General features: G+C 44.2%; 55 protein-coding genes (2 of these 55 cut by a window edge). 31 read left to right on the top strand and 24 right to left on the bottom strand.

The window, feature by feature from the left end; all coding sequences use genetic code 11:
- Both glnD and dapD read left to right on the top strand, forming a co-directional pair.
- Window positions 1–403 carry the end of a [protein-PII] uridylyltransferase gene (gene glnD / locus WA381_RS02025; RefSeq protein WP_039224764.1) on the top strand. 2,249 nt of this gene lie to the left of the window's left edge, so only the last 403 of its 2,652 coding nucleotides appear in the window; its start codon lies off the left edge, out of view; it ends in the stop codon at window positions 401–403.
- A complete protein-coding gene (dapD, locus tag WA381_RS02020; RefSeq protein WP_014948549.1) occupies window positions 400–1,224 on the top strand; it encodes a 2,3,4,5-tetrahydropyridine-2,6-dicarboxylate N-succinyltransferase in 825 nt (274 codons plus the stop codon). The genes glnD and dapD overlap by 4 nt, the downstream gene beginning before the upstream one ends.
- 130 nt (window positions 1,225–1,354) lie before the next feature.
- On the opposite strand, the gene WA381_RS02015 is transcribed toward dapD, so the two are convergent.
- The 3 genes from WA381_RS02015 to WA381_RS02005 form a co-directional block, all read right to left on the bottom strand.
- Window positions 1,355–1,804, bottom strand: a complete 450-nt coding sequence (locus tag WA381_RS02015; RefSeq protein WP_061484989.1) for a flavodoxin — start codon at window positions 1,802–1,804, stop codon at window positions 1,355–1,357.
- A 66-nt stretch (window positions 1,805–1,870) separates the two neighbouring features.
- The gene (gene truC / locus WA381_RS02010; RefSeq protein ID WP_231506421.1) at window positions 1,871–2,686 is read right to left on the bottom strand and encodes a tRNA pseudouridine(65) synthase TruC; all 816 of its coding nucleotides are present in this window, start codon (window positions 2,684–2,686) and stop codon (window positions 1,871–1,873) included.
- Window positions 2,687–2,702: 16 nt separating this feature from the next.
- Entirely contained in the window at window positions 2,703–3,047 is a 345-nt protein-coding gene (locus tag WA381_RS02005) for a YqcC family protein (RefSeq protein WP_231506420.1), read from the bottom strand.
- Between the two features lie 210 nt (window positions 3,048–3,257).
- Between WA381_RS02005 and WA381_RS02000 the strand changes: the two genes are divergently transcribed.
- The 5 genes from WA381_RS02000 to glgC all read left to right on the top strand — a co-directional run bounded on the left by WA381_RS02000 (window position 3,258) and on the right by glgC (window position 9,053).
- The gene (locus WA381_RS02000; RefSeq protein WP_156086045.1) at window positions 3,258–4,307 is read left to right on the top strand and encodes a DUF3549 family protein; all 1,050 of its coding nucleotides are present in this window, start codon (window positions 3,258–3,260) and stop codon (window positions 4,305–4,307) included.
- Window positions 4,308–4,610 (top strand): DUF3301 domain-containing protein, encoded by a 303-nt coding sequence (locus tag WA381_RS01995; RefSeq protein ID WP_049585979.1) that lies wholly within the window; start codon window positions 4,308–4,310, stop codon window positions 4,608–4,610.
- A 217-nt stretch (window positions 4,611–4,827) separates the two neighbouring features.
- On the top strand, window positions 4,828–5,868 hold the full coding sequence (locus WA381_RS01990) for an IS481 family transposase (RefSeq protein WP_156086044.1): 1,041 nt from the start codon (window positions 4,828–4,830) through the stop codon (window positions 5,866–5,868).
- Between the two features lie 1,273 nt (window positions 5,869–7,141).
- The gene (locus tag WA381_RS01985) at window positions 7,142–7,639 is read left to right on the top strand and encodes an Hsp20/alpha crystallin family protein (RefSeq protein WP_197044392.1); all 498 of its coding nucleotides are present in this window, start codon (window positions 7,142–7,144) and stop codon (window positions 7,637–7,639) included.
- 40 nt (window positions 7,640–7,679) lie between these two features.
- On the top strand, window positions 7,680–9,053 hold the full coding sequence (glgC, locus tag WA381_RS01980; protein ID WP_156086042.1) for a glucose-1-phosphate adenylyltransferase: 1,374 nt from the start codon (window positions 7,680–7,682) through the stop codon (window positions 9,051–9,053).
- 86 nt (window positions 9,054–9,139) lie between these two features.
- Here glgC and WA381_RS01975 read toward each other — a convergent pair whose 3' ends face one another.
- Both WA381_RS01975 and WA381_RS01970 read right to left on the bottom strand, forming a co-directional pair.
- Window positions 9,140–9,793: a GNAT family N-acetyltransferase gene (locus tag WA381_RS01975; RefSeq protein WP_044556927.1), complete on the bottom strand. Its 654-nt coding sequence runs from the start codon at window positions 9,791–9,793 to the stop codon at window positions 9,140–9,142.
- Window positions 9,794–10,014: 221 nt separating this feature from the next.
- Window positions 10,015–10,380 carry a DUF3192 domain-containing protein gene (locus WA381_RS01970; RefSeq protein ID WP_014997556.1) on the bottom strand — a complete coding sequence of 122 codons (366 nt, stop codon included), beginning with the start codon at window positions 10,378–10,380 and terminating at the stop codon, window positions 10,015–10,017.
- A 301-nt stretch (window positions 10,381–10,681) separates the two neighbouring features.
- Here WA381_RS01970 and WA381_RS01965 point away from each other — a divergent pair, with 301 nt between their 5' ends.
- Window positions 10,682–10,993, top strand: coding sequence for a hypothetical protein (locus WA381_RS01965; RefSeq protein ID WP_049585976.1), 312 nt, complete (start codon window positions 10,682–10,684; stop codon window positions 10,991–10,993).
- 60 nt (window positions 10,994–11,053) lie between these two features.
- On the opposite strand, the gene syd is transcribed toward WA381_RS01965, so the two are convergent.
- Window positions 11,054–11,596: a SecY-interacting protein gene (syd, locus tag WA381_RS01960; RefSeq protein WP_156086041.1), complete on the bottom strand. Its 543-nt coding sequence runs from the start codon at window positions 11,594–11,596 to the stop codon at window positions 11,054–11,056.
- Between the two features lie 146 nt (window positions 11,597–11,742).
- Here syd and queF point away from each other — a divergent pair, with 146 nt between their 5' ends.
- From queF to WA381_RS01925, 7 genes are all read left to right on the top strand, one after another.
- Entirely contained in the window at window positions 11,743–12,603 is an 861-nt protein-coding gene (gene queF, locus WA381_RS01955; protein WP_156086040.1) for an NADPH-dependent 7-cyano-7-deazaguanine reductase QueF, read from the top strand.
- A 73-nt stretch (window positions 12,604–12,676) separates the two neighbouring features.
- Window positions 12,677–14,233, top strand: a complete 1,557-nt coding sequence (locus WA381_RS01950) for a diguanylate cyclase (protein WP_156086039.1) — start codon at window positions 12,677–12,679, stop codon at window positions 14,231–14,233.
- An 11-nt stretch (window positions 14,234–14,244) separates the two neighbouring features.
- Window positions 14,245–15,621 carry a nucleotide 5'-monophosphate nucleosidase PpnN gene (gene ppnN / locus WA381_RS01945; RefSeq protein WP_014948537.1) on the top strand — a complete coding sequence of 459 codons (1,377 nt, stop codon included), beginning with the start codon at window positions 14,245–14,247 and terminating at the stop codon, window positions 15,619–15,621.
- Window positions 15,622–15,812: 191 nt separating this feature from the next.
- A complete protein-coding gene (locus WA381_RS01940) occupies window positions 15,813–16,187 on the top strand; it encodes a DUF3192 domain-containing protein (RefSeq protein ID WP_014948536.1) in 375 nt (124 codons plus the stop codon).
- A gap of 11 nt (window positions 16,188–16,198) precedes the next feature.
- Entirely contained in the window at window positions 16,199–17,809 is a 1,611-nt protein-coding gene (locus tag WA381_RS01935; protein ID WP_156086038.1) for a histidine kinase, read from the top strand.
- 230 nt (window positions 17,810–18,039) lie between these two features.
- Window positions 18,040–19,047 carry an isocitrate dehydrogenase gene (locus tag WA381_RS01930; RefSeq protein WP_014948534.1) on the top strand — a complete coding sequence of 336 codons (1,008 nt, stop codon included), beginning with the start codon at window positions 18,040–18,042 and terminating at the stop codon, window positions 19,045–19,047.
- Between the two features lie 330 nt (window positions 19,048–19,377).
- Entirely contained in the window at window positions 19,378–19,692 is a 315-nt protein-coding gene (locus WA381_RS01925) for a ComEA family DNA-binding protein (protein WP_156086037.1), read from the top strand.
- Window positions 19,693–19,836: 144 nt separating this feature from the next.
- Here WA381_RS01925 and galU read toward each other — a convergent pair whose 3' ends face one another.
- The 4 genes from galU to wecA all read right to left on the bottom strand — a co-directional run bounded on the left by galU (window position 19,837) and on the right by wecA (window position 23,947).
- Complete coding sequence (gene galU / locus WA381_RS01920; protein ID WP_014975843.1) at window positions 19,837–20,730, bottom strand: UTP--glucose-1-phosphate uridylyltransferase GalU; 894 nt, start codon at window positions 20,728–20,730, stop codon at window positions 19,837–19,839.
- Window positions 20,731–20,991: 261 nt separating this feature from the next.
- On the bottom strand, window positions 20,992–21,888 hold the full coding sequence (locus WA381_RS01915; RefSeq protein WP_156086036.1) for a glycosyltransferase family 2 protein: 897 nt from the start codon (window positions 21,886–21,888) through the stop codon (window positions 20,992–20,994).
- Window positions 21,885–22,772, bottom strand: coding sequence for a glycosyltransferase (locus WA381_RS01910; protein WP_049585968.1), 888 nt, complete (start codon window positions 22,770–22,772; stop codon window positions 21,885–21,887). The genes WA381_RS01915 and WA381_RS01910 overlap by 4 nt, the downstream gene beginning before the upstream one ends.
- 113 nt (window positions 22,773–22,885) lie before the next feature.
- Complete coding sequence (gene wecA / locus WA381_RS01905; protein ID WP_156086035.1) at window positions 22,886–23,947, bottom strand: UDP-N-acetylglucosamine--undecaprenyl-phosphate N-acetylglucosaminephosphotransferase; 1,062 nt, start codon at window positions 23,945–23,947, stop codon at window positions 22,886–22,888.
- Between the two features lie 569 nt (window positions 23,948–24,516).
- Here wecA and WA381_RS01900 point away from each other — a divergent pair.
- From WA381_RS01900 to galE, 8 genes are all read left to right on the top strand, one after another.
- Window positions 24,517–24,915: a hypothetical protein gene (locus WA381_RS01900; RefSeq protein ID WP_014948528.1), complete on the top strand. Its 399-nt coding sequence runs from the start codon at window positions 24,517–24,519 to the stop codon at window positions 24,913–24,915.
- Between the two features lie 4 nt (window positions 24,916–24,919).
- Window positions 24,920–26,752, top strand: coding sequence for a polysaccharide biosynthesis/export family protein (locus WA381_RS01895; protein WP_156086034.1), 1,833 nt, complete (start codon window positions 24,920–24,922; stop codon window positions 26,750–26,752).
- Window positions 26,753–26,754: 2 nt separating this feature from the next.
- Window positions 26,755–27,534, top strand: a complete 780-nt coding sequence (locus tag WA381_RS01890; RefSeq protein WP_014997541.1) for an ABC transporter permease — start codon at window positions 26,755–26,757, stop codon at window positions 27,532–27,534.
- The gene (locus WA381_RS01885; RefSeq protein ID WP_156086033.1) at window positions 27,531–28,205 is read left to right on the top strand and encodes an ABC transporter ATP-binding protein; all 675 of its coding nucleotides are present in this window, start codon (window positions 27,531–27,533) and stop codon (window positions 28,203–28,205) included. Before WA381_RS01890 ends, WA381_RS01885 begins: the two co-directional genes overlap by 4 nt.
- Window positions 28,206–28,217: 12 nt before the next feature.
- The gene (locus WA381_RS01880; protein ID WP_044556744.1) at window positions 28,218–29,336 is read left to right on the top strand and encodes a capsule biosynthesis protein; all 1,119 of its coding nucleotides are present in this window, start codon (window positions 28,218–28,220) and stop codon (window positions 29,334–29,336) included.
- Between the two features lie 216 nt (window positions 29,337–29,552).
- Window positions 29,553–31,073 (top strand): peptide MFS transporter, encoded by a 1,521-nt coding sequence (locus tag WA381_RS01875; protein ID WP_156086032.1) that lies wholly within the window; start codon window positions 29,553–29,555, stop codon window positions 31,071–31,073.
- A 99-nt stretch (window positions 31,074–31,172) separates the two neighbouring features.
- Window positions 31,173–31,475 (top strand): DUF6170 family protein, encoded by a 303-nt coding sequence (locus tag WA381_RS01870; protein ID WP_014997537.1) that lies wholly within the window; start codon window positions 31,173–31,175, stop codon window positions 31,473–31,475.
- Window positions 31,472–32,494, top strand: coding sequence for a UDP-glucose 4-epimerase GalE (gene galE / locus WA381_RS01865; protein WP_156086031.1), 1,023 nt, complete (start codon window positions 31,472–31,474; stop codon window positions 32,492–32,494). Before WA381_RS01870 ends, galE begins: the two co-directional genes overlap by 4 nt.
- A gap of 184 nt (window positions 32,495–32,678) precedes the next feature.
- On the opposite strand, the gene WA381_RS01860 is transcribed toward galE, so the two are convergent.
- The 10 genes from WA381_RS01860 to ccmA all read right to left on the bottom strand — a co-directional run bounded on the left by WA381_RS01860 (window position 32,679) and on the right by ccmA (window position 41,066).
- Entirely contained in the window at window positions 32,679–33,623 is a 945-nt protein-coding gene (locus WA381_RS01860) for an MlaA family lipoprotein (RefSeq protein WP_156086030.1), read from the bottom strand.
- Between the two features lie 2 nt (window positions 33,624–33,625).
- Window positions 33,626–34,957: a c-type cytochrome biogenesis protein CcmI gene (gene ccmI / locus WA381_RS01855; RefSeq protein ID WP_156086029.1), complete on the bottom strand. Its 1,332-nt coding sequence runs from the start codon at window positions 34,955–34,957 to the stop codon at window positions 33,626–33,628.
- Window positions 34,954–35,445, bottom strand: a complete 492-nt coding sequence (locus WA381_RS01850; RefSeq protein WP_156087318.1) for a cytochrome c-type biogenesis protein — start codon at window positions 35,443–35,445, stop codon at window positions 34,954–34,956. The genes ccmI and WA381_RS01850 overlap by 4 nt, the downstream gene beginning before the upstream one ends.
- A 2-nt stretch (window positions 35,446–35,447) precedes the next feature.
- Window positions 35,448–36,149, bottom strand: coding sequence for a redoxin family protein (locus WA381_RS01845; protein ID WP_156086028.1), 702 nt, complete (start codon window positions 36,147–36,149; stop codon window positions 35,448–35,450).
- Entirely contained in the window at window positions 36,149–38,206 is a 2,058-nt protein-coding gene (locus tag WA381_RS01840; protein WP_156086027.1) for a heme lyase CcmF/NrfE family subunit, read from the bottom strand. Before WA381_RS01840 ends, WA381_RS01845 begins: the two co-directional genes overlap by 1 nt.
- A 3-nt stretch (window positions 38,207–38,209) precedes the next feature.
- The gene (gene ccmE / locus WA381_RS01835) at window positions 38,210–38,704 is read right to left on the bottom strand and encodes a cytochrome c maturation protein CcmE (protein WP_156086026.1); all 495 of its coding nucleotides are present in this window, start codon (window positions 38,702–38,704) and stop codon (window positions 38,210–38,212) included.
- 74 nt (window positions 38,705–38,778) lie between these two features.
- Window positions 38,779–38,988 (bottom strand): heme exporter protein CcmD, encoded by a 210-nt coding sequence (ccmD, locus tag WA381_RS01830; RefSeq protein ID WP_156086025.1) that lies wholly within the window; start codon window positions 38,986–38,988, stop codon window positions 38,779–38,781.
- Between the two features lies 1 nt (window position 38,989).
- Complete coding sequence (locus tag WA381_RS01825; protein WP_156086024.1) at window positions 38,990–39,778, bottom strand: heme ABC transporter permease; 789 nt, start codon at window positions 39,776–39,778, stop codon at window positions 38,990–38,992.
- Window positions 39,778–40,443: a heme exporter protein CcmB gene (ccmB, locus tag WA381_RS01820; protein WP_012517453.1), complete on the bottom strand. Its 666-nt coding sequence runs from the start codon at window positions 40,441–40,443 to the stop codon at window positions 39,778–39,780. The genes WA381_RS01825 and ccmB overlap by 1 nt, the downstream gene beginning before the upstream one ends.
- Window positions 40,443–41,066: a cytochrome c biogenesis heme-transporting ATPase CcmA gene (gene ccmA, locus WA381_RS01815; RefSeq protein WP_043959982.1), complete on the bottom strand. Its 624-nt coding sequence runs from the start codon at window positions 41,064–41,066 to the stop codon at window positions 40,443–40,445. Before ccmA ends, ccmB begins: the two co-directional genes overlap by 1 nt.
- Window positions 41,067–41,389: 323 nt before the next feature.
- Here ccmA and WA381_RS01810 point away from each other — a divergent pair, with 323 nt between their 5' ends.
- Complete coding sequence (locus tag WA381_RS01810; protein WP_197044390.1) at window positions 41,390–43,975, top strand: flagellar hook-length control protein FliK; 2,586 nt, start codon at window positions 41,390–41,392, stop codon at window positions 43,973–43,975.
- A gap of 11 nt (window positions 43,976–43,986) precedes the next feature.
- Window positions 43,987–44,304: an EscU/YscU/HrcU family type III secretion system export apparatus switch protein gene (locus WA381_RS01805; RefSeq protein WP_156086023.1), complete on the top strand. Its 318-nt coding sequence runs from the start codon at window positions 43,987–43,989 to the stop codon at window positions 44,302–44,304.
- Window positions 44,305–44,440: 136 nt separating this feature from the next.
- On the opposite strand, the gene WA381_RS01800 is transcribed toward WA381_RS01805, so the two are convergent.
- The 4 genes from WA381_RS01800 to WA381_RS01785 all read right to left on the bottom strand — a co-directional run bounded on the left by WA381_RS01800 (window position 44,441) and on the right by WA381_RS01785 (window position 48,466).
- On the bottom strand, window positions 44,441–45,637 hold the full coding sequence (locus tag WA381_RS01800) for an ABC transporter permease (protein ID WP_156086022.1): 1,197 nt from the start codon (window positions 45,635–45,637) through the stop codon (window positions 44,441–44,443).
- The gene (locus WA381_RS01795) at window positions 45,621–46,442 is read right to left on the bottom strand and encodes an ABC transporter ATP-binding protein (RefSeq protein ID WP_156086021.1); all 822 of its coding nucleotides are present in this window, start codon (window positions 46,440–46,442) and stop codon (window positions 45,621–45,623) included. Before WA381_RS01795 ends, WA381_RS01800 begins: the two co-directional genes overlap by 17 nt.
- 317 nt (window positions 46,443–46,759) lie before the next feature.
- On the bottom strand, window positions 46,760–47,806 hold the full coding sequence (gene recA / locus WA381_RS01790; RefSeq protein WP_014948506.1) for a recombinase RecA: 1,047 nt from the start codon (window positions 47,804–47,806) through the stop codon (window positions 46,760–46,762).
- 120 nt (window positions 47,807–47,926) lie between these two features.
- Window positions 47,927–48,466 (bottom strand): CinA family protein, encoded by a 540-nt coding sequence (locus tag WA381_RS01785; protein WP_156086020.1) that lies wholly within the window; start codon window positions 48,464–48,466, stop codon window positions 47,927–47,929.
- A gap of 143 nt (window positions 48,467–48,609) precedes the next feature.
- Between WA381_RS01785 and mutS the strand changes: the two genes are divergently transcribed.
- The 6 genes from mutS to leuB all read left to right on the top strand — a co-directional run.
- Entirely contained in the window at window positions 48,610–51,231 is a 2,622-nt protein-coding gene (gene mutS / locus WA381_RS01780) for a DNA mismatch repair protein MutS (RefSeq protein ID WP_156087316.1), read from the top strand.
- A 156-nt stretch (window positions 51,232–51,387) separates the two neighbouring features.
- Entirely contained in the window at window positions 51,388–53,019 is a 1,632-nt protein-coding gene (locus tag WA381_RS01775) for a CTP synthase (protein WP_014948503.1), read from the top strand.
- Between the two features lie 58 nt (window positions 53,020–53,077).
- On the top strand, window positions 53,078–54,370 hold the full coding sequence (eno, locus tag WA381_RS01770) for a phosphopyruvate hydratase (RefSeq protein ID WP_039230614.1): 1,293 nt from the start codon (window positions 53,078–53,080) through the stop codon (window positions 54,368–54,370).
- Between the two features lie 147 nt (window positions 54,371–54,517).
- Window positions 54,518–55,270 (top strand): hypothetical protein, encoded by a 753-nt coding sequence (locus WA381_RS01765; protein WP_061484944.1) that lies wholly within the window; start codon window positions 54,518–54,520, stop codon window positions 55,268–55,270.
- Between the two features lie 430 nt (window positions 55,271–55,700).
- Complete coding sequence (gene leuA / locus WA381_RS01760; RefSeq protein ID WP_061484942.1) at window positions 55,701–57,260, top strand: 2-isopropylmalate synthase; 1,560 nt, start codon at window positions 55,701–55,703, stop codon at window positions 57,258–57,260.
- Window positions 57,261–57,671 carry the beginning of a 3-isopropylmalate dehydrogenase gene (gene leuB / locus WA381_RS01755; RefSeq protein WP_061484939.1) on the top strand. It continues 687 nt past the right edge of the window, so the window shows 411 of its 1,098 coding nt (coding positions 1–411); it begins with the start codon at window positions 57,261–57,263; its stop codon lies beyond the right edge, outside the window. It abuts the gene before it with no gap.

Genomic DNA, 57,671 nt, shown 5'->3' with positions numbered 1-57,671 from the left:
TCGTATAAGCTCAGAGTCTCGCATTGCGTCCATTGAAAATGCTATTTCTGCCCAACTTGAAAAGCCGGGGCGTTCGCACGAAAATAAGCGTAAATTGCCTCGGCAAATGAAACAACTTGACGTGCCTACTAAGGTACGCTTTTTCAATATCAACGATGAAGCCACGCTTATTGAGTTAGAAGCCCTAGACGCTCCGGGCATTTTAGCTAAAATTGGTCACGCATTCGTTGATACTAATATGACGCTTAAGCTTGCGAAAATTGCCACCATTGGCGAGCGAGCCGAAGATATTTTTATCGTCAGCAATGAGGCTGGCAAAGCATTAACCCAAGAACAACAGGTGAACCTTAAAAAGCGTATCCTGTTCAAACTCGACCAACTTGAAGATATCACAATACCATGAATGAATTGAAAGCCATCATTGAAGACGCCTTCGAAAATCGCGATAGCATTAGCCCTTCATCTGCACCTGATGAAGTAAGAGATGCAGTAGCACAAGCTATTGACCTTTTAAACACAGGTAAAGCGCGCGTTGCAGAAAAAATTGCTGGCGAATGGGTAGTACATCAATGGCTTAAAAAAGCTGTTCTACTTTTCTTCCGTCTTCACAACAACGATGTGATTGAAGGCGCCGAAAGTAAATTTTATGACAAAGTACCGCTTAAGTATACAAACTATACTGCTGAACAGTTTGCGGCTGACGGCGCGCGTATTGTTCCACCAGCAGCGGTACGTACAGGTACATTCGTAGGCAAGAACGCGGTTGTTATGCCTTCTTACGTAAACATTGGTGCGTTTGTTGACGAAGGTACTATGGTTGATACATGGGCGACCGTAGGCTCGTGTGCGCAAATTGGTAAGAATGTTCACCTTTCTGGTGGCGTGGGCATTGGTGGCGTATTAGAACCGCTTCAAGCAAACCCTACAATTATTGAAGACAACTGCTTTATCGGCGCCCGTTCTGAAATTGTAGAAGGCGTGATTGTTGAAGAAGGTTCTGTTATTTCAATGGGCGTTTACATCGGTCAGAGCACGCGTATTTATGACCGCGAAACCGGTGAAGTTCACTATGGCCGTGTACCAGCAGGTTCAGTAGTCGTGGCGGGTAACCTGCCAAGCGCAGACGGTAAATACAGCCTTTACGCCGCTATCATCGTGAAGAAAGTAGATGCGAAGACCCGCGCGAAAGTAGGTATCAACGCGCTACTTCGAGGCGTAGAATAAGCAGTATTTCTGGCTTATCGCTAACGGCTCGGGTTAATTTCAATTAGCCGAGCCACATGCTGAAAGACTCACAAATTAAAAGAGGCGCTTATGCGCCTCTTTCTTTTCGTAATCACCACACTTCTAAGACTTAAGCCAACAGCTTATCTTTAATGGTGTTAACCCACTCTACTACGTCTTTTTCGGGCTCTAGGGTTTCAATCGCGTCAACCTCTAACATATCGGCAACTGCGTTACCTTGTAGCTCGGTCAGTAACGCTTGAAACTGTTTACCCGCACCACAGAAACTATCGCCATAGCTGCTATCGCCTAGGGCTGCCACCGCGAATGGCTTGCCGGTTAGCATAGGCGATTCGTCTTTCAGATCTGAAAACACAAACTCAAGGTTTGGTGGTACATCGCCCTGCCCTGTTGTAGAGGTAATGATCAAAAGTGCGTCAGCATCAGTAAAATCTGCAACCGACGGGTCGCTTTCTAGTGAGCAATCCACGCCCTGTTCAGCTAAGTTCTCTTCCACCTGCTCAGCTACGTGTTGCGCATTGCCGTAAACTGTACCCGCAATAATTTTCAATGTTGCCATTTTTACCTCTTAAACCAATGATCGTCGCCTTTTTCGACAGGCGGAAATTCTTACTATTTTATCAACCTAAATGCAAAACGGCGCTAATTTTTCGAGCCATAGTCGCATTTCACTGTGCATCTGTGAATTAATCGTTACCCACTTTCCAGTGATAGGATGAGAAAAGCCCATTTGAGTACAACTTAAGGCCAAATTGTTAAAATTAAAGTGCTGCTTGGCGAATTTGTTTTGTTTGCCGTCCCCGTGGGTCGTGTCGCCGATAATGGGGTGACGAATATGAACCATGTGCCGACGAAGCTGATGTTTACGACCGGTACTAGGAGAAAGCTTAACTAGCGAATATCGTGCACTTTGGTATTTGCCCACAGGCTCAGGCACTTCGAATTTTGCCACTGACTGATACATAGTTGATGCAGGTTGTGGCGGCTGCTGCGGGCGCTTATGCTTGTCTGCAATTTTGTCGTAACGGTATTTTAGGGCGTAATCGATATATCCGGTATGGTGCACAAAACCGCGAACTATAGCGTGATACGTTTTTATTACCTGCTTGTCCATCATCTGCTGCCCAAGCTTTGCAGCAATTTCTGAGCTAAAGCTAAACACCAGCACACCTGACGTGGGTCGGTCTAATCGGTGAGCTGGGTATACGTGCTGGCCTATTTGGTCTCTAAGTGTCTGTACTGCGAACACCGTTTCATGTCTATCAATCGGGCTTCTGTGTACTAGTAGGCCAGGCGGCTTCTCAATCGCGATGATATGTTCATCTTGGTACAGCACAGGTAAATGAAGAGCATTAACGCTATCTTCCTCACCAACGTCTACCTTTCCTATTGTTTGCTCATCTGAATGCACAGTTAATTGGCCTTTTAAATCGTTCTGCATAGTGCGTTGTGTTTACTCACCCAATGTCTCCATTGGCAATATTATCAATAACTTGAAGCTGGGACAGAGTGCGCTGATGCGCCGATGACAGATATATTTCTGCTGCGGGCGCAATTTGCATGGGTGGTAAAGGCATTTCCTGTTTCAACAAAATGCGCATTTTGGGTATAAAAATAAAAGCCAACCAACTCTCAAACGCTAAACAGTCGACCGCAAAAGGAACCGCACTTTCCATAGCATTATTTAGGTCTTGTTCCGAAGGCTCTTCATTTGGCCAAATACCATCCTGATACATGTCTGTTTCTAATTGTATCAATGCTTTACTTAATGCTATGTGATGAGTGCTATTCGTTTTAATCACATCCTCTCCGCAATTCAAAAACGCTTCTATTTCGAAGCGCGCAGTATATCAGGGGCTAAAGGTCAACATAAGTCCGCGTGTCTTATCGTTGAATTTCTTCTGCTGTGATACCATTACCCGTCTTTGTTGGCGGTATCTCATCGATGTGCCCCTTTGAATAGATGTGACAGCCTGGCAAATTTTGATTAAAGCAGTATTTTGGAACGAGTTATGAGCGCTAACGGTATTAATTCTATCAGCGAGTTTTTGTTACATGCAGGCACTGAATATCAGGTTTTTGATTTAGGTCGTCGCCTTGAACCCACCGATAGTCAAACCTTTCTAGAAATAGAAAACGGCAGTGCTTACGCGCCCTACCCTCGTCAGCAGCATGCGTGGTTCGGCATCGTCTTTTGGAATAAAAATGCCTCCACGCAACACTATATTTGGTTTGTGAAACTGCCGCTTGATGAGCAAGGCTTAGTGGTGGCCGCAGCAAGAAATCATTTTCTAGAGATCATAGTTGATGCACTTGGTCAGTCTGTTGCTGAAGATACTGAAAACGCGCAAACTTTGCCTGATAATCCTTATTCGTTTGTTCCCAATCAATCGCAGCTCGCTCAATTTAACGCATTAGTTAAACGCACCCTAAACCAACCTTTAAGTGAAGAGTCGCAGAAAGTTGAGGCCTACATTCAAGCCCCGCAACTTGTTGATTGGCAGCAAATATCCATGCAGAGCGTGGCCGACTTTGTACATAGCCTAAGCCATCACCCCAAACAAGATGTATTAGCGCAGGCAATTAAAAACAACACCTCACTTTACTCGGACGTTTTCCTTAACACATTGATGGAAATGAGTGAAAGCGTTTCTCTGCCTGAAAATTTATTAGCGGCGTATTTGGATGAGATAGATAAAAGTGACGAAATCAATTTAGCGGCGTTAAGAGGCACGTCAGAGGGTACCTTTAACCCGACCATTAACAACAAACTACTCGAACTATTAAAAAGCGAAAAGTCGCAGAGACTTGATATTTTAAGCGTTATTGCAGCACGTCATTTCGAGCAAATGGAACCACTACTGCTTAGTGCCTTTTTAGAGCAGGCGGCAAACGTTGATGAAAAAGAGGGTCATAAGGGCGCCTTATTCGCAGGCTTCTTTTCAGATTTAGTACAAGTCCCGAAGTTACGCAGACAAGTGCTAACACTCCTGCATTCCAAAGCCAACCCTCAGATTCTCAGCAATGCATTTCAACAATTGTTTGCACAAGCGAGAAAGTAAATGACGTTACTTGAGTTAGTGGTGTGGATGGTTATTGGGTTTACTGGCTATCAGTTTTGGCGCATTCGAGCCATTTCTGAGCAAACAAACACTTACCTAAAGCAATACTGCGATAAACACGGTTTACAATTGCTGAGTGTGGCAAGAGCTAAAACACGATTTTCATTCAAATATGGAAAGCCTGACTGGCACAGTGTATTCAACTTTGAGTTTTCGAGTAATGGTGAGGATCGATATACTGGGGAAGTTGAATTGATAGGTGTAAGGGTTATGCGAACAGAGGTGCCGCCGCATAGAGTTTAAGCTTCTATGTCAAAAAAGCGTGAGCGGTTCTTAATTCACCATTCAGGTCAGGTTTTACATAACAAATGCATACGGATTGGTAATAAACAACGCAAAAAAAAGGGGAACCTAGCTGAATTAGTCTCGACTTAATCTGACACTTCTTCTTGAAAAGATGAGAGTTACCCGTTTTGATAAAGGTGTCGAATCTTTAATCAAAACAAAATAGGTAACTCTCATGTTGCATACTAACAATCCAATCATTAAACACAAAGCAGGTTTGCTTAATCTCGCCGAAGAACTCGGAAATGTATCAAGGGCGTGTAAAGTCATGGGCGTTTCGCGTGATACTTTTTACCGTTATCAAGAACTTGTTGAGGATGGTGGAATCGACTCGTTAATCGATAAAAGTCGCAGAGCACCTAATCTTAAGAACCGCGTTGATGAAGTAACAGAACAAGCTGTTATTGATTACGCTATCGAGTTTCCAGCGCACGGCCAGCACAGAACGAGCAATGAGCTTAGAAAGAGAAGTATATTTGTTTCTGGCAGTGGCGTTAGATCTATTTGGCTTCGTCATGACTTGGAGAACTTCAAAAAGCGCTTGAGAGCACTGGAAGATAAAGTCGCTAGTGATGGCATAATCCTCTCGGACTCGCAGATTGCCGCGTTAGAGAAAAAGAAGAATGATGACGAGGCTTGTGGCGAGATAGAAACCCTCCACCCAGGCTACTTAGGCTCGCAAGATACGTTTTATGTTGGAAACTTGAAAGGTGTAGGCCGTATCTATCAGCAAACCTTCATCGATACATACAGTAAGGTCGCCTTCGCCAAACTCTACACTACCAAGACGCCAATAACGGCCGCTGATGCTCTCAATGATAAGGTACTACCGTATTTCGAGCAGCATGACTTACCTATGCTTAGAATACTTACCGATCGTGGTACTGAGTATTGTGGGAAGGTAGAGCACCATGATTACCAGCTTTACCTTGCGATAAACGATATCGACCACACGAAAACTAAAGCGATGTCACCACAAACTAATGGAATCTGCGAACGCTTCCACAAAACGATATTGAATGAGTTCTATCAAGTAACCTTCCGCAAAAAACTCTATGCTTCGTTAGAAGAGCTTCAAAAAGATCTGGACGTGTGGATGGATTACTACAACAATGAAAGAACTCATCAGGGCAAAATGTGCTGTGGTAGAACGCCACTGGAAACATTAATCGATGGGAAACAGGCTTGGGCTGAGAAGAATCTAGCTCAAATCTAATCTGACAGCGGCACCTTGAAAATCGGGTAACTGTCAGATCAAGTCTGAGCTAGTACAACCTAGCGGCTCCCCTTTTTCCTGGAATTTTGAGTATCCTTCTCCGCGATCCTTTGCGACTAAAATCTTCCCGATTAAAATCCGTATACGCCCCTTTCCATCTACTCTCGCGCCTTCCTGTGCGAGCTACACTTCCATGCGTAGGTCCCTTTCCTTTTTTCCTAAATTACTGCACATCCTACATGCAGTGTTCCTCATCCTGAGGCTGTCCTTGTCAGGCTCCGCTGACGATCCCTTCCTTCGTTCCATTTTTCGCTGCACATCCTGCTACAGCTTTGCTAATCCTTTAGCATGTCCTTCTTTCATCCTTGGTTTGCTCGTCCATGCAAACTAGAAATTCCTTGATGGCTCTCCTGCCGTTGGCTCCTTGCCTCTAGCTCCTTGCTAGCTTTAGTCCCTTTATCCCTGCAACGTCCTGTTTGTGATGTCCTATCACGTTTCTCGTCCTTGAATTCCTTTATTCCCTATCAAATCCGTTTTCAACGTCCGTTTAATGCAGCATCCTATCTGCTTTCCCTTCCCTTTACTCACTGCCTTGTGAGAGTCTCATCCTTAAGTTGTCCTAACTTATTCCGTTGATGATTCCTTACTCAATCCGTGACTCGTCGTGTTTCCTTGTGACATGTTCATAGTATCCCTTCCAATTATTACCGCCATATTGAATTACAGGGATTTAAGAAAGTTTTTTGTACGACTTTCGACTACTTTTAAAAATATGCAATAGAATCAAAGACTTTATACTTTAGTATAATTTTTTCTTTCAGAATTTAGGTAAGATCACTCACAGCGTTTGTAGGAAATGTCTTACAAGCGAATGAGGCAAAAATGCATTTTTGTAAATATGCTAGGAAACGAGAGGACAACCAAGAAAGCGTTAACAAAGTTTACCTACATCTTGAGTTACTTTGAAAGCTAAGCTTGTGACTACAAGTTTAATGGACGGTACTTTTCCTCAATGGCATAGCAATGCAGACGACATATTAGTTATAAGCATATAAGAGCGAATATCTAATCGTGCTCCGTTTACGCTTGTCTAAAGCGCGGTGAAAATTTGCAATACCTTTTCCACTATCGATTAAAAAATAAACTATTCTTATATTGACTGGGATCAATATCATTAGCGATTAAATCTTGTTAACTATTAGCAGCTGATAAGTCAAAGCTTAGGTAGTTCGGCTCACCATAATCTACTTATTATTGCGATAGGAGACTTATTATGAGTAATTTACCCATAACTAATCGTTCCAGTGACAGTAAATCAAACAGCTTCTTGTCTAGCTTCTTTGGACAAAAGGCCCTTGATAACTTCTTTCAAGATTTTTCTAGTCATTTTCCCTTTTCAAAAGAGTTCTCCGGTCTTATAGACACCAAACTAGATTTCGTTACGCCCAAGGTCGATATTGTTGAGCGTAAAAAAAGCTATGAATTGACTGCGGAATTACCGGGGTTAGAGAGTAAGGACATAAAACTATCGCTGTCAGACGACATTCTCACTATAAGCGGGGAGAAGAAGTATGAAAGCGATGAAGATAAAGAAGACAACATACACGTGATGGAACGTAGTTACGGCAGTTTTCAGCGTAGTTTCAGGTTACCTGTGAGCGTAGAGCAAGATGCTATTAACGCAAATTTTAAGAAAGGAGTACTCAAGATACTTCTTCCTAAATCGGCTAAAGCACAGGAATTACAGCGTAAGATTGAGATAACAGACTAGATACAAATAGCGCCAGGGACGGCTGAATTCGGAGCCTGATATGAATGCTGAAACAGATATTTACCAGATAATGAAAGATACCTTAGTTTTAGTCTTGGCCGGTGGCCAGGGCTCAAGGTTGAAAGAATTAACCAAAATGCGCGCTAAGCCTGTACTAGAGTTTGGGAGCCACTGTCGTATTATAGATTTTCCATTATCGAACTGTGTTAATTCAGGTCTAAAGCAAATTGCCGTGCTGACTCAGTATAAGTCACAGTGTTTAATTCGCCATTTGATGCAGCATTGGAGCCCGTTGAACAACAGCTTTGGCGGTCGATTGGATATTTTAGCGGCATCACAACAACGGTCTGAAAGCTGGTATCAGGGAACGGCAGACGCGTGCTATCAGAACATGGGTTATATTAAGTCGGTGGCTCCGAAATACGTTTTGATTCTTTCAGGAGATCATGTCTATAACATGGACTACCGTAAACTCTTAACTACCCATGTGAAGAGTAATGCTGAAATGACAGTGTCATGCATCGAAGTGCCTACTGAGTTAGCCGTGAATCAGTTGGGGGTGTTAAAGGTTGATTGCAATAGTCAAATTACCGCATTTGATGAGAAGCCCCGCGTTCCCCATGCACTGGTCGATGCTCCTGACTATTGTTTGGCTTCCATGGGTAATTATGTAGTTAACGCTGATGTATTGTTCAAATTACTCACCGAAGATGCTGGCTCGCTTAACTCTGAGCATGATTTCGGCAAAGACGTCATCCCTTCAATTATTGCTCAGCATCGAGTTTTCGCTCATCGCTTTCGTAGCCCCAATGGTGCGCAAATTCCCTATTGGCGAGATGTGGGCACCTTGGACAGCTATTGGCAAGCTCATATGGACTTGCTGAATAACTCAAGTTTATTAAACCTATCCGATCCCACGTGGCCTATTTGGGGAAGCTCTTTTTCACGGGCGCCCACCGAAATTACTAATGGTAACCACTCGACCTGCTGTGAACTTAAACAAGTATTAGTGGGTTCAGGCTGTAAGTTAAACAGTTGCTCTGTGAGTCAGTCAGTTTTGTCATCAAATGTTAGTATTGGCACAGGGTCAATAATAGATAAAAGCGTGTTGCTACCCGAGGTAAATGTAGGCAGTGAAGCCAAGTTAGCTAATGTAATTGTTGATAAAGGGGTAAACATCTCGCCTAACTTCGTAATTGCTGATACCGCTATAGCAAAACAACAAGGCTTCACAGTTACCCGAGAAGGTGTCATTTTAGTCACTCAAAAAGTTATCGATCGAATCAACGGCTCGTTAGCGGATATCGATAATATACAAAGATTTATGAAATCGAGTTATACCGGCCCTTTACCGGCGAGAATTGTAACTCCGAAAAGTCACGAGTTCCGCGATTACGTACTGTCCGAAAGGTAAACAGTGTTTTGTTTAATGCGTTCAATTCTGAACGCATTAAATTAGACCCCATTTTAGAACCTCAGTATAGGTGTCCTGGCAATATACTAGTTTTGTTTTTTCCTAAACATTATATCGCCGTCTATATGTGACAAATGAAGTTGACTAACGATTTGATAATTGTCGTCGTTAAAGAAGTGACGATGGGAAGGCACGGTGACAAAAACCGCGATGCCTTCGCTTTTGGCGTCTTCTTCTACAACGCTGTCAATTGCACCTAATAAAATATGTCCAAGACCATGGTGCTGATAATCAGGATGTACTGCGATAAAGCTCAACATATGGAAATTGTCGGCGGGTACTAAGGCGCGTACTTTTTCTTCTTTTTCTAACATTTGCTTAGTACCAAATAATCCGGCCGTCAAAAGCATTCGCAATCTCCAATGCCAGTAACGTCCTGAACCAAATGCCGCATCGGGTGCGGTTAAACACGCCACAGCGATAAGCCTGTCGTCATCAAACAGACCTATCATGGGTTGTTCTGCAACCCAGAATGCGTTGAGTTCTTCGCGAATCGCGGAACGAAGGCGGCTTTCATAGCCTTCTTTCTCTGCTTGAAAAATGTCGATGAAAAGGGGGTCGTCTACGTATGCATTGTAAAGAATGGAGGCAGCAACTTTCAGGTCATCAACAGATAAGTAGATAGCTTTAACCGTATCTTGCAAGGGGGCTATTGCGTTATTAATCGCATCGGTATTCATCAGGGGCTCCTTGTACGCAAAGTTGTTAGTTGCAAATGCCCATTCAAATAAGATGGGCAAGGTGGATAAAAATGCGGCCGCATTTAACATTGCGCCAACCACCTCACAAGCTGTTCAAACTTTAGCCTACTCGAAAACCCCTCACATGTTAACTTTTTATTAACATTTAAAAGTAAAGATAAATTCTGCTTTTATATTTAGTCACTAAAATTGAAGCGTGTTTAGTGCATCAAGCTATAGGCGCTGTCACCCCAACCTACCAAATTGCCGTTTCTGAAAACTAATGGGGTGCACTCGTCTTTTGTAGTTATACCGTCGCCCATTGTTTTTTGAGTACGGTAGTAAAGTACGCGATAAGTGCCGTCTTGCTTTTCGAACAATTCGTTAAAGTCAGCAACACCCATTTTTCTCAGCACAGTTTCGTAGCTTGTCCCTGTCTCAAGATTCGCAATGTGTTTGCGATTATTAAACTCTCTATCTTCCCAATCGGCACCATAGTGACTATCTGACCCTCCACCTACAGATACCACACAGCCTGAAAGTAAAACTGAAGATGCTAAAGCTAAAGAAAGAAGAACCGTTTTCATGTGTATTCCTTAAATTATGTGTGTTGTTTTTATTTGATACTACGTCTACTTTGTGAACCGACACTGAATAGACATAAATACGCGAGAAAAGTAACCATTGTATGCACAAGTGATAACGTAATTTAGGACTGAATAAACAAGAATAAGGCCAAAATATAAGATACTGATATTTATATAAATTATAGTTTCACCAGTATTGAACTCTTAAAAAAAAGTAGTGAGATAAGTAACTTATTAGTGAAATTGACTATACACACAAGCTACACTGCTAACTTTGACGACATTGAATCATTTTCGAATTATGAGTAATTCTAATTTACAGCAGCTCCATATTTTATGCCTTCAAATGCATAAAGAAGGTAAAACACCGTCGGTGGGGATTTTACGTGCTAGGGCTCCTTTTAAAGTATCGGTAACCGAAGCCATTGAGGCAATTAAGCGATTTAACGCGCATAAACCTAAATTAGATGTGCCAAGCGAAAAAGAAGACTCGCAACAAAATTCAACTAATAGCGCGGGGCAAGTTAGTAGTCTGCAAGCACGAGTAGAGACGTTAGAAAAAGAAGTGGCAGAACTAAAACGTGTGCTAAATGAGGTAATTAGCGCAAAGTAGTAATGACTTTTGCCGGCAGGCTACTTTATACCTGCCAGACAATGTAATTAAATAAACAGCTTACATAGTGGGCGTAAGTTGCTCCAAAAATGCCGCAAGAGACGGAGCAAGAATTTGAGAAGGCTCTTTACCTACCTGCTCGAGTGCAACTTCACCGCTTTCATTGACAACCGTTAAGATAAAATCTTCTTCATCAGTCAACCCAAAGAACAACGTTGGCGCTTGCCCCAGCCTCTGCTTCATTAGCAAATGGCCAATCAAGTTCTGTTGTAGTCGCTCAAAGTCTTCGCTATTGAAAACTTGTAGAAGCTCGCAGCGACCTTGAGGGGCGGCAGCCCTTAAATTATCGCTGTAGTAACGAGTGAAGTATTCACAGTATTCTGGATTTAGCTTTAGCGATAGCGCCTCTTCAACGTTATTGAAAGACTGCGGGGGCGACTGCAGTGTTGGTGTCCATCTAACAAACTCCCCATCTTGCGCCGTCTTTTCATAGCACGGCGAGGGCCACTCGCTATCATATACGATCTTTAACCCTTCTCCCTTGGTGTGTTCGACATAAGATGATACAAATTTATCTAATTGTGCGGAAATTGTTAGAGCCATTATGACGTTACCTGCGTATTTTTGGGGTACACTATACAACTAAACAGTTAAGTCAATACTGGGGTTGTTTCGACTATACTGCACGACATTAGTTCGCCACTGCAGTTCTCTTATTCAAACCCCACGTAGATGGATAAAAGGTTCACATGTCGACTGACAATTCACCTCAAAAAATTACTATCACTGCACCTGATGACCTCTCTTTGGGTAAACAGGTTGACTACGAATTTGAATATAACCCCGGCTTGTTGCAAGGCGTCCCGCGCAGTTTAAGCCGCGACACATTGGATCTCGCTAACTCTAGTCTACCTTTCGACGGTATAGATACCTGGACTGGATACGAACTTTCTTGGCTTAATTTAAAAGGTAAGCCCAATGTTGCTATTTTAGAATGCCATGTCCCTATCACCTCAGAAAACTTAATTGAATCAAAATCATTTAAGCTCTATTTAAATAGCTTCAATCAGACAAAGTTTGCCTCGGCAGAGGACGTACGACAGGTGCTACAGGCTGATTTATCAGCATGTGCAGGCGAGACTATTGAGGTAAAGCTAATTCTTCCCGAGCAGTTTACCTCTTTGCAATTTAAAGAATTTGAAGGGACATTGTTAGATAGTCTTGATGTAGAAATCGAACAATACTCCCCCAACACCCAGTTTTTAGCTCTGGCTAAGAGTGGTGCAGAAGTAAAAGAGACGCTTATTTCCCACTTACTTAAATCTAATTGTTTAATCACAAGTCAGCCAGATTGGGCTAGTATTCAAATTAGGTATGAAGGAAAAGCTATTGAACATGAAGGGCTTTTGAAATATCTGATTAGCTTTAGGCAACACAATGAGTTCCATGAGCAGTGTGTTGAGCGCATCTACAACGACATAATGCAACATTGTCAGCCAGATAAGTTAACGGTGTGCGCTCGTTATACACGAAGAGGCGGTTTAGACATCAACCCCTTCCGTTCGAATTATGAAGCGCCTTATGCCAATCATCGTCAAGCACGTCAGTAATATTACGGTGAAGTACACCCCTAAAGCTAACACAGCCGCGGCGGTAACAGTGAATTAGAACTAAGACGAGATTATGGAAGCAAAACAACTACAAACTTTAAAACAAAATAATGCGCTTCTTTGCCAGTTTATTGTGAAGCTCTCAGCATTTTACGAGGGCTTCTCCGATAAAATAGATACTGAACTCAAGGTATTGCGTGGCCATCTATCTGGCACACCAAATTTCAGCCTAGCGGCGGTCAGTATTGAAAAGCTTAATAAATCTCTACAGCACCAAGAAATAACTCTGAGAAAATACAGCGTTGATACTGTATCTTCGCTAGAAGATGCGATGAAACAGCTGCAGAAAATTGTATTTGAAGATACTGAATTAAAAGGGTTAACCACGCAGGAATTGATTAAGCTAAATCAACCTGTAGGTGATATCTTCAGTATTTATAAACTTTACTCAAAAGCCATTGCGCTTCACCGCATTGCGCTTAACAAGAAAATGGTTGGACTTGAGCCATCTGAAAACACAGAAACTAAGTCCACCAACAATGAAAGCACATCGGCTCGTTCGATTAAAGATGATAACCCTCACTACCGTTCTATTTTGGTTGAGCTTAATCACCTTATTGCTTCTTATGCGCAAAAAAAACCTAACGATCAGCAACTCAATGATATAAAGCAACGTCTTGATGAAGGCATGGATGAAGACCAGCTGCTTAAAAGCTGCGTTGTAATTTTGCGCATGATCGTTCAAGACGCTATGTCAGAGGCGAGCTTAACAGGAAAAGTGATTCAGAGTCTGCACCGTTCATTAGGTGAAGTGAGTAGCGACGTCAGCAATACGATCCAAGGCAGCCAAGCCCAGTTCGAGCAGCGCCAAGCTGGTAATGAGCAACTTAAACGTGACATTATTCACATCGAAGAAGCCGTATCGGAAAGCAGTTCTCTAGAAGCACTTAAGGAGCAGACACAGTTTCGCGTAGAAAAGCTTGTGACTACGTTAAGCGAGCAACAAAGCAACGATCAGCAAGGTCAAGAAGCGCTAATGGCACTGCTCTCCTCTATGCAATCGCGAATAGATACACTTCAGCAGCAAACCAGCGTCTATAAAAAGAAGCTGGCCGAACAAGCAATGCAAAGCCGCACCGACCCCCTCACTCGGCTTCCAAACAGGCAGGCGTATAATGAGAGACTAGAAGCTGCTTTCACTAAATTTAAAGAAAATGGTGACTTGCTTGCGGTCGCCGTTGTGGATATTGATCATTTTAAGTCAATCAACGATAGATTCGGGCACGCAGCAGGCGATAAAACCCTTCAGGTAGTGAGTAAATTCTTAAAACAAAGCTTGTCCGAAAATGATTTTATTGCCAGGTGGGGAGGAGAAGAGTTTGTAATGCTACTGCCTCAGGCGCAGATGGCAGATATAGATAAAAAGCTTAATGAAGTTAGAACTAAACTTGCTGCAATGCCGTTTAAATTCAAGCAAGAAAAAGTAAAAATCACCGCATCTTTTGGCGCAACCTGTTTCAATGACAATGATACTACTGAAACTGTGTTTGAACGCGCCGATGAGTACCTCTATAAAGCAAAACGAAACGGCCGCAACCTCGTAGTCACTGATTTAAGCACTGACTTATAGGAAGTAAAAATATGAAGAAAGTGCAGCTTAACCCTGTTGGCTGGATGAGCCAGCTATCACAAGTAGAAGTTTCTCGTCTTCAAGACGCCACCAACAGCGAGCTCTTTGCTATGTTCAGAAACTGTTGCCTAGCAGTATTGAACAGCGGCGTTGACGAAGACAATTTCGAAGCACTTTTTGCTCCTTATGAAAATTTTGAAATAAAACTCATTCGTCGTGAACGGGGCGTAAAAATAGAACTCGTGAACCCTCCTGAAGTGGCTTTCGTTGACGAAAAACTCGTTCGTGGTGTACACGAACATCTATTTGCGGTCCTTCGCGACCTGCTTTATATGGGTAACAAGTACGCATTTCTTCACCAAACCGCACCGGCTGAAGGTAACGACATCACAGACATGGTGTTTGACATGCTACGCCACGCTAAAGCGCTTGAAGGGAACGATGGCGTAAACACAATTGTCTGCTGGGGCGGCCATTCCATTAATCAAGTTGAGTACAAATACACGAAAGAAGTGGGCTATCAGCTCGGCTTGCGCGACATGAATATTTGCACAGGATGTGGGCCTGGAGCGATGAAGGGTCCAATGAAGGGCGCCACCATCGGCCATGCAAAGCAACGCCACAAGACAGGCCGTTACATTGGCATCTCTGAGCCGAGTATTATTGCCGCCGAGCCGCCCAACGCCATTGTCAACGAGCTCATTATCATGCCTGATATTGAAAAGCGTTTAGAAGCGTTTGTTAGACTCGGACATGGCATTATCGTGTTTCCAGGCGGTGTAGGCACTGCCGAAGAATTACTTTATCTGCTTGGCATTTTGATGAATGAACGCAATGCGCAGCAACCTTTTCCTTTCATTCTAACAGGGCCAGCTGGTAGCGAAGAATACTTTGAAGCCATAGACGCCTTTGTTGGTGCAACACTGGGGCCAGAAGCACAGTCAAAATATCAAATCATTGTGGATGACCCAGAAGAAGTAGCACGCACCATGAATAAACACCTTGAAAAAGTGAAGAAGTTCAGAGGTGCGATGGGTGACGCATTCAGCTTTAATTGGTCATTAAAAATTGAACAAGACTTTCAACAGCCCTTTATTCCAACGCATGAGAGTATGGCCGACCTTCAACTGCACTTAGATCAAAGTAAAAGTGATCTAGCGGCCAATTTGCGCAAAGCGTTTTCAGGCATTGTTGCGGGTAACGTAAAAGCAGAAGGCATTGCTCAGATCAAAAAACATGGTCCGTTTGAGCTCACCGGTGATAGTACACTGATGGAGAAGGTTGATACACTACTCGAGTCGTTTGTAAAACAGCATAGAATGAAGCTGCCTGGTAGCGCGTACGAACCATGTTACGTTGTAAAGAACGATAAGAGAAACAGCGAATAACACGAGACCGTGGCAAGACGCATTTGCTTACGTTTACTACTTATGTTTAGTAGTCGTTTTGCGGTACACTATTAGAGAGTATTGTTTAACGAATGAATGTAGTGCACATTTAGCCTATGCTCGGCTCCCGAACAATGTCGGGCTTTGGCTTGCAGTAGCATTCAAGTAAAGAAAAACGAGAAGTAACGGTCATGAATACCAAGGTTATTCGTCTAATTTTAGCTGGCATCGCCCTTTATGCGGTGTTTGTTTTTATGGTTATCGCGTTCTATCCCGATAAGCCTGAGAATATGGATTGGAAAGACCGTGAAGAATATAACCGTGTCCAAATAACCAAGTTAAAGTTAGGCAGTACAAGAGAAGAAGTTTTGGCGTTACTGGGCTCACCTGACATTACAGAAGCCAAGCGACAGGGTGCCACAGCTATTCAAGTTATGTTTTTTAGGACACAACATGTGCGCGCTGACGGCTTAACCACGCAAGATGAATGTACACCGTTGCTTTTTGAAAACGACAAACTTATTGCATGGGGTGAAGGGGCTTACTCCAGTTACCAAAAAAGTTAGAAGGATGGGGAGTGAGCGACATCATTTCCACGCTTAAACGCCTGGTTCAGTTAGGTAACACTGAACTTTCTGTCGAGCAGCGTATAAACCATTGGTTGAAAATCGCTAAACGGATCCTGACTTTAGTAAACGCCAATCCAGCGCTTGCTGCAGCAACGTTACACATCGATAATGACCTTCCCAAAGATACTCAACATCTTTTATTATTGGCGCTGTTTGGCAAGCTTTGCCGATTAAACGACCACTATTTACAACATGTGCTTGCGTCTTTACTCGCATCCCTCTGGCTTTCAAGTAAAGGAACACCAAGCGACCAAACGGCCAATATCATTCGCTTTTTGCGTAAACACAATCTCTCGATTTGGCTGGATATCATTAAACTTCAAAAAGCATTTCGGTCAGACAAGCCCATAAACTACGTTGCAGACATTCGGCTTAATATGGTTCAAAGGCTTTGTCTCCTAGCAAATGTTTTCGCTACTAAAACAAAAAAAGCAGATTATCGTGAGGTTTTCACTCAGATCGTTTTACGCCTTCCAGCACATCATCGTCCCCCTATTGCACCACTTATCAACCTATTTAATGGTGTGCTACCTGGCGCAAAGGTTTACGCAAACGGCGTACCGGGCGCGCTAGTCGACATTCAGCAAAATCACGGCTACGTATTTATGCTTAGCCAAGGCGATGAAGATGGAAAGTGGCTTCCTCTATCGTCAATACGCTCTCCCATTTCACTATCAATGCCGTTTGAGCACTTTGTTGCTCATTACACTGATACCGCCACTGTGAGAGTAAATCATGGCGGCACACCATTTTTACCTTCTACATTCGCAATTCAGCATCCCCCTAAAGCTCTTATAACTATTATCGATGAGCTGCAAAAGCGCGATGTAGATATTGAACAACTTTGCAAAAAAATTGAAAGCGTGCCCACGTTTAATCACTTTTTGATGCACACTGCGAGTCAGGACAACCGTCTTCAGCTTCCGGTTAAAAGCATTAAACAGGCGGTTTTGACCTACGGCATTGAACGTGTGGGTGACATGCTTATTCAATTTGCGCTGTTAGAACGGCTAACGCAAAACCAATTTCCACTGATGGGCATGTGCAAGCAATTAACTTTATTGGCTTGTTCATTTGCAAGCTATTTCGCACAACTCGCCGATTCGAAGTTTTCGCCGCAATCTGCCGCATTGACTATGACCTTTGTTTGTACTCCCTTGTTCACGCTACCAGGGTTTAAAGTGTCACGAGCATTACCCGTCGACCTCAGCAAAGCTGTGTCCATTAATAGCGCATTCAAGGTCAAACCTGACACGCCTTGGCTAGCAATCGCTTCTGAACTTGCTGGAAGTTGGCATCAAAGCTCGACGTGGCGTGCCGTTATACACCAATGTAGTAAAGTAAGTACGGACGTTCCTAGATCAGTTCAAAAGGAACAAGCAATTCTGGTGTTGAGCTTCGCTCTCGCCAAAGCGTGCTTATTTAATCAGGATATTTATTCATTACTTCAGGATATCAGTATCAAAACACTTTTAAATATCCTAGGTATTCGACGAGATGATGTGGTAAACGCGCTAGACGCTAATGGGTCACTTTTGTTCTGTCCGCTCGCGCAGTAACGCCATTTACTCCTAAACATCGTACTCGGCTATTTAATTAATCTTTACGAATGGCTATAACTTGCGCCAGGTATCGTATAAAATACGGCAACTTTTGCAGTGCTTAACCCTTTTTCCCTACATTTTCCATTATAATAAGTAAGCAGGCAGAAATTGGCTCATAAACGCCAAGCTACAAATTGAATAAACCTAACGATTTTGACAACAGAATTACCAGAGGATCCCTCCACATGACTCAGCAACGTATTACAGTCATTCGCGGTGACGGCATTGGCCCGGACATTATCGATGCAACCACAAAAATTTTAGATAAGGTTGGCTGTGACTTTGCCTATGACTATGCCGATGCTGGCCTAGTCGCACTGGAAGAACATGGCGAGCTTCTACCTCAAGAAACTTTAGACCTAATCGCAAAAAACAAAGTTGCGCTTAAAGGTCCTTTAACGACCCCCGTTGGTGAAGGTTTTACTTCAATCAACGTTAGTCTTCGCAAGCAGTTCAAACTGTACGCAAACCTTCGTCCTGTGATGTCATTCAAAGGTACAAAAGCACGTTACGAAGACATCGATATCATTACCGTTCGTGAAAACACGCAAGGTATGTACTCTGGTCTTGGCCAAGTTGTATCAGAAGACGGTAACGAAGCTGAAGCAATGAGTAAGATCACTCGTGACGGCGCTGAAAAAATCGTTGTTTTTGCTTATGAATTAGCGCGCCGTGAAGGTCGTAAGAAAGTAACAGCTGTTCACAAAGCTAACATCCTTAAGTCAACATCAGGTCTTTTCCTTAAAGTAGCCCGTGAAGTTGGTGAGCGCTATCCTGACATCGAGTCAGCTGAAATGATCGTTGATAACTGCTGTATGCAGCTTGTGATGAACCCGCATCAGTTTGACGTTATCGTTACGACTAACCTTTTCGGTGACATTCTATCTGACCTATGTGCTGGTCTAGTTGGTGGTCTTGGTATGGCACCAGGTGCAAACATCGGTGAAGATTGTGCAATCTTCGAAGCCGTTCACGGTTCTGCACCAGACATTGCTGGTAAGAACTTAGCTAACCCGACGTCAGTAATCTTGGCAGCAGCGCAAATGCTTGAGTACTTAAACATGGGCGATAAAGCAGAGAAAATTCGCGCAGCACTAAAAGACGTTATCGAGTCTGGCGATCGCACAACACGTGACCTTGGTGGTGAAGCAGGTACAACCGAGTTCACTCAGGCGCTTCTTGACCGCCTATAAGCGTTTGAGCTTACACTTTTCAATTATTTCAAAACGGGCTTAATAGCCCGTTTTTTTATGCCTCTATTAATCACTCCCCTGCTTTAAACTGTACTAAAACTGGACTACCGCTTTTCTCGTTCACCTTTATTATTTCCTTTGTACACGTTGAAGTGTGCTGAGCTTTGTAACTTGGTCACAACAGAAGACAGGAAATTTTTAAAGAGGCCTGCTCCGCTTGCATCTAGGTTACAAAAGTCAGCGCGCTTTGGTACATGACTTAAACCCATTTACTTAAATATTGCGCCGATAACGCTTTATGGCGCGCTTAGCAACATACAAGGAAAGATGATGAAAAAATTAATCTCAGGTTTACTCGTACTATCTGCACTAGCCATTCAAACGCCAGCGGTTCACGCTCAACCAGCGGATAGAGAAAATTCGCAAGCTAATGAAGGTACAAGCCAACAACAACGTATCGATTTAAACTCGGCGACCGTAGAGCAATTAATTACCCTACCCGGCGTTGGACAATCTAAAGCGAAAGCTATTATTAAATATCGTGAAGAAGTAGGCCCGTTTCTTGAGGTCGCACAATTAACTCAAGTGAAAGGTATCGGTGAAAAGATGCTTAATAAAATTGAAGGCTATGTACAGGTAAGATAGAAGGACTAAAGCGAAAGGCGGTACGCTGGCTCCACACACAAAAAATGCGCCGCAAGGGCGCATTTTTAATCGTTTAAAGCTATTTAATTGCCTTAGGCCTGCTGTTCTTTCATCTACACTAAAGATCAACAAGCCCTAGTAAGACTATTTAACAACAGAAGCTAAGTATTCTTTAAATTCGTCGCCTAACGATGGGTGACGTAACGCATATTCAACGTTAGCTTTCATGTAACCCAACTTACTACCGCAATCGTGACTCTTACCTTTCATGTAGTAAGCATCAACTTGTTCAAGTTTCATCAATGCATCAATAGCATCAGTAAGCTGAACTTCACCACCTGCGCCTGGAGGCGTGAACTCTAACAGATCCCAGATTTTTTCTGACAGAACGTATCGGCCTACAACGGCAAGGTCAGAAGGTGCTTCGTCGCGAGGCGGCTTCTCAACCATTTTGTGAATCTTCGCTGACTCACCTGGCGCAATTGCCGCGCCGTCTAGGTCTGCGATACCAAATTTAGAGATATCTTCGTCTGGAACCTGCTCAACCATGACCTGGCTTACTCGGCTGGTGTTAAATTTGGCAACCATGTCTGCAAGGTTATCCTTCTTAGGATTACTTGCTGCATCATCAATAATGACGTCAGGTAGTACTACCGCAAATGGCGCATCGCCAATCAGAGGTCGAGCACAAAGTACTGCGTGACCAAGTCCATTCGCAACGCCTTGGCGAATATGCATGATAGTTACATCTTTTGGACAGATTGACTGAACTTCTTCTAACAGTTGGCGTTTTACACGCTTTTCTAGTGTGGCTTCTAGCTCAAAAGAGGTATCAAAGTGGTTTTCAATACTGTTTTTACTCGCGTGCGTTACTAGGATAATTTCTTTTAGTCCTGCAGCAACACATTCGCTTACCACGTATTGGATCAATGGCTTATCAACCACTGGCAACATCTCTTTTGGAATAGCTTTCGTTGCTGGGAGCATTCTCGTCCCAAGGCCCGCTACAGGGATTACCGCTTTTTTAACCTGACTCATAGTTAATATCCTTTTTTAAAATCCTAAATACACGCCTAAGTCGACTTTCAGCCGTTTGTTATTCCTTAAGCTGAGATATATTCACTGTTGTTCGCAAGACTAATGCAATCGATGTTCCAATTACCTTTTTAGAGCGTCTGTGTATTGAAAATGGGCAAAACAGCTCAAAACCACCGATAAAAGCACAAAATTAGGGATAAATAATATCTAATGCACCATAATAGTGAAAGCGTTTATGGCTTGTCCTTCCTTTCCTACACATCAAGTGTCGCTTTTTTTCACACTACTTTTTGGAATTAGTGCATGCTCTATGGGGCCGGTTTTGCGTTTTAATCCGTCTTTGAGTCCTGCCCACATGAAAGCGCCTCGCGTTTTGCCTTGCTCAAAGCAATATCTGTTTACAAGATACCTCAGAGGTATTGCACAAACATGACGAAGTTTCCAGTAAAGAGGTACGTAATGGCGGCGCGCTAAAATGAGTACATTACGAAACTGATAGTAGAGCCTTATCGGTGCGCCCTGCTTGAATGTCACACCGCAAACTTTCACTCTATCATCGCCTTGTCGATGAGGCATACATGCACTGAGCGACTGATAGATAACCATGCCCTTGGCTCGAGCACGCCAGCACCATTCGTGATCAACGCCATCGATAAAGAGCTCATTTTCTTTTTCACCCACGCGTTCAAAAGCACGTTTGGAAATTAACATGCCTGAGGCAATGATTTGCTTTACTGTTTTTAACTTTTCGGAAACCTGCTTCCCTTTTTGCAGAACACCCTGATCGACACACTTTGAAAATTGGCAATAGATAGAAGGGCCTATGGCTGCAATTGGGGAACGTTGCTCAAGGTCTTGGAATTGCCTGACTAACTCAACAGCAATATCGGGAGAAAACAAGCTATCTTGATCAAGCAAAAAGGCGTAGTCGCTTCCCTCATTAAAGAGCACTTTCAAGCCGACATTCTGAGCGTGGGCGATACCAATATTTGAGGGGTAATGAAGATAAGTAACATCAGTTGTTAAAAGAGCCTGCTGAGGACTTGGAGAATTATCAACTAAGATGACGTTCCAGTCAGGGGCACAAAACACATCGATGAGACTACGCACGTGCTCAACATCAGGATTAAATAGTATAACAACAACGCCGACGCTCAATGTTTACCAAACCTTTCCAGTAAATGTCTATCAAGTTTATAGGCAAGTTTAACCACTTTTCCAGGCATTAACCTCAATGCTAAAACACCACAAGCATAAAAAAAGTTATAGGGTGAAAGTTGCTTTAATTTACGTATGGCATATAAACGTGCTCTGAACTCATTGAGCGACTTACTTAAGCCTCGACGTTTATAAAAGTTATTAACTCGTCTGAACTTCAAAAGTCGATCTTTTAAGTTCCTAAAGATATATCCCTTAGACGCTAAGGTTATCCAGAAAAAATAGTCTTGTGTGTTTAACAAGTCACTGTCGTAACGATGCCCATCATTAAATACATTGTAACGAATAACTACTGTTGGATGGTTTAGCGAACATCGTCTCGGCAAGATACGAACGATCTGCCTGTGCGAAGCGGGCATTACTCGCGCGCCAACTTTAACACCACTTTCGTTGACTTCTGTTAGCGCTGATCCTAATACAGAAATATTGCTGTGCTTTTTAAGGTAGGTGATTTGACGTAAAAGGCGGTTTTCTTCAGAAATATCATCCGCATCCATTCTTATGAAAAACGATGGGTTAAACTGCATACCGAAGTCAGCAACTGAGTTCATGCTACTTGCTAGCCCCACATTGTGACTATTCGACGCTATTATTACCCTGTCGTCTTTACTTGCTACATCCTCTAGTACGCGAGTTATTTTTTGAGGTACAGGTCCGTCGGCGACAATAACGAAAAGAAAATCTGTGTAAGACTGCTCAGTCATGCTTTCAATGGCTTCGCGAAGCCACTTCGCATTGTCAGCTTGGTAAACCGCCATAGCAATTATCGATTCGACATGCTGTTTTTTATTGTTATTTTGAAGAATAGAGAATTGATTTATCAAGAATTTTACCAACGTAAAAAAGTAACAAAGAAAATAAAAGCGCCTTAATTGTGCGCTTTTATTTGTTGGCATGTTACAGAGATTTTACTAAGCCTGCCACGATTTTACTCAAACTATGCGGTTAATCGCTTCACAAAGCGCAGTACACTCCAAATATGTTGGATAACAAGACTGTACACGACGAGTAGTCCAATAAAGCCCCAGAACATGACGGCTTCAGCTACCTGATAGACTTCTCCTAATATACCGATTAAGCAATAACATGCTCCGAGCAAAAGGATAGCAACAAGTGACTTTCTACTGCTAAGCCCTGCACGCATAAAGATATTGTGAAGGTGCTGACGGTCAGGTTTGAGCATTGATTGCCCCTTCCGTGCACGGCGATACATGATCGCGGCCATGTCCATTAATGGAAGTCCGACTAACCACACCGCAGTAATGGGTCTAAATGCGGCAGATTCACCTTGAGTGTGATCAACAAGCAACCAAACGATAGTGAGCCCAACGAACATACTGCCAGCATCACCCATAAATATCTTATTGCCTTTAAACCCTTTCCAACTCAAATTAAAAGCAAGAAACGGAACAATAGCTGCAACGATGATAAGCGGCTCCATGATGGAGGCTCCGTTACCAGTAAAGATCAAAAAGCCCGCAACTGTTAACAGAATAACAAGGCTCATACCGCCGGCTAATCCATCAATACCGTCTATCATGTTAAACGCATTTATGACACCGACCACACAAATGATCGTAAAGAAATACCCACCTAGGTCGAGAAATACCTCACCTGTTCCGAAGATATTACCCAAAGATGTAATATAGTTTTGCGCGCTCCATGCCATGATTGCTGCAACACCAAATTGGCACATAAGGCGACCTTTGGCACTCAGGTCAAAACGGTCGTCTAGCATACCAAGTAACACAACAAATGCTGATGCGGTGAAAAACAGAGGATTGTTTTTCATCCACACATCTGTCGCGACGCTGGCAACAAGCACGGCCATAAAAATAGCCACACCACCTGTTAGAGGTACAATTCCGGCGTGACGTTTTCGCGCTGATGGCTGGTCAACCAAACCAAATTGATGCGCTAAAGGCGTCATGACCACCAAGAGAATAAGGGCGACGAAAAATGCAGTAAAAAGCGGGACAAACTGCAAATAAGCTAGCATAAAACACACAACCTCGCGTTACCGACAAAAACACAGCTATTTGTAGTAGTTTCTGTCAATACACATGCAAATTTTGATAAAAAACTAAATGTTGCTTCCATTTATTTACAACTTCCATTTCTTCCAGCGCGATGAGGGCATCTTGTTATGAGTATGCGGATAGAAAACTTCGATATAATATAAAACATTTGTCTAAGTAACCACCCTTCATGCATAAATAACGTATCAAAACGTGTCAAAAACTCATTTGTTGCGAGAATAACCTCAATCACCGCTAAAAAGAGAACCTGTTGTGCGTCTTCTCGCCGCCTCTCTCGAACTATCTCAGCTTCTGTTGTAACGATTGAATAACTTCTTTATTCCTTTAACCTGTTAACTTACTCGTCTATTTCCAGTTTCCAATCTTTGCAATGCCAAAAACATATCGAGTTACACTATTGATATGAACTTGTCTTCTATATTGCGGTCTTGGTGAAGACTCAGACAATTCAGCAACTGCGATAGCGAACATGCTTTTTTTAAAACTTATGTTATCCTAGCGCGAAATTGCTATATGGATATGAAAGCTAATGTTCAAACAATTATCTCGTCTAATTTTACCTATCGTAGTTACGGTAGGCGTAGCTGGGTGTTCTAACACTCCTACCGCCACTAAGGCTGACATTCCTTTGGTGCATTCTTCTCTTGCTTATTCCCTTGCACCGGACAAAGAGCTTGCAATAAATATTCCAAAAGCCAACATTTATCATGATACGCAGGAATCATTTTCAATACGCTTCAATGGCCACCAATACGAGTCCTTGAAGCACTATATATCCGCTACAGGCAATAAATGTATCCGATTTTCTTTACAAGACGGTGAAACAGCGTCTTCTGATATTCAGCGTAAAATGACGACATGTCAGCGAAACGGTCAATGGCGAGTAATTACTCCCTTAGTAGCTTCGGCAACAGTGCAAGGTGAATAGATAAATGCAGTCAACCAGCATCAAAAAAACTTTAAAGCGCCTGACGCTAGCGGCTTGTGCAACGTCACTTCTTTTCGCTTATGTTGGCACTGCAAGCGCGCAAAGCGTGGAACAATTGCAGCAATTAAGAGAAAGAGCTCAGCAGAGCCAGAGTAGCGGCATTGCTAATCAGTCCGTATCGCCACTGAGTATTTCAACCCAGCGAACGCTTCCAGGCGCTAGCAGTTCTGCGAACACCATGGGTCAATTTTCAACCCAACCCCGCAATGGTGTGAACTTGCCTGGCGAACCGACAATAGATACCGTTTTCCCTGCGCAAGCGCCTATGGAGAATCCTCCGTTCGCAGCCAATTTATTTATTGGTGGTTTTGAATCAGAGCGTAGCTCAGGCCTTAATGACAACTATCTGGTCGCACCGGGCGATAAAATTTCAATTTGGCTATGGGGCGCAGTTAACTTTTCAGATGTAGTAACTGTTGATAATCAAGGCAATATTTTTATTCCTAACATTGGTCCTATCCGTGTTGCAAATACACCTGCTGGCAGTGTAAATCAAACCGTTACTGCAAAAATCAGACAGGTTTATACAAACGATGTAAATGTTTACGTAAACCTCCTTACGTCAACGCCCGTGTCAATTTTTGTTTCTGGCCCGGTGCTAAGACCAGGTCAATATGCAGGCCTCGCCTCAGATAGCGTGCTGTATTACCTAAAACGCGCCGGTGGTATTGATTTTCAGCGCGGAAGTTTTAGACAGATAGACGTAGTGCGCAATGGTAATGTCGTTGCTACTGCCGATTTATATGCATTTTTCAGAAATGGTAAGTTGCCTCAGATGTCGTTTAAAGATGGCGATACCATATTAGTGCACCCAATTGGCAACACTATTGTCGTTGAAACAGGCGCTCGAAATAGCTTCACCTTTGAGTTTCTTAACGAAGAATTGAACGGCGGCGTGGTGAATTACTTTGCGCGACCAGGTGAGTTTTCCTCCCATGCTTCGGTATCTGGTATTCGAAATAACAAACAGTTTGCTCGCTACTTGAGTTTGGATGAATTTGCTTCACTTGAACTAAGTGCAGGCGACACGGTTGAATACCTTGCTGACCACGAGCCCCAAATCTATCGCATTAATGTGGCTGGCGCATTTGCTGGTGCCTCTCAGATTATGGTTGATAAAGGCACACGCCTTATCGATGTACTAGATCACATCGAATCAGATACAGCCCTTTCTGATACCCAGAACATTTATCTGTTAAGAGAAAGCGTTGCTGTAAAGCAAAAAGAAATCATCGAAGAAGGTCTTCAGCGTCTTGAGCGGAGCATGTATACCGCTCCCATTAGCTCTACGGGTGAAGGAGCCATCCGTGCCCAAGAAGCTCAGCTTGTCGCTGACTTTATCGCACGTGCTCGCCAAATTGAGCCTCAAGGCAGAGTCGTAGTTTCTGAAAATGGTGATATCGCAAACATTCTGCTAGAACCGAATGACACCATTGTCATCCCAGAGGTAACTGACTTAGTGCACGTAGGTGGTGAAGTGTTACTTCCTCAGTCAGTAGTCTTTAACCCAGAAGCCACGACTGAAGATTATGTTGCTTGGGCGGGCGGTTTCACTGAACGTGCTGAAGACGAACGAATCCTTATTGTTCGTAAGAATGGTAATGTTACCTTTACTAGCATCAACAGCTCATTCCTAGCAAGCAACGATAGTAAGTTAGAACCAGGCGATCAGATCATCGTATTGCCTGCTATCGATACCAAGCTACTGCAAGCAGTTAAAGACATTACTCAAATTGTTTATCAAATTGCTATTGCAGCCAACGTAGCTACTAATTAAACATGGTAACGTTTAAAGACCAGCTCTACGCATGGAGAGGCGTGATATTCGCGCTTTTCCTGCGCGAGCTTCAAAGTAAATTTAACGATAAATTTGGTTTGGGATGGGCATTTTTAGAGCCCTTTGCCTTTATCTTCGCGCTGTCATACCTTCGTGGACTGATCAGCGGCGATGATATCCACTCTATTCCTCTTTTTCTGTTTATGATGATCGGAATGGTCGGGCTGCAGTCTTTAACTACATGCCTCCAGTCAGTATCAACTTCTGTGCGCAGAAATAAGCCGCTCTATGCGTTCAGACAGGTTCAACCTATTTCAGCGATACTCACAGCGGGCTTCCTCGAGTTTTCAGTAAAGGTAGTGGTTGTCGCATTACTATGTCTTGCGCTTTACCTGATGGGCGAGACCTTTACGGTAAATGACCCGTTGCTGCTGATATCTCTGTTTCTTCTTTTGTGGGTATTTTCAATATCCATAGGGATGATTTTTGCTATCGCTGCCGCATTCGTGCCGGAAGTGGATAAGATAAAATCAATGCTTACCCGCCCACTAATGTTTATTTCATGCGTTTTTTTCAGCCTTCAAGACTTACCCGAAGAATATTGGCCGTACTTAACTTGGAACCCTCTTGTTCATTTTAATGAACTAGCTCGTTACGCTTGTTTCGAATCCTATGGCACTAATGGTGTTTCATTAGGTTTTGTAATTGAGATTACCATTATTTTTCTCTTTCTAAGTCTTTCGATGTATCACATCACATGGAAGAAGGTGTTGTCACGATGATAAGAATTGAGAATTTAACTAAGAGCTACCCCAGTAAAATGGGCCCCCAATATATTTTCAAAAATTTGAATTTTGATTTCCCAACGGAAAATAATGTCGCAATTTTAGGTAAAAACGGTGCAGGTAAATCCACCCTTTTCCGAATGCTAGCGAAAAGTGAATACCCTGACAAAGGGCGCGTTTTAACCAACAAATCTATGTCTTGGCCTGTAGCGCTTCAAACAGGTGTTCACCCACAAATGACAGGGCGAGAAAATACGCGTTTTGTGGGCCGAATTAACAACGTCAAATCGCTTACAGAATACGAAGAGCGAGTGCAAGAGTTTGCCGAGTTAGGTAAACGCTTCGACCTTCCCGTGCGCACATACTCCTCAGGTATGCGCGCCAAACTCGTGTTTGCGTGCTGTATGAATATCAATTTTGATATTTACCTTATCGATGAAGCAACCTCGGTGGGCGATCCGCTATTCAGAAAAAAAGCACGTTTGTCGCTAAAAGAAAAAAGTGAACAAGCGGGCGTTATTATGGTTAGCCATGAACTCGACCAAATCCGCGAGTTCTGTACGTCTGCCGTTATCATAGATGAAGGCAAACTTACTTATTATCACGATCTCGAAGAAGGCATCGACGTTTATACGCAGGATGCAGACAATAAGAAATCACTTAAATAGGTTCAAATCACAGTGGAAAAATCTCTTACACAGCTCAATGCCCTTCTCAGCAAGCACAAGATGCTCTTGCTTGTACTTCCATGGGTACTTTACGCCGTATACCTTGTTCTATGGGCTGCGCCACAGTACGAAAGTAAAAGCCAACTTATTGTTAAGTCAAGTGACGGCGGCAGCAGCTTCGACCCTTCATCCCTGCTTATGGCAGCCGGTGTTTCAGGCGCGTCAGGTGGTACAGAAAGTCAGCTTGTTGAAGCTTACATTCAATCTGCCGACATGATTAAGTATCTCGATAAAACCATAGGGCTTCGTGAGCACTACATGTCGGACAAAGCTGATATGTTTAGCGGTTTGTCGTCTTCACATAAGCAAGAAGACTTTTACCAGTTCTATCTAGACCATATTGACGTTAGCGTGGATTCGGCGTCTTCTGTCATTAGTTTGCGAACTCGCGCTTTCGACGCTGAATATGCGCAAATAATAAACCAAGCTATTGTTGATAAAGCGGAAGAGTTTATTAATAACATCAATAACAACTTAGCGAAATCAAAGCTTACTTTTGCGAAAGGTGAACATGAGATTGTTGAACAAAAGCTTCAACAAGCAAAAACTGAAATTTTAGCCTTTCAATCCAAATACAACGTGCTCGACCCTACTGCCGAAGGTGCAGCGTTTCAGCAAATCGCTTTTTCATTAGAGGCAACCCTCGCCCAGAAAAAAGCTGAGCTGAGCACTATGTCGACCATGATGTCTAACGTCGCGCCAGAAGTGATTAACATTAAGCGTGAAATAGCTGCACTACAAAAAGAAGTAGAAAAGCAGAAGGAGCGAATTAGTACTGCTGAAGGAGAAAGTGAGGCACTGTCTGTAAGTGAGCTTATGGCGCTATACAGTAACCTTCAGGTTCAGCTTCAATTGGCCATTCAAGCGTACTCTTCATCGCTGATTACTTTAGAAAATGCGCGAGTAGAGGCATATCAAAAACTACAACATTTGGTAACAGTAGAATCGCCTACCCTTCCAGATGACAATGCTTACCCCACCGTAATTTACAACCTTGTACTGTTTGGTGTTTCATTGTTGCTTATCTATGGAATAGTGCGAATTATAGTAGCTACTATCCGCGAGCTTTAGTGCTTCCATCTCTTTAGCAAATCATTATTCAATCGGCTAAGTCGTACAAGACTTAGCCGATTGACACAGCTTTAATGAAGTTTGTCGCCCAAATCTTGTGTCTTTAAGCAAGCTCTAGTATAAGAAGCTATCCGCCTTACGGACTACTATCAAAGAGCCTATCCTATAAGTGCTCTACAATAACAACCATAAGCAATATGGAATTAAAATATAATTATGAAACCATCTAACGATACTAGCTTTTTCGGCCATCCAGGGGGCCTAAGAACGCTATTCTTTACAGAAATGTGGGAGCGCATGAGTTATTACGGAATGCGCGCGCTACTCGTTCTTTTCATGACCGCGAGCTTACAGACACAAGGCTTAGGTTTTACTGTTGCAACCGCTGGCGCTATCTACGGCCTATACACAGGTGCGGTATATTTCCTAGGTTTACCGGGCGGCTGGTTAGCGGACCGCTTAATTGGTGGTAAGAACGCCGTATGGTACGGAGGTATTATTATCTTCGCAGGCCACGTGGTACTCGCCATAGACTTGCAAAACCTTTTCTTTGTCGGCCTTATCCTTGTTGCTTCAGGTACTGGCTTACTTAAACCTAACATTTCAGCAATGGTTGGCCAGCAATATGGTGACGACGATGGCCGTCGTGACAGTGGTTATGCACTGTACTACATGGGCATAAATATCGGTTCACTTATTGCCTATTTAGTTACCGGTTATTTACAGGAAAATTGGGGCTGGCACTACGCATTTGGAGCAGCTGCCATTGGTATGGCAATCGGCCTAATTCAGTATTACTTCAGCAACCGTTCGTTATCGGCTGATTCTGTTGCTCCTGCAAATCCATATCAAGGTGCAGCTAAACAGCGCGCATGGATGGGCGTATGGGCTGTGGTTGCACTTGCTGTTGTGGTAATTGTGCTTGCGCACATGGGCACTATCGTTATTGAGCCTGTAGCTCTTGCTCAACAAGTTGCCGTTGTATTTACCATTATTTTCTTCGCTTACTTTGGTTTTATTTATTTCAAAGGTCAGCTAAGCGACAACGAGAAGAAGCGCATGTGGGCGCTGTTTTTAGTGTGTGTTGCTTCAGCGTGTTTCTGGTCTGGTTTCGAACAAGCTGGCTCTTCACTCAACTTATTCGCTCAGAACTACACCGACCGCGTACTTGAAAGCGGCTCGCTACTTACCTCTTGGTTTGGGATGGACGCTATCCCAACGGTATGGTTCCAGCTTTCAAACTCGCTATTTATCATTATTTTGTCGCCTTTCTTCGCTGCTCTTTGGATTAACCTTGCGAAACGAATGATCGACCCGTCGTACACAATTAAGTGTGCCATTGGTATCGTTATTATGGCGTCGGGCTTCTTGGTAATGTTTATGGCGTCTCAATATGCTGCACAAGGCCTTAAAGTTGCGCCTATGTGGCTTGTTACCACTTACTTCTTACACACTGTTGGTGAGCTGTGCCTGAGCCCGGTTGCACTAAGTGCAGTAAGTAAGCTATCGCCTAAGCGTTTCGCAGGGCAAATGATGGGGGTATTCGTACTGACTTACTCTATTGGTAACATCATTGCTGGTTTACTTTCAGGTAACTTCGACCCTGAGAACGTAGAGCAAATGCCAGACCTGTATCTTCAAATTGCCCTATTTAGCATTGCCATTGCTATCGTGATTGGTTTAATGAGCTTTAAATCTCGCTTCTGGGAAAAAGCAGGCATTGAACAAAAAGCGTAATTTATTGTTAGCATGTTTTAAGTGCTGACCAATTACCCTACAATAACCGCCGCAACGTAACGTTCCGGCGGTTTTTTATTAAGGGCTTTTCATAAACCTATGAAGTTTTATTTTTCTACAAGAGACATTCCTGCCTTACAAGGTCTTCCATTGACAGAGCGCGTTAAATTGCTCGACCAGGCCGCAAAGCGCCTTTCTGTACCAGAGAAAACCTTACTGAATGTTCTAAAATTACTCGTCATTGTCCCCGTATTCGCACTTATTCTTCAAACCGCGTCAAATTGGACCTCGTTACTGTGGGCTTTTGTGGTATTTTTAGTTTATCCATTGGTTGTAAAACCTATTCAATATTCCATCTGCGCTAAATACATTGCGCAACCGTCTAGCAAGGAGAATGCATGAAGACCATCTTAGTCACTGGTGGTGCAGGCTATATAGGTAGTCACACAGTTTTACAGTTACTTGAACAAAACTACGGTGTTGTAGTATTGGATAACCTTGCAAACGCAAGTGCTGAATCACTTCGTCGCGTAGAAGCATTAACAGGCAAGACGGTTACGTTTGTTCAAGGTGACATTCGCGATACCGCCGTGTTAGATGACATATTCAGCGAGCATAACATTTATGCCGTTATTCACTTTGCGGGCTTAAAAGCCGTTGGCGAGTCTGTGCAAAAGCCGCTTTCTTACTATGAAAATAATGTTTATGGCACACTAACGTTATGTAAAGCCATGCAAAAGCACAACGTAAAGAACATTGTGTTTAGTTCTTCTGCTACGGTTTACGGCGATCCTGCTTCACTACCCCTACGTGAAGATATGGCGACAGGCCACCCGACAAACCCTTACGGTATGTCGAAGCTTATGGTTGAACATATGCTTAGTGATCTCTATGTGTCCGATAATGACTGGAACATTGTATTACTTCGCTACTTCAACCCGGTGGGCGCACACGAGTCTGGCCAAATCGGTGAAGATCCCAACGGTATTCCGAACAACTTAATGCCTTATATCTCTCAGGTTGCTACCGGTAAGCTAGAGCAACTAAGCGTGTTTGGTGACGACTACGATACAATTGATGGCACAGGTGTTCGAGACTATATCCATGTTGTCGATCTAGCCAACGGTCACTTGAAAGCACTTGATCGCTTGAACCTCAATATGGGCTTAGATAAGTACAACCTTGGAACAGGTCAGGGCTATTCAGTAATCGAAATGATCAAAGCTTTCGAAAAAGGCTCGGGTAAAACTGTACCTTATAAAATTGCTCCGCGTAGAAGCGGTGATGTGGCAGCCTGTTACGCCGATCCTACTAAGGCAGCCACAGAACTCAATTGGCATGCTGAAAAAGGCTTAGAAGACATGTGTGCAGACACATGGAATTGGCAGTCGCAAAACCCAATGGGCTATCCAAAGGACTAGTTTTGCATTTGAACGCTGCCGATAGGTCTGTTCAACTTTCCAGAACTAAAAAGCCATGCTGTTGAGCATGGCTTTTTTATGCGGCGCATATATGGCTGGAGTGACGTTGAAGGTGAGATTAGATAATAATAACTAAACCCTGCCCCGAACTTTATCCAACATCGTTTTATTTATTACTCTTTCTCTATTTGCCATCTTCCGACTTGGCGTCTTTTTCTTTTAGCTTAGTTTTCTCACTGTCATCAGCTGACGCATCTTCTGAATCTATAGACTCTTCGACTGCTTCTTCTGACGCTTCTTCATAGCTATCAAAGTCATTGCCTTCCAACATCGCTTCAAAATCAGCAAAGTCGTCTAGCTGCTCATCATCAATGGCTTTATCGCCGCTTTTACCGTCAGTAACGCGAAATTCTAGATTCTCAAAATAAGCATTTTTCACAAAAGCATAGTCATCAACAGACTGCTCTAGCTGCGCTTCTTGATCAAGTAATTGGGCTCTTGTTTCAAGTACCGAAATACCAATACGCGCTAAGTTTACAGAACCTTCAAGTAACGACATTGGAAAGGCAAAACCGTCGACATAATCACCGGTAAAGCTTCGCGGATCGCTTGGGCCTAAAAACGGCAGCATTAAGAAAGGCCCGGTATCTAATCCCCACACAGCCAGAGTCTCACCAAACTGCTCACGTTTACGCTCAATACCAATTTTAGACGCAACATCAAACGTGCCAACTAACCCTACCGTGGTGTTAATTAAAAAACGTGCCATGCTATCTAAGCCATCATCAACCTTACCTTGAAACATATTATTCAAAAAGTTAGCAGGCTCTTGTAGGTTGTCCGTGATGTTCACCAAACCAGTTCGCGCAGGCTGAGGCATTACCGTCACGTAGGTAACCGTTATTGGGCGTAAGATATAGGCATCCAACACATCCCAGTTAAAATCCCAGATTTCACGGTTAACCGGCTCGAACGGGTCGCGGGGGTCTGAAGTATCCACTACAGCCGCGCTCGCCCCAGTGTCTTGAGAATACGCTTGAGCCTGATCTTGAGTATGGTTACTCGCACAGCCACCTAAAAGACTTGCGGCAATAATCAACCCAGTGGCGAGTGATTTAGACAGTTCCATACTTATAATTCCTTATCAATAATAACGCTTAGTGAAGATATTTCGTTGGCAGTAACGCTTGCGCTCACACTGCCTTGCCATTCGCCTTTTGCAACTGCCACATTACCATCTTTAGATAGCCTTGCGGTAACCACCACATCAGACAGTGTTGCTAGCGTGAATTGTGGCATCATTGCGTTCTCTGTGGTTAGAGTAACGGAAACAGGGAAGTCTTCTATGGGCAGTTTAACTACAGCAGCGGGCATTTTGTTGTCAGAGTTTGCGTCTTGAGCGAAAACTATCAGAAAACCCTCTTTAGGCGCTTTTGTATTAGCGTCGTCAGATAAATTCACCGTAATATTAAAGCCGGTTTGCGCTTCGCTGCTATCACTTTGAGCTTCGCTACTAGCATTTTTCGCTTCGCTACTGGCATTTTGCGCTGTTGATGTATCAGTAATTTCAGCAGCTGTATTTTGTAGTGCTGCCATTACACTGGCATTCCCTTGTAGCTCTTTTATACGCGCAACTAAACGCTGCGCCATGTCGCTATCTGCTGGCAACTTGCCTTCAACTTGCTTATAAAAACGCTGAGTATTTTCAAGGTCGCCAAGTTGAGCAGAGACCACCGCCATCATCAACGCAAGATTATCATTTGCTGGATTGTCGTTTAGCAAGCCCAATAAGATAGATTGTGCACGTTCTAAGTTGTTTACATCCCCTGTGGTCATCAAGGCCTGAGCAAGCGTAATGCGATTAGCAGAGTTAGACGGCGCCAAACTTACCGCTTTATCAATAGCTTCAATGGCCTGCACTTCTTGACCAATACTCAGCATCAATCTGCCAAAATACATCCATCCCGTGTCATCTTCTGGCTCTTCTCTCAAACGCTGGCGAATAGCGAGAGCAAGGCTAGCAATGTCTTGTTGAGTCAGGTTATTCGCATTACCGCTGGCAAGCTGTTGACTCAACTCGGGCAGCGCTTCAATAGCTTGGGCTGCCTGGGCAACACGACCCATTTGGTTTACCTGCGCATATACAATCACTCCGCAGGCTATCGCAAGCACGGCGCCAATCGCGAGCGGAAGCTTTGCATTACCCGTTTTATGAGATTGAAATGCGCTTTCATCTACCAGCGCTAGTTTTAGTTCGTCAACGGCTTGTCGTTTGTCATGCTCACTAATGAGCCCTTCTTGCACTTCACGATCAAGTTCAGCAAGGCGCTGCTTAACAATTTGCGTATTGCTTAAACTGTCTTGTTTTGCATGACTTTTATTACGCAGCCATGGGAAAGCGACAATTAGTAGAACAAGCGTAATTAAGCCTGAAACAATAATATAAAACTCAGACCAACTCATTCTTTCTCTCGCTCCAACATTTCATCTGCTTTAGCTAACTTAGCGGCCATATCTTCTGGTGGTGTTACCGATTTGCGGCGAATCACCACAATTAGGGCAATAAAAATAAACAAAACAGGGCCAGCCCAAAGCCACAAGGTCGCAGCTGTAACTGGCGGTTGATAATGCACAAAATCACCATAGCGTGACTTCATAAAATCAATCACTTCTTGCTCTGTTTTGCCTTGCTTTAGTAACGCGTACACTTTTCGGCGCATGTCATGGGCAATCATGGCGTCGCTATCAGCAATATTCTGGTTTTGACACATAGGGCAACGTAATTCGGCGGTAAGCTTTAAAAAGCTTTCACGCTGAGCTGGCGTGTCGAAAGAAAACTTATCTTCAACCGCACTTACCGAAAAAGCACTAAGCACAAACAGCAGTGCTAAAACGTTTAGGGCAATGGCTTTCAAACTCGCGAGACTGTGAGAGGAAGTTTTCGATAACATCATTATTCCCCTCCCTGTGCACTTGTGGTGCTCTGGTTATTTTTTTCATTAAGCGTGTTCGACAAGTTAGGCTCTGAGACCATCACTGCATCCACATCTACCTTTTTGTCATTGCCTGTTTTGCCAGAAGCTTCTGCCACCAGCTTGTTGTATAGCGGGCCAACTTTGGTGTTCCAAACACGCTCGTTAATATCGCCTATGTGGTGCATGCGAATAATTCCTTCAGCGTCGATAACAAAGTGCTCAGGCGCTCCTGTTACTCCAAGGTCGAGCGACGTATCGCGATAGACATCAAAAATATTATACGCGTAAGGGTTACCGTAACGGCTGAGCATGTCGGTAACTTCTTGCTGAACACGGCTCAGTGTTTTTGTGCCAAAGTCTGGGTCTAAGTCCTGATCAAAATACAAACCCACAATGTGAACGTTTTGTTCGTTCTTTAGCTGAGTGAGATACGGCATCTCAACAGCGCAGGTCACGCACCATACACCCCATACATTTAATATGGTGACCTTGCCCTTTAAATCTTCAGGCGTATAGGTCACCTCTGGCTTCATCAGGTCTGGCAGTGAGAATGCAGGTAACGTCTTATCCTGAACCTGAGAATCTAACTCTCTGGGGTCAGAAAAAAGCCCCTTAAACAGAAAAATGACCAGCAAAGAAAACAACACTAACGGAATAGCAACGAGTGGTGCTTTTTTCATTATGCGCCTCCTTTCACTGACGCATTTGATGGAGTGGATACTTGACCATGAGATTGCTCAGCGTCGTTTTTACCTTTCCCACCAAATACACGTTTGATCTTTTTTACTTTAGCCATACGGTAACGTTTGTCGCTAATAGAGAAGATACCGCCTATAGCCATAACCACTGCGCCCGCCCATAGCCAGATAACAAATGGCTTAATATAAATACGGATGGCCCATGCGCCATTGTCTAAAGGCTCGCCCATAGCGATAAATAAATCTCTTATAGGATTTGAGTGAATAGCGGCTTCAGTCATCGGCATACGCTGTACTATATACAAACGCTTCTCAGGCTCTAGATGCGCGATTAATTCACCGTCTTGATAAACGTCGAATACGCCTTTGTCCGCCTCAAAGTTCGGACCTTGGACTTTGACGACATCTCTAAAGCTAAAGTCATAACCGCCAAGAGAAACGGTATCGCCGATGTCCATGCGCACATCGCGCTCCATTTCATAGTTTGAAACCAGCGTAATGCCGATAATGCAGATAGCAAAACCCACATGGCCCAGCACCATTCCCCAGTGGCTTGGCGTAAGCTTGCGAAGTTTAGATAGCACCGATGCATTGTCACTGTTACTTGATGGCATTGCCGATAGACGCTGCAACACCTCTTGCACTGTAGTGACTAAAATCCAAAACACCAGCACCATGCCTAAAACGCCCATATAGGTTGGTTCATCATAGGCAAAGTTCACTAACACACCTGCACTTAGTGCAATACCGCCAGCGATTGATAGCTGTTTTTGTAATTCACTGGCTTTTTGCTGTTTCCAGCGCGTGAGCGGGCCAAGACCTAGCATTAGTACGAATGGCACAATCAATAAGGTGAACATTTGATTGAAGAACGGAGCGCCTACAGAAATACTGCCTAGGCCTAACTCTTTATGTACAAGTGGCAGTAGTGTACCCAACAATACAACTAGTGTTGCTGCGCACAAAAAGACGTTATTACCCATTAACAACACTTCACGGGAAAACGCTTGATAGCGGCCTGGGCTTTTAAGTGAAGCTGCTCGCATAGCGTAAAGCAGCAAGCCAAAGCCACTAAGTACAATCAATATTCCCAGTATAAATAAGCCTCGGGTAGGATCGCTTGCAAACGAGTGTACCGAAACAATCACTCCAGAACGTACTAAGAAGGTGCCAAGTAAACTCAAACTAAATGCGGCAATTGCAAGCAGTACGGTCCACGACTTAAACGCCTTTCGCTTTTCGGTTACGGCTAGCGAGTGCATTAGCGCAGTACCGACCAGCCAAGGCATGAAAGAGGCGTTCTCTACTGGGTCCCAGAACCACCAGCCACCCCAGCCAAGTTCGTAATACGCCCACCAGCTACCTAGCGCAATGCCCACGGTGAGAAACGCCCAAGCAGAAATGACCCAGGGCCTTGACCAGCGTGCCCAGGTTGAGTCTAGCTGACCTGAAATTAGTGCTGAAATTGCAAAAGCAAACGCGACAGAAAAGCCAACATAGCCCATATAAAGCATAGGCGGGTGAATGATCATGCCAAAATCTTGCAGCAGTGGATTAAGATCTCGTCCATCTACCGGGAAAAACGGCAGCATGCTGTTAAACGGGTTTGAGGTAAGCAGCATGAATAAGTAAAAACCGATGCCCACCATTCCCAACACCGACAGCACCCTTGCAACCATAGCAAGAGGAATACCCTTGCTGAATATCGCCACTGCTACTGTCCATATGGAAAGCATCAACACCCACAGAAGAAATGAGCCTTCGTGGCCGCCCCACACGGCGGTAATTTTATAATAAATAGGAAGTCGACTATTTGAATGCTGGGCAACATACGCCACACTGAAATCGTCAGTCACAAAGGCGTAGGTTAAGCATACATAGGCGATAAGCGTGAAGGTAAATAAGCCGATTGCCAGTGGTTTGGCGGTTGCCATTAACGCTTCGTGCTGACGGTGAGCCCCCCATAGCGGATAAACGGCCAATAATATAGAGAGCACTAGCGCAAGCGTCAGCGCAATATTTCCAATTTCAGGTACCATAGATTATTTGCTCCCGGCGCCGTTTGACGACTCATACGTTGGCATATTTTCAGGTTTTACATGCTTAATGCCTTTCATTTTTTCAGCAAGTTCTGGCGGCATGTACTCTTCGTCATGCTTAGCTAGCACTTCCTGCGCTTTTATGTTGCTCGCGCCAGTGAGTACACCCGTTGCTACAATGCCCTGGCCTTCACGGAATAAATCAGGAAGGATGCCGGTGTAAGTCACAGTGACTGTTGGGCCAGTATCGATAAGGTCAAAGCTCACCGCTAAGCTTTCTTGATCCCTTTTTACACTGCCAGGTACCACCATACCGCCTATACGAAGACGCTGGCCAACCTGCGGTTTCTGGCCGTTTTTACCTTCAATAATTTCACTTGGCGTATAAAAAAGGTCAATACTGTCGTTTAGGGCGTAAAGCATCAATCCAATTGCACTTACTATTAAAAAACCGATAATTCCCACTACGGCTAGTCGCTGCTTTCGTCTCGGGTTCATGCAACTCTCTCTTCGAAAAAACTAATAAACAATAAAAACGCAAATGAATACTAAGTTCACTTTTCGCATTAATACTACATGCTGTCTTGCTGTTGCTGTCGCGCTTGTTTAATCCGCGCTTTGCGCTCTTTTTCCACCACTACCTGCTTTAAAAGGTCGCGATGTTTACTAAAACTCTGAATAGCGATAATGCCCATTGCTAAGAAGGTAACGCCAAAAGAAAGCCATACATAAAATGCATAGCCGCCCATATTTAAAAAATCGGCAAAGGATTCAAACTGCATCTTAACTGCCCTCTTTTAAATTACCGTTAGGTGAGCCGCTGGTCTGTTTCGACACTTTCTCTGCTGCCAAGGCTTGTACCCAAGGCCTGTGCATCTCTCTAAGCACAATCTCATTACGTAATCGTACAGTGGTCACAGCTCCAATAAAAAAAGCGAAGCCCAGCAGGTTAATTAACAACGGCCACAGCATTTCAGGGGCAATTGAAGGGTTGTCGAATTTACTAATGGTCGCGCCTTGATGTAACGTGTTCCACCATTCTACCGAGTAGTGAATAATAGGAATATTTACTACGCCCACCAGCGCCATCACGCCTGCGGCTTTACCCGCCTGCTGTTTATCTTCAAAAGCACCGTAAAGAGCAATCACGCCCATGTACAAGAAAAGCAGAATAAGCTCTGAAGTTAGGCGTGCATCCCACACCCACCAAGCGCCCCACATTGGCTTGCCCCACGCGGCGCCAGTGAACAAAGCGATAAACGTCATTACTGCGCCGATAGGCGCCATAGCAATCATGCTCATATAAGCGGTGCGCCACTGCCAAACCATACCCACCAAGGCTGCAATTGCCATGGCGACATAAGTACCCATAGACAAGATTGCACTAGGTACATGGATATAGATAATTCTAAACGAATCACCTTGCTGATAATCTTGAGGCGCAAATGCCAGCCCCCATACAGTGCCAATGCTCAGACACACTAAAGCACCAACCCAAAACCAAGGCTGTAAAGTTAGGCAGAGCTGATACGCGCGCTCTGTCTTCGCGTAGGGGTGTAACCACTTCCACATTAGTTTTGACTCACTTTTAAAGAATACGCGATGGCAAACGGTGCCAATGCCGCAGCCAATAAAAGCATGGCGGCAATAATAGCAAGTTGCGCATGATAAGGTAATTGCAGTGCGGCAGAATCCACAGCCGACGTGGCAAATATCAGTAACGGAATAAAGACAGGGATAAGTAGCAATGCCAACAGCACCCCACCTTTTTGCAATCCAACGGTAAGTCCTACCGCAATGGCGCCAATTAAAGAAAGTAATGGCGTTCCCAGCAACAATGTTAAAACGAGGGCGATATACATATCGACCGTTAGATTCAAAAACATCGCTAGCAGTGGAGAAAGCAATAATAAAGGCACAAAACTGACCAGCCAATGGGCAGCTACCTTCACCGCGCTCACCGCCGGCAATGCCAGACCAGAGAGCATATACTGTTCTAGCGAACCGTCTTGGAAGTCATCGCGAAACAGTCTTTCCATTGCCATAAGTGATGACAAAATTGCCGCAATCCAAATTACCCCCGGTCCAATGCGCTGAAGGGTATCAGGAGAAGGGCTTACACCTAAAGGGAATAAGGTTACCACCATGAGTAAAAACATCAGTGGTTGCACCAATTCCGCTTTTTGATTGAACGCAATGTGCATGTCGCGTTTAAAAATACCTTGGTAAAGTGACATTAAAAGCGGTACTCCAGGTCAAATACGCGGTGTTCCCCAGCATTTTCTGACAGTGTTTGATGCGAAGTGGTAATAATAAGACCACCGCGTCTAACGTGCTCTTTCATACTTGTTTCAAGTAAGTGAACCCCTTTTACATCAAGCGCTGTAAACGGTTCGTCTAATATCCACACCTTTGCTGGCTTAAGCCATAGTCTTGATAGCGCCACACGACGCTGTTGACCTGCCGACAAATACCTAACAGGCACATCTTCAAGCCCAACTAACCCTACTTTTGCCAAGACGTCATACAGCGTATTTTCTTGTACCGATATACTGTGTTGGGCTAACCAAAATGATAAGTTATCCAAGGCTGAAAGGCTGCCGTTAGTACCGCTCTTATGTCCTAAATAGAAAAGATCGCGATAATAGCCGGTCTTGTCTTCGGAAATGTTTACACCGTTATATAAAACGGCGCCCGACTCAGGTGCACTCAACCCAGTTAATATGCGAAGTAAGCTGGTTTTTCCTGCACCGTTAGGGCCGCGCAAGTACAGCAACTCACCAGTATTAACAACCAGTGAAAGCCCCTCAAAAAGGGTTCTATCTCGTTTGCTGCACGTTAATCCGCACGCCTCTAACACTACTTGGCTACTCCAACCTAAAAAAGAGGTTTTAAAAAATGGCGCTAGTCTACCACATGAACGCTTTTTCGCAGTCGCGAATTCCAATTAAATATGATTTACTTCAAAGACAAAGGCATTTTTCCACAGAGCCAGTAGAACAAGGGTGAGTTGTCTTTCTGCGCAAAAATAAATTGTTCATCTGCCTTAAGAACGAATGGTTTCGCTGTACGTTATCGATGAGCACTTATTAATGATGAAACAGCCTCAAAGCACTTTGCTATAGTCAAATTTGCTATACTCAAATAAGTAAGGAAAAGCGCGACTGTGCCGATATCTTAATTATGACAACACCATTATCATCACTATTGGCAGCGACTCTGAATCAGTCAACGGGCACGACTTCCCCTACATCTTTACCGTCACAGGTAAATGTTGATGCCGCTACTCAAGGGGCGAGTCGAAGTACTTCTCCCGCTATTGCCAACGCTGCGCTGTCGCAGGCAGCCACCTTAGATAATGCCGCGAAAGTAATAGTTGAACGCTTACCTGAACGAGTGCTATCGATAACGGTGACACCAAAAAATGTATCGTCAGCAGCTCAAGTACTCAACGTTGCCTTACCCGCAGAAGTCAGCGCTAAGCTTTCTAACCAAGCAATTAATAATGCGCAGCTTGCACTTTTGCCTACCTCCCCTGATCATATCTCAGGCCCAGAAGCGAAAAGTGCTCAAAATACTTCTCAAAGTCAGGTAAACACTCAGTCTGCAGTGCTGCTTTCTACACGCTTGTCTCAACAAGGCGTGTCATTGTCTGCGCCCGAAAAAGCTGAATTACTGAAAGCCGTGGCACAAGCTCTTGCTGCAAATAACGCCGCCGTTACGCTTAAAGGTCAACTTTCTATTTCTACAAAGAGTGAAAATTTTGGGCAACTCATGCTCACCACCGCTAAAAATGAGGTTATTCCCCTATCGGACATTAATACTGAAAAGCTTGATAGCACGGCTAAAGCAGCGCTTCAAAAGCTAGTTGGACAACAGGTCGTCATAGGACTAAGCCGAGCTAGCAACGGTGGAATCGCGCTGCAAATCTCTCAAGGTTTGTCCAATGAAAGCGCTCGCCCAACAACCAACGACAATAATTTCGCTGCCATGACTCATAAAAATGTAAGTACCAACTTACAACAACAGTTCATTTCCAGCGCACTTAAGCAAGGTGGCGTAGCTGTTGAGCATAACTTGAGTAACCCGCCTCGACTTAACGCGCTTTTAAAAGGTTCTGGTGCCGACACTAACGCGTTAAAAGTGCTTTCTGCGTTGACCTTAACTGACAACAAGCTCTCGATTCGTACATCACAACAAAATGCGGTATTACAAATTGTTGTACCTCAGAGCAAGGGGTCTTCCCTCTCGGCCCCGACTCTGACGCAGGAGCAGGTAAATAAACTTAACCTTTCGCAATTACCAAAAGCGACAGCGAAAGGGCTCGAAGCAGTCACGGGAAATAGCTCGCTTGAAGACTCTTCATCCATTACAAACCTAAAGGCAGCGGCTCCCACATCGCTTAAAGGCACCGATGTTCACAATGCCATCACTGCACTTTCTCGAGTATTACTGAGCCAAACAGGCAGTACAAACCAAGCACTAAACCAACTCATAGCTATTGTGGAGAATGAAAGATTACCGCCCAGCCAGGGTATGCCTAAAGCACATGAAGCTCAGCATTTTGATAAAATTTTGCAGCAACTTAAAGGCCTTGATGCGCTCAACGCGAAGGCTTCTCAAGCCAAGGTATCCAATGGGGAATTTATCGGCCCTCCAAAGCCACCCAAGGAACAACTGCTAGCATCGGCAAAAGCTATATTAACTGAAGGGAAAGATGCCGCTTCAGCAGAGAATAATGGCCTGCAAGGAAAAGACAGTGGGCGTAAACCCTCGCTTGTATCACTTGCCTCTCTCGCACAAGCGTTAAGCTCACAGGCCAAAGGCTTATCAAATAGTTTACTGAGCAATATCGCTGCACAACTGGCGGCTACACAAGGTAAAGGGGCAGAAATAGCGCCAGTGGTTTCAGATAGTCACGCCACTATAGCGGGTTCAAAATCAAATGAGAGCGTAGCTGGCGAGAATGAAAGTGCTATCGAGGTGGTAAAAAGCGGAACAAAGAAACTAGCGCTAGATATGAATGAACAAGGATTGTCGCAACGCCTGCAGCAGCTGATATCCACACAGGCGCTAGTTACCACACCAATAAACTTAACCTCTCCCGTAAACGCTTCCAGCTTTGTTCAAGGATTGGTTGCCTTAGTTCAATTGGCACTAGCGGGTCGCGCCATGCAGCGTCAACCTGGTTTAAAGGCGCAAATAGATGCGCCCGACTCTATTGTTTCAAAAACGTTGGCGAATATGGGGGTAACGGCTCAACCAAGTCGCGTTAGCCAAGACATGCACCAGCTAGACAGCCGACAACAGCTGCTTTCTCAACTTAAGACACTGTTAAGTAGCCACCAGCAAAACAAAATTGCTAATGTGGACAGCCGTATTCAAGGACAAGACAGTTTTTATTACATTTTGCCATCGCTTTCACAGCAGCACAGTCCGCCAGAGCTCTTGATAAAACGAGAGCAAGGTGGGCAGAACAAAAAGCACGCACAAACAGGCGAGCGTTCTCTTTGGAATATCACGATGAAGCTGGACATTGGTGATAGCGGACAAGTTTTGGCAAAATCAAAAATTGATAAAAGCACCATTACTTTAGACTTATATGCATCCAACGATGAAGTACTTAGGCGCATTGGCGATACCCTACCCTATTTACATAATCGTCTTACTTCCCTCGGATTAGTTGTAGAAAACACCAGTTACCAACGGGGACACATACCAGAGTCATTAAGCTCACGCCCTCATCAGATCTTTGAAACCAGGGTGTAGATGAGGAATTTATGACTGATTCACAAAAAACAAAGCGCGCTATTGGCCTAAAATATGACGGAGGCGATAAAAAAAATGCGCCGAAAGTGGTTGCCAAAGGCTATGGAGATTTGGCAGAAGCCATCATTGCCATGGCTGAAGAAACCGGGATATTAATTCACGAAGACCCTTACTTAAGCGAAGTCCTCGCTACCCTTGATGTGGGGCAAGATATCCCTGAATCGCTGTATTATGTAATTGCCGAGTTGCTGGCCTATTCTTATGTACTTCAAGGAAAAATCCCTCCCGGTTGGGAGGGAATTATCAAGTGTATCGACTTTGAAGTGTAGTAAACACAAAACTAAAACGTATTGAACCTGCACTTCGAGTATCAATTTTGTCCACCACATAAAAAAACCTTGCTTCAATAAAGAATAAGCCCGCGTTTAGCGGGCTTGTTACAAGAATGCTAGGTAAGCAGTTTTGTTATCTAAACAGGACCTTTTCCTTGTTAAACCAATGGATACAGAAGAAAATCAATCCGGTTGCAATCACTGCGGTAGACGTAAATATGCCAAACAGCGCAAAGTAGTCCATGGTGCCTTTGAACAGTTCTTTCATCGCCAAAGCAACGTTAGTCAGCGGTACCCAAACCCAGCCGCCTTTAAGCTCTACACCCGGCATCATGGCTATAATTACAGGGAAAATAACCACCATAATCAGTGACCCCATGTAGCTTTGCGCCTCTTTAAACGAGCGAGCATAAATTGAAAGTGATAGTAGAATAGCGGCGAAAACTGCCACCACTGGCACCAACATTAGAAAGATCAGCAGGAAGTCCACAAGACCAATCATCGACATGATCTTAACCACAAACTCAACGGCCATGCCTTGCGATAACACCAGTCCCCATATAGCCATGGAAGAAACGGTAATAAGCGCAGTAATTATACCCGCAGTAGCGATAGTAAAGAATTTACCCAGTACCAGCTTATGACGGTCTATCGGCGATATAAGTAGTGTTTCTAATGTACCTCGCTCTTTCTCACCGGCACCTAAGTCAGCCGCTGGGGCCATAGCGCCTTGAAGGCACAAGATGAAGATGAAATATGGCAGCATACCGCCTAAGCGTTCACCCCACACTTCGCGATCGTCGGCGACATTTTGCTTTTCTATCTTGATTGGCTTTAGCAAGGCCTCTTGCTGAGTTTCATCTAGATTAAGCTGCGCAAAAGCTGTTTGTTGGAATGCATCGGTATATTCATCAATGATGTCGGATACGCGCCCCATCACCTTATTTAGACCAGCATCGTTGAGATAAAGCTCAATTTTATGCTGACCTGAACGCAAAACATCGCTATCAAAGGTTTCGGGAATAACCAAAACAAAATCTAGTGTTTCGTTTTTGATGAGTTTAGCGTAGTCAGCCTCATCGCCAATCGCAACCGATTCGAATTTATCTGATGCGTCGTTAAAAGACTGAACAATTGCTGGCGCATACGCTTCACCAACTATCGCGTATTTCAGTACTTTATTTTCCGCTTTATCCGCCGCTGAACTCATGAAAAAGAACGCGACACCGAAAATAGCTGGGAATAATAAAAGCGGTAAACCAATCATGAATATGATGGTTTTCTTATCCCGTAATAGTTCTTTGAATTCCTTTTTAAAGATTAACCACATGACCCATCTCCTCAGAATCCATTGATAGTGTTTTTAGGAAGCTCTTATGCATTTGCCCGCCAGCCCCGTCATTACCAGACAATGCGCTAAAGGCGGCTAGCGAATCGTTAAATACCGTTTCACCTTGGTTAATCACGGTCACCTTGTCGCAAAGGGTTTGCACCTCATCAAGGTGGTGAGTAGAGAAAATAACCGGGGTACCTTTATCTTTAAGGCGCTGAATAAATTCCATCACGGTACTCGTTGCCATAATATCAAGTCCGGTTGTGGGTTCATCAAGCACCACTAGTTCAGGCTCGTGTATAACAGCGCGAGCAATAGAAACTTTTTGCTTCATCCCTGATGAGAAATTCTCGGCTCGTCTATCAAGGAAGGTTTGCATATCGAGTAAATCAGCTAACTCTTCAATACGCGCGTTAATCACATTTTTTGGAATACCGTGCAACTCACCGAAGTAGCTAATATTCTCTCGGCCACTTAAACGACCATAAAGGCCCGTTGAGCTAGATAAAAAGCCAATTTTTTTACGGGCAATATTAGGGTTAGTAAGCACATCCTCACCACCAATAATAACTTTTCCGCTATCAGGTTTGAGTGCTGTTGAAAGCATGCGAAGTGTAGTTGTTTTACCTGCTCCATTTGGCCCTAATAAACCAAGTACTTGTCCTTTTTCGCAAGTAAACGACACATCCCTTACCGACTGGAAATAGCGCCCTTTTAATCGCGGGTCCTTTTTTTCCTGTTCGCTAAGCTTTTTTGGGTTCTCCACCTCAAAACGCTTAGCAAGGCCTGATATTTCAATCATTTCCCTTCCCTCTTCTCACGTGTGAACAGTAGCACCGTTCATTATTGTTGTAGGCTTGCTTTGCTGTAGCCGCAAATTATGCCGTTCTATTTGTTTAAAATTGTTTTAGCGTACTTAACCAGCTTAGGCTGCGATAGCTATTTCATCCTAGTAGTCTGTACTTACAAATATTTATTACAGCATTCCTTGTTTTTATTTGTTGTACAAGTTTCAGCCTTGCATTAAGTGTTAGTAAATATTTCTTAATATACTCTTTGATGAAGCCATAAAAAAACCCACCTAACGGTGGGTTCTTAATATGCGGTTAAGCGCTAATTTTACTCAGGAAGCACATCGTCTTCTTGCTGAGGTACCGCTTCCTCTGCTTTCATTGTTTTAGAAAGCAAAAGTTCTTGGCGGATCTTAGTTTCAATCTCGTTTGCAATCTCAGGGTTCTCTTTTAAGAACTTCATCACGTTCGCTTTACCTTGACCAATGCGGTCACCCTTGTAGCTGTACCAAGCACCCGCTTTATCAACTAGCTTTTGCTTAACACCAAGGTCAATAAGCTCAGCTTCTTTGCTGATACCTTCGCCGTAGCGGATCATAAATTCAGCTTGCTTAAACGGAGGTGCAACTTTGTTCTTCACTACTTTAACGCGAGTTTCGTTACCTACTACCTCATCGCCTTCTTTCACTGCTCCAATACGGCGAATATCTAGACGAACAGAAGAATAGAACTTAAGCGCGTTACCACCAGTAGTGGTTTCCGGGTTACCAAACATAACACCAATCTTCATACGAATTTGGTTAATGAAGATACACAGTGTATTTGAACGCTTGATGTTTGCAGTAAGCTTACGCAACGCTTGCGACATTAGACGCGCCTGAAGACCAACGTGAGAATCACCCATGTCACCTTCAATTTCTGCTTTAGGTGTAAGCGCCGCTACCGAGTCAACAATAACAACATCTACTGCACCTGAACGTACAAGCATGTCGCAAATTTCCAGCGCTTGCTCACCAGTATCAGGCTGAGATACCAATAGTTCGTCGATGTTTACGCCAAGTTTCTCAGCATATACCGGGTCTAGGGCGTGTTCAGCATCAACGAAAGCACAGGTTTTACCCTTGCGCTGGGCTTCAGCAATAACTTGAAGTGTTAGCGTGGTTTTACCTGATGATTCAGGTCCGTAGATTTCAACAACACGTCCACATGGCAAACCGCCTATACCTAGAGCGATATCAATGGTAAGTGAGCCAGTAGAAATCGCTTCGATATCCATGGCTTGGTTATCGCCTAAGCGCATGATAGCGCCTTTACCAAATTGCTTTTCAATTTGGCCAACTGCGGCGGTTAAAGCTTTTGATTTGTTATCGTCCACGTATGTATCCTCTAGGATTTGCGGTTAAATTCTGTATTGGTGTTTTCCATATTTTTTATGAAATTACCAAATAATGATCACATTCTATACTGTACAAGCATACAGTTTCAACCAGTGTTTTTAATTTTCACTCAACATTTTAATTAACTGAGTAATGGCAAAGCTAATAGCATGTTGACGTACTTCGTCGCGATTGCCGCTGAAAACCTGTTTGATTTGCGCTTCGTGCTGCCCACATAAAAAGCCAAACCACACAGTGCCCACCGGTTTTGCGTCGCTGCCACCGCCAGGGCCGGCAATGCCGCTAACCGTTACAACAAGTTGCGCTCCGCTGTTACGGCGCACGCCTTCAGCCATTTCTTTCACCGTTTGCTTCGACACCGCGCCGTACTCTTTTAGCGTCTGTTCTGTTACGCCCAGAACGCTTCGCTTTGCGTCATTAGAGTACGTCACCCAGGATTGGTTAAACCAATCAGAACTGCCAGCCACACTGGTAAAAGCAAAAGCAACTCCTCCGCCCGTACACGACTCGGCGCTCGATACGGTCCAACCTTTGCTCCTGAGTGCGTCACCCAACACATGGACTTGCGCAGATAATGCGCTATCAAGTGTTAAAGGGGTGGCGTTTGCTGTCGAATCAGTTGAAAATGTTGTGCTCATTTGGATATACCTAATTACACCTGTTGTGCTTTATCAGATCTTCGCTTGATCTTAATGGGCGTGAGTTTATCATTTATTCCCCTCAACAGGCATTAAACCCAGCAACAAATTCGCAGAGGCATTTTTTGGAATCACATACTCCTATGATGCGCCAATATCTGACTATTAAGGCGCAGCATCCGAATATTTTACTGTTTTATCGCATGGGCGACTTTTATGAGTTGTTTTACGACGATGCCAAAAAAGCTGCTGAATTACTGGATATTTCATTAACAGCCAGAGGAAAATCTGGTGGTGAACCTATTCCTATGGCTGGTGTGCCTTATCATGCGGTAGAAAGTTATCTGTCACGCTTAGTGAAAATGGGCGAGTCAGTAGCCATTTGTGAACAGGTAGGCGACCCAGCCACCAGTAAAGGCCCTGTTGAACGCGCAGTACAACGCATTGTTACGCCCGGTACAGTCACCGACGAAGCGCTGTTAGAAGAACGTCGCGACAATATTCTGGCCGCCGTTTGTGGTCACAGTATGCACTATGGGCTGGCAACCCTAGATGTTACGAGCGGTCGTTTTGTTGTGTTTGAATGTGACAGCGATGAAAGCCTACTTGCTGAAATTCAGCGCATTAACCCAGCTGAACTGCTCTATCCTGAAGGATTTGAAAGCTTAGCATTGGTTGAAAACCGCAAAGGACTTAGACGCCGTCCTGAATGGGAATTCGACATTGATACCGCCTCAGAGCAATTAAACGCGCAGTTTGAAACCAAAACATTAGATGGCTTTGGAATAAAAGGCGTCACTAAAGGCTTAGGCGCAGCGGGCTGCGTTTTACAATATGTAAAGGATACCCAGCGTACTGCTCTGCCTCACATTCGCCGCATTCAGACCGAACAGCAAGACAGCCGCGTGCAGCTTGATGCTGCCACCCGCAGAAACCTAGAACTTACCCATAATTTGTCGGGCGGACAGGAAAATACGCTGTTCAGCGTGATGGATACCACCACTACGGCCATGGGTAGTCGTATGCTACAGCGTGTTATTCATTCGCCTTTAACCGACCAGCATGAACTGCACAGCCGCTTAGATGCTGTTGAAACTTTCATTAATGACGACCCTGAAGATATTCGCGCAGCGCTCAAACACATTGGTGACATTGAGCGTATTATGGCGCGCTTAGCCCTTCGTTCAGCGAGGCCACGCGACTTCGCTCGCCTAAAAAATGCCTTTAACGCCCTGCCTGATTTACAAGATGCTCTAGCTCGGTTCGACACAGGGCAAATCCGAAGTATTAGCGAAACCATTGGCACTTACCCTGAGCTTCAAGCTCTGTTAAATGATGCCATTATCGATAACCCACCAGTGGTAATACGCGATGGCGGCGTAATTGCCGAGGGTTACAACGCCGAACTTGATGAATTGCGCAAGCTATCACAAGGTGCTACCGACTACTTAGACGCTATGGAACAACGTGAGCGCGAGCGCACCGGCATTTCTACGCTAAAAGTGGGCTATAACAAAGTTCACGGGTTCTTTATTGAAATTAGCCGGGCGAACAGTGCATTAGCGCCTGCTGAATATATTCGAAGACAAACCCTTAAAAACACTGAACGTTATATAACGCCAGAACTTAAAGAGCACGAAGATAAAGTGCTAAGCAGTCAGGGCGCTGCGCTTGCTCTTGAAAAGCAGCTTTATGAAGCCTTGTTTGACAACTTTGCGCCGCACTTAAACAACTTAATTGAAACCGCTGCGGCGCTAGCCAAATTAGACGTGCTATGCTGTTTTGCCGAACGCGCAGTCTCCCTTGATTGGTATCGACCTCATTTGAGTCAAGAATGTGCGCTTACTTATGATGCCGGCCGCCACCCTGTGGTTGAGAACGTGATGAAAGACCCCTTCATTGCCAACCCGCTTCAGCTAGATACCGAGCGCCGCATGCTAATTATTACCGGTCCGAACATGGGCGGTAAGTCGACCTATATGCGCCAAACTGCGCTGATTGCCCTGTTGGCCTGTATTGGCAGTTTTGTACCTGCAGAAAATGCCCACATAGGAAAGCTAGATCGTATTTTTACCCGTATAGGCGCATCAGATGACTTAGCCTCAGGTCGTTCTACCTTCATGGTTGAGATGACAGAAACGGCGAACATTCTAAACAATGCCACAGAAAACTCTCTGGTATTAATGGATGAAATAGGCCGTGGTACCAGTACCTATGATGGATTGTCTCTGGCGTGGGCATGCGCGAGTTATTTGGCAAAACAGCTAAATGCTTATACGCTTTTTGCCACTCATTATTTCGAACTTACTGAACTTCCAGAAACGCAAAGCGGCGTAGTGAATGTGCACTTAGACGCGATGGAGTTTGAAGATACCATACGCTTCATGCATACCGTATCAGAAGGTGCGGCGAGCAAAAGCTTTGGTTTACAAGTCGCCCAACTTGCAGGCGTACCGAAGGCGGTAATAAAAGCAGCGCAACAAAAACTCGCGGTGTTGGAATCATCACACCTTATGACCAGCACGGAAGACGGATCAGAGAAAGCCAACGATGAGTCTTTTGTAGCGAAGAGCTCGGTAAAAGGTGTAAATAAAACAAGCGCATCAGTTAAAGTCACATCAAATACTAAAGGCCAAGCTGAAATGCTATTCCCTGATAAGCAGCACCCGGTTGTAGAAGCCCTTGAAAACTTATCACCCGATGAGTTATCACCGCGCCAAGCGCTAGACCTTATCTACACACTTAAGCGCCTGAGCCAATCTTAAACCAAGCTTAAGCGCGTATAAATTGCGCATCATGTGGGCAAATTGATTGTCTGCCCACATGAATTTGCGTATACTATCGCCCCGTCCAAAGTGTAGCTGGTTTTGTTCTAAACTCAGCCTATATTTACCATACAACCCAAACGTTCTAGGTTTCGCATGACAAATTATATTTTCGTCACCGGTGGTGTAGTTTCATCGCTAGGTAAAGGTATTGCTGCAGCATCGTTAGCCGCAATTCTGGAAGCTCGCGGTCTCACCGTAACCATGTTAAAACTCGACCCTTACATCAATGTCGACCCGGGCACTATGAGCCCTATCCAGCATGGTGAAGTATTTGTTACCGATGACGGCGCTGAGACCGACCTTGATCTTGGTCACTATGAGCGTTTTATTCGCACCCGCATGACTAAGCGCAACAACTTCACTACCGGCCGTGTATATGAAGAAGTGTTAAAGCGCGAGCGTCGCGGTGATTACCTTGGCGCAACCATTCAGGTTATTCCTCATATCACCAATGAAATTAAGCGCCGCGTAATTGAAGGTGCTGAAGGTCATGATGTAGCTATTGTTGAAGTAGGTGGAACGGTTGGTGATATCGAGTCACAACCTTTCTTAGAAGCTATTCGTCAGCTTGGTACCGAAGTAGGCCGTGAACGCGCTATGTTCATGCACCTAACGCTTGTACCTTATATGCCAGCATCAGGTGAAGTAAAAACTAAGCCTACGCAGCATTCGGTAAAAGAGCTTCGCTCGATTGGTATTCAGCCAGATATTCTAGTTTGTCGTTCGGTAGGTGCACTGCCGGCCAGTGAGCGCTCGAAAATCGCCCTATTCACAAACGTTGCCGACAAAGCCGTTATTTCTTTGAAAGACGTAGACAGCATTTACCGCATTCCTGCTGCACTTAAAGCACAAGGCATGGATCAGCTGGTAGTTGACCGTTTCGGTCTTGAGTGTGAAGAAGCCGACTTATCTGAATGGGAACAAGTACTTTACGCTGAGTCTAACCCTACTGCTGAAGTTAATATTGGTATGGTAGGCAAGTATGTTGAGCTACCTGACGCTTATAAGTCTGTAAACGAAGCGCTTAAGCACGCTGGCCTTAAAAATCGTCTGACCGTGAATATTCACCACATCGACTCGCAAGACGTGGAAAGCAAAGGTACCCAAATTCTAGAAAAACTAGATGCTATCTTGGTGCCTGGCGGCTTTGGCGAACGCGGTATAGAAGGTAAAATTGCTGCTGCTCGTTATGCCCGTGAAAACAAAGTCCCTTACCTTGGCATTTGCTTAGGTATGCAGGTAGCGCTTATCGAGTACGCGCGCAATGTTGCAGGTATGGAAAATGCGAACAGCACAGAGTTCGACCCTGAAACGCCTTATCCTGTTGTGGGCCTAATCACTGAGTGGTTAGACGCAGCTGGTACAACTGAAACTCGCACTGAAAACTCAGATCTTGGTGGTACTATGCGCTTAGGCAGCCAGCTTTGCCACCTTATTGACGGCACAAAAGTGCATGAGATGTATGGCAGCACAGAGATTTATGAGCGTCACCGTCACCGTTATGAAGTGAACAATAACCTACGCGACCAAATCGAAGCAGCTGGATTAAAGGTAAGTGGTTTGTCCACTGACAAGCGACTTGTAGAAGTAGTAGAAATCCCTGATCATCCTTGGTTCATTGCGGGCCAATTCCACCCTGAGTTCACATCAACTCCTCGGGATGGACACCCATTATTCACTGGTTTCGTTGCTGCGGCAGGAAAATACCAGAAAGAAAATCACTAATTTCTAATAAAAGGGCGCTCTCTCCCGTTGCGCCCCATTCAATTGTTGAGGAAAAAACATGGCGAAAATTAGTCGCATTATCGGACGCGAAATCTTAGATTCACGCGGAAACCCTACCGTAGAAGCAGATGTTTACTTAGAATCAGGCGTAATGGGCCGAGCTGCAGCACCTTCTGGTGCATCTACTGGTAGCCGCGAAGCACTAGAGCTACGCGACGGCGACAAGTCTCGTTACCTAGGTAAAGGTGTAACAAAGGCAGTTGCAGCAGTTAACGATACCATCGCGCCAGCACTTATCGGTAAAGATGCACTAGCGCAAGCTGATATCGACGGCATCATGATTGACCTTGATGGCACTGAAAACAAAGAAACCCTTGGCGCGAACGCAATCCTAGCGGTTTCACTTGCAGTAGCGAAAGCAGCGGCAGCAGAGAAAGGCGTAGCACTTTACGAGCACATTGCAGACCTAAACGGTACATCTGGTCAATTCTCTATGCCAGTACCAATGATGAACATCATCAACGGTGGTGAGCACGCTGATAACAACGTAGACATTCAAGAGTTCATGGTACAGCCAGTTGGCGCGAAGAGCTTCAAAGAAGCGCTACGTATGGGTGCTGAAATCTTCCACGCTCTTAAGAAAGTACTGTCTGCTAAAGGCCTTAACACAGCGGTTGGTGATGAAGGTGGTTTTGCCCCTAACCTTAGCTCAAACGCTGAAGCGCTTGCAGTAATCGTAGAAGCCGTTGAAAACGCTGGCTACAAAATGAATGAAGACATTACCCTTGCACTAGACTGCGCGGCGTCTGAATTCTATAAAGATGGCAAATACGTACTATCTGGCGAAGATAAGAGCTTCGATTCAGAAGCGTTTGGCGACTACCTTGCTGACCTTTCTTCACAATACCCAATTGTATCTATTGAAGACGGCCTGGACGAAAGCGACTGGGACGGCTGGGCAAGCCTAACTAAGAAGATTGGTGACAAAGTACAGCTAGTTGGTGACGACTTGTTTGTAACTAACACTAAAATTCTTAAGCGCGGTATTGATAACGGTATTGGTAACTCAATCCTTATCAAGTTCAACCAAATCGGTTCACTGACTGAAACCCTTAACGCTATTAAGATGGCGAAAGATGCGGGCTTTACAGCGGTTATCTCTCACCGCTCTGGTGAAACTGAAGACGCCACAATTGCTGACCTTGCAGTAGGTACAGCGGCGGGCCAAATCAAGACGGGTTCACTATGCCGTTCTGACCGTGTTGCTAAGTACAACCAATTACTTCGTATTGAAGAAGCACTAGGTGACGCTGCAACTTACAAAGGCCGTAGCGAAATCAAAGGCCAATAATTGACGCCTGAGAATATGATGAAAAGCCGCTTTCTATAGCGGCTTTTTTTGTGTCTATTTTTTCGCATTGTTTAATGAAACCGTGTAGCAACAAGCGCTTAATCTTGCTAGGGTTAAATAACTTTAGACAGGTATTTGATAATCCCGATGGCTTCAGGCGACAAACTTTCCCACTCTTTACCCAACGCCCAAGTTGGCTTTTTCAGTGAAGCTGGTGAACTCGGTGGAAGCCACCCTCAATTCAATGAAATATGTACTGCTCTGTATGAAAGAGAAATCGTCTCTCTAGCTCATAGCGAGATAAAAAACCTATCGCTGCTTAAGCGTCGAATGGGCGGGCTTCCCTATCACGTGAAAGCTATTGCTCGATATATGATTAGTAATGGCATCGCAAACAATCCATCCCCGCTAAAAACAGATACCCATAATGGGAGTTGGTATGCCAAGCAATCTGCAAAGTGCCCCGGCATTAATCATTTAGACGATGTAGAAAAGCGAGAAGCGTGGTATAGAAAAAACGCTAGGTATGGTCTTGTTGTACCTGTTTTAATTTTAAATATGGAAGGTTCTCACATTGAGCTTGATTCCATTGATATGGTAAATCAAGACAATACCCAGCTCCATCTGAACAAAAATGGATGGTTTGCTAACTCGGGTGAATGCATTCACTCAACAACACTACGCGATGAATTGGAAGCGGCTACGGCACTTTCAGTTCAAAACAAAATACTATTGCGGCCTTCAAAGGCGATAGTGACCGCTGCATGCTGTGGCCACACATGGAGCTTTAAATCCAAGCGTTCACCCCGTGCCTTATCCCTTCGCGAAATGCGCTTATCTACTCAAATCAATTGGAAGAACTTTACGTTACTTAGAAATAACAAGGCTTGTATAGAATAAAAACCCACTTAAAAAGCATAAATAGCCAAGATTCGCATTTCACCTCTATAGATAAAATTAGTACGAACATCCTAATCAACCCTGCAGTTAAAACTTAAAGCCCTTTGAAATGACAGATATTGCTAGCCATGCTTACTGATAACGAACACCGTTAGGATGCGCATCCTAAATAATTAAAAGAAAGCATTTATACACGAAAAATATACTCATTATCGTAAACAATGGTTGACCTCTTCATGCCACATGGGTACATTGTCGCTATCTACTTGGTCAGCAAAGAAACAACAGCTCATGCGTATTCGTTTCCTTCTTCTATCTCTACTCCTTATGGCAGCCAGACTGCACGGGTAGATTGCGACCAGCGATTTAATTTCACAAAAACCCGTGCCAAGCACGGGTTTTTTTTTAACTATTCAACTGAGAGAGCGTCATGACAAATCAAGTGAAGATCTTTGATACCACATTGCGAGACGGTGAGCAGGCCTTACCTGCAAGCCTAAGTGCCAAAGAGAAATTGCAGATCGCACTGGCGCTCGAACGGTTAGGCGTAGACATTATCGAAGCTGGCTTTCCTGTCTCTTCTCCAGGCGATTTTCGCTCTGTACAAATGATTGCAAAAGAAGTTAAGAACTCTATCGTTTGTGGCCTATCTCGCGCATTGCCGGGTGACATTGATGCATGCGGACAAGCATTAAGCGTTGCTGAGCAATTCAGAATTCACACCTTCATCGCAACGTCAGAGATTCACGTAGGTGCCAAGCTTCGCAAGTCACAAGATGAAATTGTAGATATGGCTGTAGCCGCAGTGAAACATGCACGTAAGTATACTGACGATGTAGAGTTTTCCTGTGAAGATGCGGGGCGTACCCATATTGATTACCTATGCCGAATGGTTGAAGCTGCTATTAACGCTGGCGCAACGACGGTAAATATTCCGGACACCGTAGGCTACACAACACCTACAGAGTTTGGCGGTATTATTCAGCAATTGTTCAATCGCGTTCCAAATATCGATAAAGCAACCATTTCAGTACATTGTCACAACGACTTGGGCTTAGCGGTAGCAAATTCATTAGCAGCTGTTGAGCAAGGTGCCAGACAGGTTGAATGTACGATAAACGGTATTGGCGAGCGTGCTGGTAACGCTTCACTTGAAGAAATTGCCATGATCTTACAAACCCGTAAGAACATGTTGGGCTTTGAAACTAACATTAATTCTACCGAAATATCGCGCACATCTAAGCTAGTCAGCCAGCTTTGTAATATGCCAGTTCAATCAAACAAGGCCATTGTTGGCGCAAATGCGTTTAGCCATTCATCTGGTATTCACCAAGACGGTGTCTTAAAAGCGCAAAATACCTATGAAATTATGACCCCAGAAAGTGTGGGCATTAATAAGAACAACCTAAACTTAACGTCACGCTCTGGCCGTCATGTGATTAAACATCGCTTAACCGAACTTGGCTATAAAACCGAAGACTATGACTTAGAAGCGGTGTATGACGCCTTCTTAAAGTTAGCGGATAAAAAAGGCCAAGTATACGATTACGACCTTGAAGCCTTGTTGTTCTTCGATAAGCAAAAGCACGACCAAGCACACTTCCAGTTGCTTTATCTTCAAGCTAATTCAGGGCGTGAAATCATTCCAAGCGCCACCGTTAAAATGAAAGTGGGCACTGAAGAGATTACCCAGTCTAGTATTGGAAACGGCCCGGTAGATGCGGCTTATAAGGCCATCATGTCTATACTAGGTCACGAAGATTTAGAAGTTGTCGACTTTAAATTAGATTCAAAAGGTGAAGGTGCCGACGCTTTGGCGCAAGTGAGCGTTATCGCTACATATAAAGGCCGTCGTTTCCATGGAATCGGCTTGGCTACAGATATTGTGGAAGCCGGCGTTAAAGCCCTTATCTTTGTATTAAATAACACATATTTGGCCGATCAAATTGATCAGCAAAAAAACCAACAAGAACGCGTTGCAGGAGTATAAATGAGCCAGTATTCAATTGCCGTATTAGCCGGAGACGGTATCGGCCCAGAAGTTATGCAGGAAGCCAATAAGGTTTTAGATGCTGTTGAAAAGAAGTTTAACGTCACCCTGAACCGTACTGCATATCCTGTAGGTGGCTACGCCATTGATACTGAAGGCGAAGCGCTACCCTCAAAAACGCTTTTGGGCTGTGAGCAAGCCGATGCGATCTTGTTTGGCAGTATCGGTGGCCCTAAGTGGGACACCTTGCCGTTAGAGCAACGTCCTGAGCGTGCCGCACTACTTACCCTTCGCAGTCATTTCGACTTGTTCAGTAACTTACGCCCGGCTCGCATTTATCCGGGCCTTGAAAGCCTGTCTCCCCTTCGTGAAGACATTGCTAAATCAGGCGTAGACGTTTTAGTTGTGCGT

The sequence above is a fragment of the Alteromonas sp. CH_MED4-4 genome (genome assembly GCF_037029575.1).
GTDB lineage: Bacteria > Pseudomonadota > Gammaproteobacteria > Enterobacterales > Alteromonadaceae > Alteromonas > Alteromonas macleodii.
This window is presented reverse-complemented; position numbering and strand designations above follow the sequence as displayed.

Coding starts and splice junctions, on each gene's coding strand:
- glgC (WP_156086042.1), top strand. CDS start 7,680: ATGAATGCTGAAACAGATATTTACCAGATAATGAAAGATACCTTAGTT.
- WA381_RS01845 (WP_156086028.1), bottom strand. CDS start 36,149: ATGAAAAAAGCACCACTCGTTGCTATTCCGTTAGTGTTGTTTTCTTTG.
- galE (WP_156086031.1), top strand. CDS start 31,472: ATGAAGACCATCTTAGTCACTGGTGGTGCAGGCTATATAGGTAGTCAC.
- ccmI (WP_156086029.1), bottom strand. CDS start 34,957: ATGAGTTGGTCTGAGTTTTATATTATTGTTTCAGGCTTAATTACGCTT.
- queF (WP_156086040.1), top strand. CDS start 11,743: ATGTCGACTGACAATTCACCTCAAAAAATTACTATCACTGCACCTGAT.
- WA381_RS01860 (WP_156086030.1), bottom strand. CDS start 33,623: ATGGAACTGTCTAAATCACTCGCCACTGGGTTGATTATTGCCGCAAGT.
- WA381_RS01805 (WP_156086023.1), top strand. CDS start 43,987: ATGACTGATTCACAAAAAACAAAGCGCGCTATTGGCCTAAAATATGAC.
- WA381_RS01800 (WP_156086022.1), bottom strand. CDS start 45,637: ATGTGGTTAATCTTTAAAAAGGAATTCAAAGAACTATTACGGGATAAG.
- WA381_RS01810 (WP_197044390.1), top strand. CDS start 41,390: ATGACAACACCATTATCATCACTATTGGCAGCGACTCTGAATCAGTCA.
- WA381_RS01890 (WP_014997541.1), top strand. CDS start 26,755: ATGGTAACGTTTAAAGACCAGCTCTACGCATGGAGAGGCGTGATATTC.
- WA381_RS01785 (WP_156086020.1), bottom strand. CDS start 48,466: ATGAGCACAACATTTTCAACTGATTCGACAGCAAACGCCACCCCTTTA.
- WA381_RS01795 (WP_156086021.1), bottom strand. CDS start 46,442: ATGATTGAAATATCAGGCCTTGCTAAGCGTTTTGAGGTGGAGAACCCA.
- WA381_RS01925 (WP_156086037.1), top strand. CDS start 19,378: ATGAAAAAATTAATCTCAGGTTTACTCGTACTATCTGCACTAGCCATT.
- WA381_RS02000 (WP_156086045.1), top strand. CDS start 3,258: ATGAGCGCTAACGGTATTAATTCTATCAGCGAGTTTTTGTTACATGCA.
- wecA (WP_156086035.1), bottom strand. CDS start 23,947: ATGCTAGCTTATTTGCAGTTTGTCCCGCTTTTTACTGCATTTTTCGTC.
- WA381_RS02015 (WP_061484989.1), bottom strand. CDS start 1,804: ATGGCAACATTGAAAATTATTGCGGGTACAGTTTACGGCAATGCGCAA.
- WA381_RS01775 (WP_014948503.1), top strand. CDS start 51,388: ATGACAAATTATATTTTCGTCACCGGTGGTGTAGTTTCATCGCTAGGT.
- ccmE (WP_156086026.1), bottom strand. CDS start 38,704: ATGAACCCGAGACGAAAGCAGCGACTAGCCGTAGTGGGAATTATCGGT.
- WA381_RS01885 (WP_156086033.1), top strand. CDS start 27,531: ATGATAAGAATTGAGAATTTAACTAAGAGCTACCCCAGTAAAATGGGC.
- WA381_RS01840 (WP_156086027.1), bottom strand. CDS start 38,206: ATGGTACCTGAAATTGGAAATATTGCGCTGACGCTTGCGCTAGTGCTC.
- truC (WP_231506421.1), bottom strand. CDS start 2,686: ATGCAGAACGATTTAAAAGGCCAATTAACTGTGCATTCAGATGAGCAA.
- leuA (WP_061484942.1), top strand. CDS start 55,701: ATGACAAATCAAGTGAAGATCTTTGATACCACATTGCGAGACGGTGAG.
- WA381_RS01990 (WP_156086044.1), top strand. CDS start 4,828: ATGTTGCATACTAACAATCCAATCATTAAACACAAAGCAGGTTTGCTT.
- WA381_RS01930 (WP_014948534.1), top strand. CDS start 18,040: ATGACTCAGCAACGTATTACAGTCATTCGCGGTGACGGCATTGGCCCG.
- WA381_RS01850 (WP_156087318.1), bottom strand. CDS start 35,445: ATGTTATCGAAAACTTCCTCTCACAGTCTCGCGAGTTTGAAAGCCATT.
- WA381_RS01975 (WP_044556927.1), bottom strand. CDS start 9,793: ATGAATACCGATGCGATTAATAACGCAATAGCCCCCTTGCAAGATACG.
- WA381_RS01950 (WP_156086039.1), top strand. CDS start 12,677: ATGGAAGCAAAACAACTACAAACTTTAAAACAAAATAATGCGCTTCTT.
- ppnN (WP_014948537.1), top strand. CDS start 14,245: ATGAAGAAAGTGCAGCTTAACCCTGTTGGCTGGATGAGCCAGCTATCA.
- WA381_RS01985 (WP_197044392.1), top strand. CDS start 7,142: ATGAGTAATTTACCCATAACTAATCGTTCCAGTGACAGTAAATCAAAC.
- eno (WP_039230614.1), top strand. CDS start 53,078: ATGGCGAAAATTAGTCGCATTATCGGACGCGAAATCTTAGATTCACGC.
- galU (WP_014975843.1), bottom strand. CDS start 20,730: ATGAGTCAGGTTAAAAAAGCGGTAATCCCTGTAGCGGGCCTTGGGACG.
- WA381_RS01940 (WP_014948536.1), top strand. CDS start 15,813: ATGAATACCAAGGTTATTCGTCTAATTTTAGCTGGCATCGCCCTTTAT.
- WA381_RS01965 (WP_049585976.1), top strand. CDS start 10,682: ATGAGTAATTCTAATTTACAGCAGCTCCATATTTTATGCCTTCAAATG.
- WA381_RS01765 (WP_061484944.1), top strand. CDS start 54,518: ATGGCTTCAGGCGACAAACTTTCCCACTCTTTACCCAACGCCCAAGTT.
- WA381_RS01895 (WP_156086034.1), top strand. CDS start 24,920: ATGCAGTCAACCAGCATCAAAAAAACTTTAAAGCGCCTGACGCTAGCG.
- WA381_RS01900 (WP_014948528.1), top strand. CDS start 24,517: ATGTTCAAACAATTATCTCGTCTAATTTTACCTATCGTAGTTACGGTA.
- WA381_RS01995 (WP_049585979.1), top strand. CDS start 4,308: ATGACGTTACTTGAGTTAGTGGTGTGGATGGTTATTGGGTTTACTGGC.
- mutS (WP_156087316.1), top strand. CDS start 48,610: ATGATGCGCCAATATCTGACTATTAAGGCGCAGCATCCGAATATTTTA.
- WA381_RS01970 (WP_014997556.1), bottom strand. CDS start 10,380: ATGAAAACGGTTCTTCTTTCTTTAGCTTTAGCATCTTCAGTTTTACTT.
- dapD (WP_014948549.1), top strand. CDS start 400: ATGAATGAATTGAAAGCCATCATTGAAGACGCCTTCGAAAATCGCGAT.
- WA381_RS01870 (WP_014997537.1), top strand. CDS start 31,173: ATGAAGTTTTATTTTTCTACAAGAGACATTCCTGCCTTACAAGGTCTT.
- WA381_RS01875 (WP_156086032.1), top strand. CDS start 29,553: ATGAAACCATCTAACGATACTAGCTTTTTCGGCCATCCAGGGGGCCTA.
- ccmD (WP_156086025.1), bottom strand. CDS start 38,988: ATGCAGTTTGAATCCTTTGCCGATTTTTTAAATATGGGCGGCTATGCA.
- WA381_RS01825 (WP_156086024.1), bottom strand. CDS start 39,778: ATGTGGAAGTGGTTACACCCCTACGCGAAGACAGAGCGCGCGTATCAG.
- syd (WP_156086041.1), bottom strand. CDS start 11,596: ATGGCTCTAACAATTTCCGCACAATTAGATAAATTTGTATCATCTTAT.
- ccmB (WP_012517453.1), bottom strand. CDS start 40,443: ATGTCACTTTACCAAGGTATTTTTAAACGCGACATGCACATTGCGTTC.